The organism is Bradyrhizobium neotropicale (assembly GCF_001641695.1).
Lineage (GTDB): Bacteria > Pseudomonadota > Alphaproteobacteria > Rhizobiales > Xanthobacteraceae > Bradyrhizobium > Bradyrhizobium neotropicale.
Map to the genome: position 1 here is coordinate 63405 of NZ_LSEF01000026.1, position 57671 is coordinate 121075.

The window sequence follows — 57671 nt, forward strand, 5'->3', positions numbered from 1 at the left end:
CCATCCGCGCAGCGTGCGGTTCAACTGGCCTACGAGCTCCGTGGTCTCTTGCCAAGTTCCTGATCGGGCGGTGAGCGCGTGAATGCTTTCGATCACGCGTCTGATGCTCTTGCGCGATGGCCGGTATCCCAGGCGCGCCTGGCCGGTTCTCGCTGAGTACATCCGCCCGAACGTGTAACCCAGGAAGTCGAACTCTCCTTCCGGCACCTTACAGATTCGTGTCTTCTCCTCGTTGACCGTCAGCTTCAGCTTTCCCATGATCACGCGCAATTGTCGCAAGGCTTCTTCAGCTTTGCCCCGCCTGCACAGGATTACGAGGTCGTCGGCATAGGTCACGATGCGAGAGCCGAGGCTTCGCTCCAGCCCGAGCATCTTCCATCCCAGCACAAACCGGCGCATGTAGAGGTTAGCCAGCAGTGGTGAGATCGGTGAGCCTTGCGGGATGCCTCGCCGCTTGTCCCGTGCCTCGGTCGTCCGTGTCTTCCTTCCTCGATCGTCGGTTTCTTCCACGGGACATTCCAGCCACATCTTGATCAGATGCAGCACGCGCCGATCAACAATCCGGCGCGCCACCGACTTGAGAAGGTCGGCATGCGGAATGCTCCCGAAGTAGTCCGCGAGGTCGGCGTCTACGACTTCCGGGTGGCCACGGAACAACTGCGCTTCCACCTCGACCACCGCCTGTTGGGCATTTCGCCCGGGACGGTACGCGTACTGCTCGGGTGGAAGATCGGCCTCGAAGATCGGTTCTAGCACCAGCATTGCTGCTGTCATGCAGACTCGATCGCGCAAGGTCGAGATGCCCAACGGCCTGAGTTTGCCATTGGCCTTCGGTATGTACACTCTTCTGATAGGGTCCGGTCGATACGTCTCCTGCCTGAGCGCAAGCGCCAGTTCGCCAAGCCACCGCTGCACCCCGTACCCATCGATGTCCGCGAAGTCCTGGCCGTCCACACCCGGTGCGCCCTTGTTGGAGCGGCATTGAGCATAGGCATGGGCCAAGATGTCTTCCCGGCTGATCTTGTCGTACAGGGCGTAGAAGCGGTAGCCGGCTTCTGCCTTCGCTTTCGCGTGCAACGCCGTCTGCAGTTTCTGAACACTCTTCGGAGTTGATAGGTTGCCCAATCCCCAGGTCCCTCACTACGTCTTGCGTTCGTCTTGAACTAAGGTCCCTTCCCTCCCCCGGCGTTACCCGGCTTCACCGGTACTACGAACCCCTCCGCATCCCCACGGCGCCCGGCCTGTCCCTCGCGGGCGTCCGGTTGATCATCCCTGACCACGTCGAGGGGCCTCCCGTGTTGCGTACGCTTTCCTTGTGTACATGCTGTCGCCACTACCCCGGCACAGCGATTGGAGGTATTGCTTCGCTCACGTCACTCCAATCGTGTCAGCCTTCCCTGATATGGCCGTCAGGTCGGCCTGTGCATCGTCCTTTTCGAGGCTTGCTCGGCGTTCACTCGCGTTACGGCCTGCACACTCGCGCTGTCACCAATTCGTGACACGCTAATCGAAGGCTTCAGTCACTTCGTTACCTCCATGACTGCTCCGATTGCTTCCGGCTGGAGCGTTTGCCGGGTGGGGCTTGCACCCACTGGAAAGCGCCGCCTTCTCACGGCGCACGCCAAGCGTGGACATTGGCGAATGATCTTTGAAGCGCTCGCCCGCTGCGGCAAGGATAGCGTGACTTTGTCCATCGACTCTACTTCGATCAAGGCGCATCGCTCGGCGAGCGGCGGAAAAGGGGGGAGCATGAACAGGCGATCGGCCGCTCGCGCGGCGGGCGGACCACGAAAATTCACGCGATGAGCGCCCCTGATTGCAAACCTTACGCATTTCATCTCACTCCAGGCCAGGAAGCAGATATTGCGGCGGCGCCGGCCCTTTTGAAACTCGCGCCGCCCATGTCTGCCCTCATTGGCGACAAAGGCTACGACGGCGACGGCTTTCGCGCCCAAATCCTCGATCGCGGCGCGAAGCCTGTCATTCCAAACAAATCCAACAGGGTGACCCTCCACAGCTTCAGCAAGCGCGCCTATAAAGGGCGCAATGTCATCGAGCGTTGCTTCTGCCGGCTCAAGGATTTCAGGCGGGTCGCAACTCGATATGACAAACTCGCCCGGAATTATTTGGCTGCCGTTCACCTCGCCGCGATCGTCGCCTACTGGATCAATTGAGTCTGAACCCTAGTCTTCAACGCCGCTGGACAGATCGCGTCAGTTGCCTGCTGCCCTTCAAATTGAGCCGCATCCGGCGACGGCGCCGCACGCTCGATCATTTATCGACGGCGATCGCGGTGCGTCGCCGCGGTGCCGCCGCGATTATCAATCCGACCAACGGATCTTCATTCCCTTGAGGTGCCTTGTGTCCTCAGCAAAACTTGAGCGATGCGTCGTTAGACGCACGGGCGATTGTCGATTTCAGTCGCGGATCACAGCCTATGCAACACTTCGATTGAGTGCCGCGGCGACGGCACCGACAAATTGAAGTTTGTTACGTATCGGAAGTCATGCTGCCCGTTTATTCCTTGGAAGTGATTGACGTGATCGCGGAGATCTTCGACTGGCGCTAGATTATTCTCTTCGCAAAGGGCGTGTAGCCTTGGGTAAGTTGTGACGGAGGCTTGGTTCCTTCGGCTTCCGCTTCGAGACGCCGCATCCTGCCAGATACGCCTTGAGAAAGAGCTCGAGCGCATGCGTTAGTAGAAAATACGTTGCGTGCTTTGGTTGAGGTACGGAAGTCTTTGCCAGCCGTTCGAATGCGTCAAGATATTGATCGGCGCGCTCCCAGTTCCCCCACGCGAAAAATCCGAGCGGTTGGAACTATTCAACGTGGGCTTCGAAAGCGCAAATTCGAATTTGGCACCGGCGGCTACTTCGCTGTCTGCGGGCGAATCGTCGCAGGAGTAGCAAGCGCCAAGAGGACGCCTGCCGGCACAACCATCCCCCTCAAAAGCCATCGTCGCTGTGCGCTCGTATTCATTTCGGTCGGTCCTCTGGCAGCGCTTTTGGATCTGGCATTTGCACCGGCCCTTTAAGAACGGCTGAAATTGCGCGCCAACATGCTGGCGATCATGAGCTTCATTAGCGGCGATGAACTCGTTGATGGGTCGATCCGTCGATTCGAGTCGTAGGCCGTCGGTGTAGATGGTCACCGCTCAGTCCCCCTTTTCCCAAGGACTGAGACCAATGCGTCGAGCGCTCATCTCGAAAGGAAAGTTCAGCGTCGATACCAAGAATTTCTGCGGGAACATCGAAGGATGTTCGCACCGCGGCCGCGGCGAGGCGGATTAGATCGCCATTGAGTGCACCATAGAGCTCGCTCAGTATGCCGTAGAGCCGACCCGACTCGTCTTCGATGAGCGCTCTGCAACCATTCCGGAGACGGGCGTTTGGCCAAAGCCGGCCAATAGTGATCACTTCGTCGTAAACGATCGTATCCTCTTGGGTGTTCTCATCCTGTTCGTAGTGGTAGTCCGCCGAGAAGATACTAACCGTCTAGCAAAAAATGTGATCGCAACCGCGACACTGTAAGATGGACCAAATGGTTTGGCCCCATACCGCTCCCGCGGCCTCGTTCCAGCCCTGCCGAGCATTCCCGCGGATATCGCAGTTGCGCTCACCCCCGCATTCCGAGCAGATGGCCTTTTTCACAGTTGCAACAGCTTTCTCTTCCATCTGTTCAGCAGCCCTTCCTCCAAAAGCCTCCGACAAAGCTATCTGATTCTGCGCGGGAGCCCATTGCCCGCCGCCGGTACGTCCGCGGCAACGGGCTCGGTACTGGCCCCATCACCGGAATGGAGCTCCCAGCTGGAGGCTGGTCGAGGCAGCTGCCGGCGAAGCCCCTGTCAGCCAGTTCCACGATGGTCTCGATAGGCCCCCCGACGCTCCATCGAATGAACGCGCGTTGATGCGACCTCTCTGCGCAGAGGACGCGGTACAAGCTTTCGATACCTACCATTTGCTTGGCGGCTTCAAAGCACTTTCGAGCCATTTCCGGGCGGTTGGATTTTCCATGGGGTCCCCCTCGCATTCCGTGCAGGCATACCGGTCCTTGCCCGTCCCAGCCTTCCCCGGGACCAGCTTCATCGGCTTGCCGCACGCCGGGCAAGGCTTTCGGATTAGGTGAAGTGGCGACATGTCGGATTTCCCTGCCCGGAAAGATAGTTCCACTTCGGGGACCGCAGCAGGGCGTATCGAAGAAATTGCTTTGAGCCGAGGGCAACAAGCGGGCTGGTGGCCACCTTGACGAGGGTGTCTCTGCGTACTGAAATGTAACTTCAGTGATGTGGGGTTGCGTCATGGAGCAGGAATACTACAGGAGATTGGCGGCACGCGTTCGGGCCATGGCGGATACAGCCGATCCCTTCACGAGGGCCGTGCACAGACCTGGCGAGGCGTAAGGCAGCTGCGATTCGGCTGTATGACTCGAAAAGGCGCGGCAATGCGGTGCGCCGACGAGAGACATCAAGGGCCAGGCTGGTCGCTCGACCATCTAACGGTCATGTCCAATTGCCTTCATGCCTTTCACGGCCGTTGCCGACCGTCCCGTTTTCCGCGCTTCCTAGTGCAGTTCGGGACGCGCGAGCGATCTAGTTTGCGGCCCCGGCCGGTCAGCGTCTTCGTTGTTGGCATGGCGAGATGCCCGCCGATACGGTGGAATCATCAAAGTTTTCGTGGGGCCCATTCAGAGTTGTCTCGAGATCACCCTCTCTTGGTGAGGTGACGCCATCAATGTGTATCGGCATTCCTTTGAGGCGTTAGCTCCGGGACGATGTGGACGACGTGATAGCCGTTGTCGTGCAGGTACCGCAGGAAGACGGGCATCATGGCGGCGGTATGTGCCTTGGGGTCGTGGAACAGGATGATGCCTTTGCCCGACTCATCCAGGCGCTTGGTGACGAGTTTGAGCTCCTGATCTGCGGTCATCTCCTCCCAGTCGCTGGCCCATACGTCCGCCCCAAACACGATGATCCCGCGTGATTGCAGAAGATCGAGCATCGCAGGCGTCGAGGCGAAATAGGGGAAGCGAAAGAACGGGGTCGACGGCGTCGTCCTCGACGCGCCATTGAGTGCCATTTCATCGGCCGCGATCCCCCGGTCAATATCCTCTTTCGCCTGCGCGACGCTGATCTTCGAAAGCATCGGATGTGACCACGTGTGATGCGCGATGGTGTGGCCTTGTGCGGCCGCGCGACGCACGAGCTCGGGAACGGCGGCTGACGACTTGCCGACGAGGAAGAACGTGGCGCGCACGCACTCCTGGGCGAGCGCGGCCAGCAGCTCTTGCGTGTAGGGCGGTTGGGGGCCGTCATCGAAGGTCAGCACGACCTCGTGGTCGGCGAGCGGCAGCGACTGCGGAAAGCTGTTGAGCCCAACCCGCGGATAGGTCTTGGCATCGATGGCGAGCACGCGTGCGGTACCGAGCGCATCTTTGCGCGCACAAGCTGGCGCACTTTCCGGTGGGGCAGCTGCGATCAACGCTGTCGCGGCGCTCGCAAGCATCAGGGTCGACACACACAAATATCTGCCGTTGAGGGCCATCGCGCCTCGCTGGTTGTGGCCCTGAACGAACGATCCCGCGAACCGCATCAAGTGCCGGCGCTCGGGTCGAAAGCGCCTCTGGTCGTCCTGCAGCCAGATCAACGGCCCTTCTCTCGATCGGGCTTGGTTGAAACGGCCGGCTCGTCAAAACATTGCGACGTTTGGGATACTAACCATCTGGGCTGCACAATTTCGTGCAACTAGCGCGGCGCTCGCGCTTAAATTCCGCGTCCTGACGCCTTGTTTGATCGTTTTCGACGCGGGGACAGCGAGCGACCTCGCTAGTGCCTCTCCCGGCATCACACTCATCGCCTGCTTTTCCGACGGGCGGCGTCAGCCTTGCAGGGCCTTGCGCACTGGAGGAAGAACGAGACTTAAGCCCAATTCGCTCGCGATCCGCTTCCGGAGACGCGACGTCGCCGGCGCCGCTCACTCGGTCCAGGAGCTACTCTGACGGGGAGTGTATCAGCTGGCGTCGGCTTTGCCAGTTCTGAAGCGGGCGCGATCATCTCCGGCTGCATCTCCGTAGGTATCGAGCGCGCCTCCATCACATCGAGCACTGCTCGCCCCTTCTCCGTGATGCGCCATCCTCCATTTACGCGTTCGATGAGACGCTGGGAGAAGATGTCCAGATCCGGCGCACGTGTCGCCATTCTCTTGGTGCGCTCGGCCCAATCGCGGCCGCTCGTTGCCAGGATAGCCATGTCCCGTTTCAGCTCCGCCATGGGAGCGAACCCGCCTGGATAGCTCACCAGGATCTTCAAGACTGTGACCTGGAAGTTCATCTGAGCGACATGACAGCCTGTCGCCTCAGGCCACTTAGTAGGCGCCCGGCAAGTCGCATCGATGCCGATCCGTTTGAGGCACTCGCGCTTCCCTTCGGCCTTGCCGTCTCCCAGGCTCCGCAGGTGACATCTACGCGGATGCCGGGCTTACCTCGAACAATTCGCGCAGACCTCATTGAGGATCGCACGCGTTGGTGTGGCAGCAGCCACGTCCAAAATTTGGAAATCTCCCCCATGATCAAGGACGATAACACGACTAAGTACATTGCTGAATTCATATCGCTCGATCAACCGGAGATTCCAAAAATCAGTTTCTAGTCGCCCGCCCGTCCCGCAGCGACCTCCAGCGGCTTTCTTGCTTCTCTCTCCTTCCCCCTCGGCATGCGTGCAGCTTAGTCATTTGCAAGTTGGCGGCGCCGCGCTTGTAATCAGTCGTCACAAATCCAACTCGTGCAATAGGGACATGCCGGCACCGCAAGTGCCGCAAACCCTAGGTCCGCGCCCAAATCCTGTGTTTGAGTGGCCGTTTTCGACGGATTTTATCAGGTCGATTGGTGCAAACTTGCGATTTATCTGCGCTCTAACGAGGAACGTGACCCTTGAAAGGGCGTATAGTTGTTTACGTCTCTCTGATTTTTACTGTTTGATATTGTTCTGAGGCGGGAGGCCGCCTGCCCGACGAGACATTTAGGTCGGACAGGCAACCGACCGGTCGTGCCTTCAAACAAAGATCGCGCTCTTCTGCCGCTGCTAGGCGCGCCGTACGTGGCGAGCTGATAGGAAGGTGGTTGTCGCAGCTCGAATGCCGCATCAATCTCTTCGTTGGGAAATGTCTATGAAGCAAGTCAACACGGATGGCGTGGCGGATCTCACAGGCGACGGCGCCGCATTCAAAATACCCCGTCGACCAAAGATCAAAAAAATGACTGCAACGATGAAGCGGCGGGCTCTAAAGCTTCGGAAATCCGAGCAGCCGCGCCCACCATCTTCCTGAGTGGCATGGCGCGTTTTCCCGGGATCGACTGATTTTCCTTCGTCAACTGCGCTGCGCTTGATCTGACCGGTGCATCATTGCGTGCTCTTCGCACCGCGCGTGAACCGGAAGCCGTCGAGCGGCTATCGTCAGACAAGACACTCGCGCATGAGAAGCGTCGACGCGCGCCGCGAATGCCTTTCTCGTCAGCCCCCGATCATGAGGTGGCGCCTACAATCGCGAAATGCTTATTTCCGGAAGTGGAGCTGGCGACGCTTTCGACGGTACCGCCGGCTCTTCGGCGTATCCGATGATTGCGTTACAGGCCGACCTCAAGATGGCAGTGGCGGCGGAGACGGTCGACTTTCGCTAGTCAGTGCAAACGCTGCCGGCGGCGGTAGCAGCTTTTTCTCTCATCGCGTCGGTTGGCCCCGCGGTCCCGCGTGGCCCGTCAGCTTGGATTGCCGCTGCCAGCGTTCCAGTCGGGATTCGGTTCGGCCGGCGAGGAGTCATGGGTCATTCTCCGCGCTAAGCGGCGAGCTAGCGCCGCTCCCGGTTCTGTTGAAGCGCCAAAACCTACTATGACGGCCGAACGCCTGGGCCTGGCGCGCGCCCTGTGCTGGTCGCGAACTCTCAGCCGGATGGTCATTCATCGCCAAGCGTCTGGCACTCGTTAGGTCTAGAACGCGCCACGAGTGCGAAATGGCGAGACTCCCAGCGTCATATACTGGAAAGGTTGAGCCGCCGTTCAGGACCTAGCGAAGAGCAGAATGAAGTTACTGGCCGGCAAATCCAATTGCCGTTTGAGCGCCAGCCCATGCTTCCTGGCCTCCCTTTCAAGGTCCCGCACGTCTTTGAGACCCCATTCGGGCATGCCGGCCGCCCGGATCTCCCCGTCGAATGCTTCGTTCGATGGTGTGGTGTATTTCCCGTCAAGTTTGAAGGGACCATAGATTGCGATGAAGCCGGATGGTTTCAGCAGCCTTGCGCCAAGCGCAGCAATGCCGTCGGCGATCGAGACCGAGGCAACATGGAAGATGTTGATGACGAAGATGACGTCGTAGAGCCGCTCATCGGCATCCGGCCAGGTCGCCGGGGCAGTGAGATCGATCAGAACGGGATCAGCAACGTTATTGTTGTCGCCTTCGACGCGCTTCCTTTTGATCGCCTCGAAAACACCTTGATCATAGTCGGAAGGCTGAAATCGAACGTTCGGAAAATACGGGGCGAAGTAATTGATATGCAATCCAGCGCCAGTAGCCACTTCAAGCGCATCACCCTTCGTGGGAAAGAGTTCTTCGAACGCTTTCAAGATCGCCTCCTTATTGCGGTTGCCCGCCCAGGCTACATAAGCGCTGAGCGGATGCGGATCGATATTGGGTCTGTCGTCGGACATTCGGGTATTCCTTGCTTCTATGGCGAAAGATATTGAGCAGCGATATGACTCCCTTTTTGCGATGATCAGCGGGCGCGTTCACGTGATGGCTGGAGGGACAAGTCCAGCAATCAGATGAGCAGCTTCGCAACGAAGCACGCATTCGAGAAGGCAAATGTAAGGAATCCAACACGCGCGCCTATAGCTGCGCTGAACTGTCGGGCTCGCGACGAACGTATGCGAGGCCGCGCCTCTGCATCGACTGTAAAGGCGCCCATTTGCCATTCCAACTGGCTGGCACGGTTGTTGCCAATTTCCTGATTGTCAAGCCAACAGGAGGACGGCAATGTTCCGATTACGTGCACTCACGCTGCTTGTGCTCGTGCTTCTCCAACCAGCGTTTGGCGAGGGGGCAAAACCGGAAACTCCGGGGCCGTGCGATCTAGGCTCCTCAACAATGGCGGACTTTGCCGGCACGTGGTCGAACGAGAATCAGAGCACGGGTATGATCACGCGCATATCTATCGATCAGCAATTCGACAAAGCGCTCGTTCATGCGTGGGTGAAATGTCGTCCGAACAACTGCGATTGGGGCATCGCCCGGACGCAAGCTTCCGAGGCTTCCAATGGACAGCTGCAAGTCGAATGGCAATATGGACTGTCGGTGAGGAAGGCTACATTGACGCTCGTTGAACGCGGACGACTAATAGTACGGACGACAGTTCACTTCAGCCCCAGCGCAGGCAGATCCGACTACGATACCGTCGACCACCTCGTCCGAACGCTTGAGGAAGCCTCGGAAATCCATGGCAAATGAAGTCGTTCTCGCCGCCAGCCAGGCTCGGTGACGACCGACATCTTCAACTCAAAGGGTGTGCGCTCGTTTGATATCTCACAGCACGGCTCTTTCTCTCCGTTTGCCGGCCGTTGACCTGCAATAGACGAGGGCGGATTTTCAGTCGGCAAGTTTGTTACCCAGAAAAGCTCGGCTGCTCGGTGCGAATGAGTCTCTCACCTTTTTTTCAACGGAGATCTCGTCACGGGAAACGAAATCAAGAAAAGACGCTTAGGGGTCGCCGAACAAGCACCCGCGTGGGCCAGACGTCTGCGACTGCTCTCGCAACAGCCTGCTATCAGCACAGCTTGCCGCTCCGCGTCGTCTCTGTCCGACGGCGATCGCGGCATTCTAGCAAGCACTGAGTCGATCATACTTGTTCATCCTCAATCAGGCGGGTCTTGGAACGACGTTTGAGCCCCGCCTGGCGAGATCATGGCGATCGCGCTGCCCGCACAGCTCACGCGAAGCGGTGCAGGGTCGCGTTCTACCGATCACATTTCGCTTGGCCGCCAAATCGCGCGTACCTGCGTGCTAGCTAACCGGGCAAGTTTCGGATGTCCGGACCACCACCATGTCAGTCCAGACGCGCTCAGTGCCTGACGAGCGAAGGTCGCGACGAGCGAGCTATAACGACCTGGAGAGTTTTATTCGCGGCAGAATAATCCTATCGCCCTAAAGACGGTGGGGGCGTCTCGTTTGTACGAGTTGGCAGCATCGGGTACTCGATGTTGGGTAGATGCCCCGTCAATGCATTCAGAAATGCGGCAATATCGCTTCTTTCCTTGTCGTCGAGCTTTGTCCCGAGTTGGACTTCCCCCATAATGCCGACGGCTTCCTCGAGGCTCCAAACTTGACCCGAATGGAAATACGGAGCGCGCAAGGCTACGTTTCGAAGGGGAGCTACCCGGAACACGTATTCATCGCCGACAGCGTTAGTCACGACGAACCGGCCCTTATCGGCCGTGGGAAGGAGTTTTGCATCCGGCTTTCCGACCACGCCAAACGGGAAGTAGTCCTGCCCACCAATGTTGATCCCCCTGTGGCAGGAGGAGCACCCTTTGTCCATGAACAGCTTCAATCCTGCCTTTTGCTGGTCGTTCAGAGCGCTGGCATTGCCGTTCAGGTACTGATCGAAGGGGGCAGCCGGCGTGGTGAGGGTTGATTCAAACGCCTCTATTGCCTTCGCAAAGTTATCGAAGCTGACTGACGGCGTATCGCGGGGGAAGGCTTGCTTGAACATACCGACATAGTCATCCATGGAGTTCAACGTTTTCGTCACGTGGTCCGGAGTTGCGTTCATTTCGGCGCTGGCCTGAACGGGGCCCTTAGCTTGAGCCTTGAGATCTGGCGCGCGTCCGTCCCAGAATTGGGCGACGTTGAAGACCGAGTTGTAAACGGTTGGGGCCCGGCGCGGTCCTTTTTGCCAGCCGTGACCAACCGAGGTTGGACCGGCATCGACGCCGCCGGTGCCAAGATTATGGCATGTATTACAGCTAATAATTCCACTCACCGAGATGCGAGGATCGAAGAACAGCTTCTTGCCGAGTTCGACTTTCTCGGGAGTGACCGGATTGTCCCTAATGGCGGGCAGGACCTTGGGAATGGGTCTGAAAATCTGCCTGGCGGACATCATCAGATCGTCTCGCGCGATAGCCTGCGATGAGACTAGCGCCAGAATGCTGGCAACAGACACCTTGCGCATCATGTGAGGCCCCCGATTCTCTCGATGCTCGCCACCGATTTCATTTGCGTTGCTAATCGGTTTGTTAAAACGCATCTCCGCTACGTGAATGCCTGCGGTCATGCAGAAACTGAGCCAGTTCTCGTAAGCTAAACCCTGCGGAATTTCTATGTTGGACGTCGGCTTTGCGACGCGTTCGCAGCGTTGCGATTGGCCGGTGTAGGCTTTTGGACAAACATCCTGCTCCGCCCCGCAGTGTCCGGGCAACCAAATGATTTCGCTTATTTGAAAACCCTCGCAGCACGTCGCCTCAGCCCCATCGGAGGCTGGGTAGCTCCGCTTACGGCATGTCGATTGCAAGAGCTGGCAAGTCACGGACTAAGTCTGTGGGGTCGGAGCACTCTTCCAATACCCAATCGGAATTTGCGAGATGCACATCCGCTATAGGTTTCGATACAGGTTCAGCGCGCTGTTCAGCGGAGCGGCCTCGCTGGTCGTTGTTGCAGGCGCTCATGCGCAAGGGCGTCTCACCGAGCCCGCTTCACGCGTCGTTCTATGTACCGAACACAGGAATATAGACTGTCCAATTGACCTGTGGAGGGCCAACGCAATGGAGAGCGGGAAGTTCTTCCCTGCGATGAAGGGCGGGCTCCTGGATCTGACGGCGCCGACTGATGTCCAGAGCGCGGTGCCGCCACAGGACGGTCACATCGCCGGCAGCAGCGTACGCGGGAATGTCCCCTTGCTCGATGAGCAGACGCCGACGCGCTGGACAAAGATTCGCCTGCACTCCGGCGCCAAGCAAACGTTCAAATGGGAATACGGCGCGGTTCACCTGACCCGGCGCTGGAACTATTTCATCACCCGGATAGGCTGGAATCCATCCGCTCCGCTCACACGCGCCCAGTTCGATGTAAGGCCGTTCTGCACGATCCAGAACGAAGGTCAGCCCTATTGGGACCCGAACGCGAACCTGATGCCCAGCGCGCCTACCGTTCACGTGTGTGAGCTGCCGAAGCGCACCGGCTACTACGTCATTCTCGCGGTGTGGGAAGTCGCCAACAGCCCGATGGCCTTTTATCAGATCGTCGACGCCATGTTCGAGGAACCAAAGCGAACGAGCGCCGGCCCGTCGCTTGAACAAGCGACGGGGCGCGCCTGGGACGTGGAAATCAGCAGAGGTTGAGCTTAGTGAAGGGACCGCCGAGTGGTGTTCTTTTCATACCTCCCTCCGGTCGGCCGTTCGCACCAAAATCCAACCTATCCAACCAGGTCGACGATCGGCTGCGGCGCGCCGATAAACGCATAAGGATTGAGGAACTGACGCCGCCAGAACAGGTTACGGTCCACTTCTGCAAGCGCCGCTTCGTCGCAGATGCTGGACCAACGTTCCTTGATGGTCTTGATCTGTGAGACCGCAATGGCGACGGCTTCCGCTTCGTTGAGAAGAAAGGAAGGCGCGGCTTTGAGACAGAGCGCAATCTGGCTGTGCCGGTCCTGCCCGAGAATAAGCATCGCTTGCGTCGCCTCGCCGCCTGCGCGGCCCTGCGGACAAATATCGTAGGCAGATGTGAGCGCGAGATCCTTACCATTCCAGAACGCGGCATGGTTGCGAGCGTGATCATCGGTATTACCGCAGAGCACGTTGAAAACGAGACGTGAAAAGAGCTCGCGCAGCGCTTCCCTCGGCTCCGCGAAACGATGACGGATAATGGTTGCGAGCTGTTCGTAGCTGGCATAGCGCGCCATCAGTTCATCGAATGCCAGCAGCGTCAGCGCCGAAACCATGGCCTTGCGGGCCCAGCCGCCCGTGACTTTCTCGCGATCGAACCGTTCGATCAACAGGACGTCCTTTCCCGCAACACGCTGGAGGCTTACGGGGGCGACGCGCAGTCCAGCCTCCGCCGCAAGGCGCATCGCGATGAACTCCGCTTTAACGACGCTATACAGGTCGGTTTGCGAGGAAAACTTCGCAATGAATTTCTTGTGATCAGACGTGATGGCTGCTTTCGGGCGAGCGCCGCCGATGGAGCTACCATGGAAGAGTGCGCGGTCGAGTTCAGGCGTCAGCGGCGTACCTTGCTCAACGAGCGTTGCCGCATTCAAGAGCTCGTTCAAGGATGCGCCCTCGCCCTCCCGCGGGACGTAGACCGAGGGCGACGCCTGGAAATCAAGAGCGCCAATACGATCCGAGCTGGACTCCAGGAGAAAGGTCAGCTCATCGAGACTTCCCGCGTCGATCTCCTTGCCGCGCACACCGAACTTTCGGTTGAGAATGACGCGCCGGCCCCACGCGTCGGGGGCCGCATCGCGAAGGCAATTGGGCATGCTGAGCCCCTCCAGGAGCGGAAGGACGCCGCTCCGCAGGGGTAATTCGGGCTCATAGAGGGAATGGGCATCGTTACGCTCGAGATAGCTCCGGCCGTAATTGAAGACGAGTTGTTCGCCATTCCTGGACAAAAGTCCCGCAACGATGGGCTTCGTCTGGCCCGGCAGCCATGTCCAAACATAAGCCTCGGCATGGGCAGGATCAGAAGTCATCCTTGACCTCTTGCATTCGGCGGGCGCGAACGGCCTTGGGCAGCAGCGTCATCACCTCACGATTGGTCTCGATCGCGCGAGACATGGCTCCGTGTTCCGCGTCGAATAGTTTGACACCAACAATCGCGGCAACCTCGAAGACCGCACCGATCGTGCAGCGCGGATCTCCCGCCTCAATACGGCGCAAGAGGCCGCGCGAGATCCCTGCCCGCTCGGCAACATTGAGTGTGCTCATCTTCCGCTCGATGCGAGACTTTCGCAGGAGCTGTCCAAGCAGCATCGTAGCGTCCGCTGCATAGGGGGATATCGGGTGACGGACCTTGGCCATGGTCGTACCTCGGGTTCATAAATAGATCGTAAAATGACTTTATGGCAACTATATAGGGCGGACAGAATTCTATTGCAAGATTTCATGATCCGTAAATAGAGCAAAAACGTCTTAGTGGCCTATTTATGCACCAAGTCGCTTTTACCAATCTCAAAACCGTCAAGCACTAAAAATCTACAGCGAAAACAATTACTTCCATGAAGACGACGCCACAAACGCAGTACCTTTTCCCATCTGCGCGGAGCTGCTGCCGGCCGTCAGCACGTTCTCAGCGGCCGAGAAGTTCCGCTTGATGATGGCCGTTGCAGCACGGTTGCGACGCAGACTTGTTCGAAACTCAGTTCCTCGGACCGCGGGGCACGACGACACCATTGCGCGGGCCCAGGATCTTTGGCGCGGTTTCCAGAATTGACAGTTACCCGTCCCCGACGGTGCAACCCTTTTCGCTTGGGCGGAGCCGGCGCTACAAAGCAGCAAGTACCCAATGACAGTGCATGATGACGCTCCTCCAACCTCCACATCGCTGGTGGACGTCGCCGGCGAGCTGAGCGCATGAAGACGGATTTATCTGGACTGAAGATGCACGCTCGGCAGCTCCTGGCCCACAAGCGAAGTCAGGCGGCATCCGCTTCACCACTGCTGTCGGGAGCACAGCTGGCATCAGGTACGCCGTGATTTATGGGATACGCGCCCTAGAAGAACATTGACGTCGATACCAACAGATTCAAGGCGTGGCCGGTTTGACGTGTGTATGTGATGCTCGTCGGATTGTTGATATAGGTCAGTCCAATACTTGTGTATATTCCGGGCGCCACATGCGCGGTATACGTCCCCGATATCGCAGTACTATCGCGATGCGCAAGATGCCCTCCAGCGAGCGCAGCGTTAACTGCAAAAGCACTCCACGCGGTGTTGGTGGCAACAATTGCCATTTGATCATGCGGGCGGCTGTCAAATAACCCCTTTGCATAAAGACGGACTTCGTAATACTGGCTGACCTTGTTCAGGTCGGGCGGAGCGTACATTGCAGAGAACCCGCCATAGATACCGCGAGATGGCGAGGTTTCCATATCGAGCTGCCAGAGCTGCCTGTCCGCAGCGACGTAGTAGACGCTGTTCGCGTTGTTTCTCGGCTGACCCGGATATTGCAAATTCGTGTAGCTGCTGTTGTTCAAGCCGAGGCCGGCCCGCAACCATGTCTCAGGCGCGCCGGGAGCCGCTTTGTTCTTGTAACCAGACTCGTCAAGCAGAAGGATACCGGCGTTAGTCGTACTCCAGTTTAGACCTGTAGGATTTTCGGCTATCTGCGCCGCTTGACCGTCGGGGTTCAGCGAGCGCTGGATTGAAAACTTGTTATAGATGCGATCATCAAAATTGTACTTCACATTGAGAGCCGGCGTGGGCGCCGGATTGTTGCTCATTCCTGCCTGGTATAGGATGTTCGATGAGGGTCCAAAAACATTGACTCCGGCATTGCCGCCAACCACTGTGCCGGCGAACTCATTTTGATTTCTGAGATAACCCAGCTTGAGTTCGACCCTCCTGTCGAAAAACGTCTGATAGTAGGCAATCGTATTGATGCCCACCCGATCTGGCCCACCCGGCTTCCATGTCCAGTATTGCTGCTCGGCTCCCACAATAATCTGACCATCGGGAATTCCAAACCGGCTCAGATCGTAGGTCACGATCAAGAAATTCGCGGTGTTAAACGTCGGGTTTTGTCCCATATAACGCTGATCAGCGATGGTGCTTCTAGCCGCATTGGGCAGTTGATTGTCTATGAAAGTGTTTTGGGTCCAGCCAACATAGCCTATTCCCACCTCTGCTAATGCAGATCTCACGCCGCCGCTATCCTGATCGATAGTGTCGGCAGGACCAGGAATGTTGAGCCACATTCCCCTTTCACGAAGAGCCTCGAACTTGGCGAATGGGTCGGCGGGTTTTCGAGTTTGGTAGTTGGTCACCTCGTTTGTGCTGGAGCATTGCGGAGACGAGCGATTAACAGCTTGCGCCGACGCACAGCCGCCGACGACGCTCGCTGCTCGTCTAAGCTCTCGGACGCGGACTTTCGCCCCGCCAGCCGGCTTCTTTCGAACCCTGCTCTCGGAAAGCTCATCGGGAGTATCGATCCTTTGAGACACGCTGGTGCCTTGTGCCGGCGCCGAATTGACGCCAAGGCTCGCGGCAAGAGAAAGTGCGATGGCAAGCGATCGATCCTGCTTGGCTGTTCCGATGCTCCAAAGCGTCGCCGCTGCCGAATGTATCCGCATCGATGCCGCGACCACGCAACCGTACATGGTGAACCCCGCTTCCCTTTTCTCAGCTTTACTGGACCAGGCCCTCCAGCAAATCGGTCCGGAGCGTCTGATTGTCAGGAGGTCACGCCGGCGACGCTCAAGGCACCAGCCCCGTCTATCCGACCCATACTCGTTCACGGTTTTCGCGCTCTATCGGCTACTGGAGCCGGGACATGCGCATGAGCGCATATGTCGATCGCTCGATAAGTACTTCCGCGCGAGAGACATGGACGGCGACCCGAACGTGTTCGCCGTTCATGAACGGGAGCGACCCATCTCAGTCGTCGGCCTAAAGATTTCGCTCATTCTGATCATCCGATTCAAGAGACCGCATGTTCGACAGGACAGGAGCGATTGACGCCCAGATTTGTACCGCTTGCGAACGAACGCAGCGCCCGAGCGGCTCGCTATTCATGGGCCCACGACTGTCATGTGCCGCCTCGTTCATCAATTGCCGAGGTTGGTAGTTGACGAGGTCCGCGGGGCTGAGTCTCGCTGCGTGCGGCTGAGGTCGTTGGCGCCCGCCAGGCGTTCGCAGCGGGCAGCACGCGACGGATTGAGCTTGCTTTGCCTGCCAAGTTCAGCTGGTGCGATGTGCGAGGGCTCTTACCCCGAAGTACGTGGCGGGATGAATGGACAGGACATGGGCTTTGCGACGGATACGCGGCCGCACAAAGCGGGCGGTCGAGATTGCCGCCGCCATCGCTTACCCAAGAAGGCGGGAGCGAAGTGGCTGCCGAGACGCGTCGTGTTCCATAGAATTGCGCTTCCGGAAAAGCACTCTCAATCTCCGAAGCTGGATCAAGCCGCTCCGAATTCGCGATTCGCGACAGGGTATCATTGGCCGATCTGCCGTCGTGACGCGGATTGGTACAGATCCGGACCTGCCGGAAGAAAGGACATCGACAGCGGTCCAGCGCACGGAGCGGACGGCTCGTTGGGCGCCGAGCCAGATCAGTTGGACAAGCGAAGGGAGTAAATGCAGCCGCAGCGCAAAGCTGCTAGGCGTCCGCCGCAGGCAGTTGCTTGGTGACTTTTGTCCGCGTGACACTGGGCCGACCGTCGATACTGACCGGGACCTCTCCCTCGATCGCTGCCCGGCGCACGACCCGGTGCTGGCCATTGTAATCATTGACTGCAAAGTGTTGCGTGGCGCGGTTGTCCCACATCGCTACGTCGCCCTCTTTCCAGCTCCAGCGCACCGTGTTCTCGGGAGCGGTGATGTGGGACTGAAATAGATCGAATAGTTTTTGGCCATCATATTTCGGGATCCCAACGAACCGCTTCACCACGTCACCAAGAACCAGTGTACGTTCGCCAGTCTCTGGGTGAACGCGTACAACCGGGTGCTCGGTCTCATAGATCGTTCGAGTGAAGACTTCATCGAAATGCTTCTTGTCTTCCTGGCTGGCGCGGGCCATTACGGCATAGTCGAAGGCGTTGGTGTGAACGGCCCAGAGCTCGTCGGCAAGCCTGCGCAGCGGCGGCGGCATATCGAGATAAGCGGCTGCCGTGTTCGACCAGATCGTATCGCCCCCGAATGAGGGCATCACGACGCCCCGCAGCACCGCGATCTTGGGATAGGCGTCAAGGAAGGTTCCATCGCTGTGCCACAGATCGGCCCGGCTCGCGGCGCGGGTGGAGTCAAGTTCGATGATCGACGTTGTTCCTTTGATGGCACCGAGCGTCGGATGCGGGACAAGCTTTCCGAAACGATGAGCGAATCGCTCATGTTCGACGTCGTCGAGATGCCCCTGGTCGCGAAAGAAAATGACCTTGTGTGAGATCAGTAAGGTGTTGATCGCAGCGATCGTCTGGTCCGGCAAAGCCCCCGAAAGCTTGATGTTCCTGATTTCGGCGCCGATGCGCCCTGCGCGCTTGACGATATCGGCAGGTGGAATAACAGCATCGATCGCGACCGCTCTATTCACGCTGGCATTCTCCGAGCTTGCCGTTTGTTGGCGAGAATCACCGGTTGCCTGAGACGCGACCTGACGCGGCATCCGTCAAGATAAGCGGTGCTTGATCCATCGATTGACACGCTCTTCAGCCCAGGTCCGCCAAATGGTCTGGGACCGTGACACCGGCCTGCCCTCTCGATCAATTGCCAAGATTGGTAGTTGACCGGACTCACACTCGCATATGGCGACGGTGGTTCGTTCTGGTCAAAACCGAGACATGTACCTCGAGATTGGTTTTGAAGGCATGTCGCCGACCAATCGAGCTAACTAGGCGCCATGGTCGACGCCGAAGCCGCAGGAGGTACCAAGGGGTCTTCACCTTCGTTGAAGGCGCGACGCTCAATGACAGCGTTTGTCACCAGCCGGGACCGATTTTTGATCCGTTTGCCAAGCTGTCGGATCCGTGCGCCGTTGCAACCTGGCTCCTGCACGCGAGCAGTTCAGCTTTCTTGGCCTCTTTATGGAGATCGCAGCGATCAAGGCAATCCCTACGGTCCGAATGTCGCCAACTGATCGGCCGACCGGCTCGAGCCGCCCACCACGAAAATCTGCTCAATTTCAGCAGGCGAGCCTATCCGAGGGCTTGAATCACACGTCGCGTCAACTTGTACGATCTCGAACAATACTACGGCGGTTTCTGGCTAGGTCATCGCCACCCATGAGTTGGGGAATCTCAATGTCTCTGCCCGTTCAGCCTCCCACGACACAAGCCCACCAAGGTGAGGTGGCCTCGCTCCAACACTTGACGCGGACACAGCCTATCCAGCAGACCACCCATCTGAGGCCCAGCACATTTGGATTGGCCGCTGTGTCGGATACCCGACAAGACCTTCTCCCTCACCTATCGAACACGATCACCGCCTGACTGCGAACGAGAGTCGTCAGTTCGAGTGATCTCGCCATGTGATGACAGTTTGAGGTCGTGCAAAAGGACGCACCAGTTCGAATTGACTACATCGCGACAAGTTTCGATCGACCATCGTTGGGCTCGTCCCATCCGTCCCGGGGCCATAGGCGGCACGGAGCTAGGATATGCGAGGACGACACGGCAATTGCGGGTCAATCACTCGCGAGCCTCGAAATTCAGCCCCTGATTTTTCGGAGAGTAAACGAATGCAGACGTTTCCATTCGGCACGGTTCTGATAGCTAACAGGGGTGAGATCGCCGTACGCATCATCAAGACGTTGCGCAACCTGGGGCTTCGCTCTGCAATTGTCTACCATGAAGCCGATGCCCGGACGCCGGCTGTCTACATGGCTGATACCGCGATCGCTATTGGCGGCCATCCGCCAATGTCCGCCTACCTCGATTCCGAGCAAATCATTGCCGCCGCTCGCAGCGCAAACGCTGGCGCACTGCATCCAGGCTACGGATTTCTATCAGAGAGCGCGGAGTTTGCCCGGGCCGTTGAATTGGCTGGCATAACATTCGTTGGGCCCACATCCGAAAACATCGAACTCATGGGCGACAAGATCCAGGCTCGCAATTTCGTTCAGGGGAGCGGATTTCAGGTCGTGCCCTCGGCCATCGAGGACGACGATGCATCGACATTCGCGTCAAGGGCGCGGGCCCTTGGGCTGCCTTTGCTCATCAAGCCTTCAGCGGGCGGCGGAGGCAAAGGTATGCGGATTGTACAGGATGTCCGCGCTCTGGATGACGCGATTGCTCAAGCGCGTCGCGAGGCGCGGCGGTATTTCAGGGATGGCAGGCTCTACGCCGAGCGATATGTCGAAAGGCCACACCACATTGAAGTTCAGGTGCTGGGTGACGGCTTCGGAAATGTCGTCCACCTGTTCGAGCGCGAGTGCTCGGTCCAGCGCCGGTTCCAAAAGATCATCGAGGAGACTCCCGCGCCGGCCCTGCCACAAGAGATGAGGAAGCGGCTCTGCGACACCGCCGTCAGTATTGCCCGTAGCATCAAGTATCGAGGCGCCGGTACTGTGGAATTCATCCTTTCGGGAAGCGAGTTCTACTTCCTTGAAATGAATACGCGGCTGCAAGTCGAGCATCCTGTGACCGAGGTGGTCACCGGAATAGATCTTGTTGCGGCACAACTCCATGTCGCCGCGGGACACGAACTTTCATTTTCGCAGTCGGATATCGTCTTGAGAGGTCACGCGATTGAGGCCAGACTGTATGCCGAAGCTCCCGAAGTTGGATTCGCACCGACGACGGGCAAGATACTAATGCTTGAGTACCCAGAAAGCGCAGATGTGCGAATTGACAGCGGTATCGTTCAAGGTCAAGAGATCACGGCGGCATTCGACCCTCTCCTGGCCAAGATCATCGCACACTCTTCAACGCGTTCCGAGGCTACCCTCAAATTGGAACGGGCAATTCGAGAGCTGGTCCTTCTCGGCTGCGAGACAAACGCGAGCTTTCTTGCACATCTGCTGACGGATAGCACGTTTCAGAGCGGAGATATGCATACTGGATATCTCGATGACAACCCAGGCCTCGCCCTTGGATCTACGAGCGACATGTCTCCCTTCCTGGCGGCTGCCGCGCTCCTGACCAGACCGGTTCGCGATTCGGCGGACGCCGTGCCCGCCCTCCACGCAGCTCTTGGCAAGTGGAGAAACTGACGTGAAGCACCTTTTCGAGCTCAATGGCTACAACTGGGAAGTATGGCTTTCACCTTGCCAACAGGGCTATCGGCTTCACTTGCCGGGAGGCACGATTAAGCAGGTCGCGTTCTCGCATCAAAGCGACGGCAGCGGCTTGCTTGTGATTGAGGGCGACGCCATTCCCGTCAAATTCGCGATCGATGGTGACACGATCCATCTGCACATCCGTGGCAGGACGCACAGTTTGCGATACCTCGATCCATTGCGGGCACTCGCTTGCGATGACGCAGCTGCCGAGCATCTCGTGGCCCGCGCACCGATGCCCGGGCTTGTGGTTGCGACTAAGGTTTCGCAAGATGACGTCGTTGCTGCAGGTACGGCGCTCATGCTGATCGAGAGTATGAAGCTGGAGATTGTCATTTACGCTCCGAGGCATGGCAGGGTCGACCAGATTCATTTTAGAGAAGGCGAGAGTTTCGAGCGAGACGCCACGCTGATCACGCTATCCGAGACAGGTCGCTGACATGCAACGGATTGTTTCACGGCTCGACATCAACTCGCAGGCGTTTCGCCTGAACGCACTTCATAACGGACGGCTTGCCGCAGAATTGAAGGAACGCCAGCATTCAACCCGTTTCGACCGCCCCGAGCGAGATCTTGAGCGGCTGCGGCGACAAAACAAGCTGTTCGTTCGCGAACGGCTCGAGGCTTTGCTCGATCCAGAGACTCCGTTCCTCGAGCTGTCGACCTTGGCCGGCAACAAAGCCTATAACGGCGAGGTCCCTGGCGCGGCACAGGTCGTCGGCATCGGCCTGGTAGCAGGTCGGGAGGTCATCATTCATGCAGATGACGCCAGCGTGAAGGGCGGCGCATGGTACCCGCTGTCCGTGAAGAAGCTCGTGCGTGCTTTGGATATCGCGATAGAGAATCGTCTGCCCGTGGTCCATCTGTGCGACTGCGCAGGCGGCTTTCTGCCCTTGCAGGCGGAGTTCTTTGCCGACCGCTATTGCGCGGGTCGGATTTTACGCAACCAATCGATCCTCTCCAGGATGGGGGTTCCTCAGGTCGCGGTGGTGATGGGTCACTGCTCCGCGGGGGCGGCCTACGTTCCGGCCCTTAGCGACTACAACATCATCGTGCAGGGCACCGGAGCGGTCTTCCTTGGGGGTCCCCCGGTTGTAAAGGCCGCCACTGGAGAGGACGTGTCAGCCGAGGAGCTTGGCGGCGCTCACATGCATACGAGCATCTCGGGAACGGGTGACTATTTCGCGACCTCCGAGATGCATGCGATTGCCATCGCACGGGACATTGTCGCCCGCACGACGCGCCCCACGAAAGCGCCGGTTGATCAAACCGCCCCGGAACCACCAGCCTATGATGCAACCGAAATTTATGGAATCATCCCAAGCGATTCTCGCGTTCAGTTCGATATGCGGGAGATCCTTGCTCGTCTGGTCGACGGCAGCCGATTCCACGAATACCAGCCAAGCTATGGCCAATCGCTCGTATGCGGTTTCGCGCGCCTTCATGGATATCAAATCGGCGTACTTGCCAACAATGGCGTGCTTCTAAACGAAAGCGCGCTTAAGGGCGCGCACTTCATTCAATTGTGCGACAAGAACCGAACGCCCCTGCTCTTCCTGCAGAACATCACCGGGTTCATGGTTGGTCGCGAATACGAACGGCGCGGCATCACCAAAGATGGAGCCAAGCTGATCATGGCGCTGTCAGGCGCGTCGGTGCCTAAGTTCACGGTGATCTGCAACAGCTCCCATGGAGCAGGAACATACGCCATGGCCGGACGTGCCTTCGATCCGCGCTTTGTATTTGCGTGGCCACAATCTCAGATATCCGCCATTGGGGCGGAGCAAGCGGCTGGCGTCCTCACTCATGTCAAGGCACGGCAACTGGCTCGTGAAGGTGGACGTCTGTCCGACGAACAACTAGCGGCCATTCGAGAGCCGATATTGGAAGAATATCGCGAGCGGTCGAGCGCTTACTACGCGACTTCCGAGATTTGGGATGACGGCATTCTAGATCCCGTAGACACCAGAAACGCGCTGTCAATCGCCTTGAGCGCATCGCTCAATGCTTCAATCGAAGCGCCACACTATGGCGTTTTCAGGATGTAGCGGCGGATGAGGCTGTCGGCTCGGACCACAGACCCCTCCGCATCGATAACAACGTTACGACAACCGGCTCTTACGCGTTCCATGCGCCGGTACAATCGCCACGTAAGGAGTTGAGGCCCGGCTCGATGTGCCGGTCAACGAAAGCGGGATGACTCATGGATCTTTGCACACTCATTGAGCGCAATGCCGCCTTCGCTCCCAACAAGCCGGCAATCCGCTTCGAGGGCGACAGCTTGAGCTACGCCGACTTTGATCGACGTATCAAACAGACGGCACAAGCCCTTATGACTGCGCTCGGAGTCCATAAAGGCGATCGTGTCGCCGTCCTCAGCCTCAACCGCCCTGATTATCTCGTTCTTCTGTATTCTTGCGCACGGATCGGGGCGATATTGGTTCCGGTGAATTGGCGTCTGGCGCTCGCCGAGCAGAGCTTCATCCTATCCGACGTTAGTGCCAAGGTGCTTGTGCTCGAGCGGGCCTTTGGCGGCCTTCTGCCAATGATCGCGGAAACACTGCCCAAGATCGCGACAGTTGGCTTGGACTTTGCGCCTCCCGGCGGGCGGATGTGGGAATCCCTATTGGACGAGGGGTCGCGCGACAGCTGCGACTCTCCCTCGGACCTGACGGACCCGCTCCTGATCGTCTACACATCAGGTACGACAGGACGGCCAAAGGGTGCGGTGTTGAGCCAGCAGGCCTTACTGTGGAACGGTGTGATGAGCCAGCATATGCACGCCCTCACGTCGGACGACCACGTGCTGACGGTATTGCCGCTTTTCCACGTCGGCGGGCTCAACATCCAGACGACCCCGGCATTACATGTCGGCGCGACAGTTTCGATCCATCCACGCTTTACCCCAGATGCGGCGCTCGACGCGTTCAACCACGGTCGGCCGACATTGACGGTGCTCGTGCCTGCGATCATTCAGGCCATGACCGATAGCGTCAGGTGGCCAACGGCCGATCTATCGTCGCTCCGGGCCGTGTCTGTGGGTTCCACGATCGTGCCGCAGCATCTGATTGCTCGCTTGATCAGACGCGGCATCCCCGTACTGCAGGTCTATGGCTCCACCGAAACGAGCCCCATTGCAATCTACACGAGGCTGGGCGGCGAGCTGTCCCGAGAGGGCTCGACCGGCCTACCGGGACTATGCTGTGAGGCGATTGTCATGGATGATAGCGGCAACGAGTTACCCGCAGGCACACCGGGAGAGATCGGCGTGCGCAGGCCCAACGTTTTGCAGGAGTATTGGGGCAACCAGCAAGCAACGCGTGAGGCACTGCGCGCCGGCTGGTATCGCACTGGTGACATCGCAAGTCGAGATACTGACGGCTATTTTTGGATAAAGGACCGGAAGAAGCGCCTGATCATTTCTGGTGGCGAGAACATCTATCCGGCGGAAGTCGAGCGCGTACTTCTAGACCACCCCGATGTCGCAGAGTGTGCGGTCATTGGTCGACCCCATCCGCAATGGGATGAAGTGCCGATCGCCTACGTGGTCATGTAGGCGGGAACTCGGACTGACGCAAAGACTTTGGTGGCGCACGTGCAATCCCATCTGGCTCGGTTCAAGGTGCCACGCGAGATCATTTTCACGAAAGAACTGCCGCGAACAGCATTGGGCAAGATCCAGCATAGCGTACTTAGTGAACTCGATTCTCGATCCAGCGAGGACGGCGACGCTGATTGAGGATCCAATCTGACGTTTCGTAGCCCATGCTGTGTGCCGATATTGCCTCTCCCCGAGCGCGGCACGCCAAATGGTGCCGGCGGATCAAAACGAACGGCGCGCGGCGACGACGACTACGATTTGCCGAGGTTGACCGACCGAAGGGATTCGCAAGGCGACGATGCCGGTCTACCCGCAAATGCCAGCGCGTCCACTAGACCCAGAGACGCCTTGCACTCGTTTCCTGGAAGGACCGCAAGGTGATCCCACCAGCGATCTAGGCGATCTACCGGACGAGAACGTCGGTGCGGCGCAAGCCGCTCAGACTCGGCGTTTGGCTGCCGAGCGGGGGAGCGCGGCACAAGCTCAATTAAAAGTTGTCTTAAGTGGACACTAACTCTATATTTGTGCAGATTCGGCCCAGTACCGCGTCACACGAAGCTAAATTTCGAAGAGGCCCCCACGGAACCACATTTCTCGCCGAGTCTTTGACATTAAGTGATTGCTGCTGACGTCGCCGGGTCCAGCTGGGCCATTAGCCGGAACTACAAACGGCGGAGGCGACGGCGAGAGCCCTACCGGTACGCAAGTCACGCTCCGCCGCGCGAGTGCGCCGCCTCGTGCGAGTCGGCCCGATCTGTGCTATTGTGTCTAATATGGCATCGAAGAAATCACCCCCGAAATCCCCCCCCAAGAAAGGCAAAGCATCAGGCTTTGTGATCGGCAGTGCACGCTTCAGGAAGATCAGTTCCGTGGAGGGCATCATCTATTCGCCGAGGATGAAAGGCAGCAGCGCAATCGTCGAGAGCAAGGCGCGCACCCCAGAAGAGCGCCGGAAAGCGATCATCAAGGCTTACCGCAAGGCGTAATCCGGCATGTACGATGCTGTGGCCGACGACTACTGCTATCTTGGCACGACCGTCCTGAAGAACAAACTCGATCTCACAGACGCAGATGAGCTCGAAGCCTTCGAAGCGGAAGTAAGCGACGCTAGAGCCGACGAGGAACTCCCGGCCGGCAATCTCGATTTCGCGCACTTCAAGTCCATCCATGAACACCTGTTCCAGGACGTCTACGATTGGGCCGGGAAGATTCGGACCGTTCGCATGTCAAAGGGCGGAAGTATGTTCTGCTTTCCGGAAAACGTCGAGAACCAAGCAAGTAAGCTGTTCGTAGAGCTGAAGAAAGACAAGTTTCTGATCGGACTGGAGCCAGAGACATTTGCCAAGAAGGCAGCCCACTTCCTCTCCGAACTCAACGTTATTCATGCCTTCCGCGAAGGCAATGGCCGCACTCAGCTGTCGTTCTTCCTCCTTCTGGCGGATCACGCTGGGTATGCGATCAATCTTGAGGACCTTGATCCCGATGCTTTCCTCAATGCGATGATTGCCAGCTTTGACGGCGACGAAGAGCCTCTCGCTGCGATCATCAGCGGTCTGGTCCGGCACTAGACTGACCGTTGAGCGCGACCTCCTAAATTTTCCGCTCTATTTCCTTGAAATAGCGAGCTCAGCCGAACTTGAATAGCACTCCGTAACCGCCGCGGGGGTAGCTCCACTCGATGTCGCCATTCTCCTCGCAGATGATCCGGCAAGTGCCACATTCCATGCAGCCGTCGATGGTCACCTCGACCTGCCCCTGGTCATTGAGCTCGTAGCAGCGCGCCGGGCAGGCCTTCAGCAGGGACAAGAGCTGCGGCGAGGGCGTGCCGTGCGGCCGCACTTTGATGTGCGCACGGCCCGTATCCACACGGTAACGATTATAGAACAGCTTGTCCTGGACGCGTACGGGTGGCTCGTTCGACATAGTCCAATCTCCGTCAGTTACCGTTGCTCAATTCAACGCCACGCCCGCACAAAACGGAAAGCGTCGCTGAACAGCCCCCTGCGCGAGCGCGCCGTTACGAACGACTTGAGTGCCAGCTTTTCCTTTTCGACCTTCGGCGTGCCGTCGATGCGCAAAAAGCCCTGCATCGCCTTCGAGAAGAGCTGCGGATAGGTCAAAAAGAAGTTTTGTGACTGCGTATGCATCAGCGCAGGCATATCCTTGTACTTTTTCAGATCCTTCATCACGAAGGACTCATTGAGCATCCTCCTGTACAGGGCGAGATTTTCGGCTGTCATCGGCCTTTTCTGAGACCTGAGCTTTAGGATCGCTTCCGCTGCGATACGACCGGAAGTCATTGCGAGGTTTGATCCCTCGCGATGAATAGCGTTGTTGAACTGCGCGGCGTCGCCGACCACGACCCAGCCCTTGCCGTAGAGTTGCGGGATTGCCTTATAGCCCCCCTCTGGAATGAGATGTGCAGAATATTCTTTCACCTCCGAACCTTCTATCAGCGGCGCGACTGAGGTGTGCCGCTTGAACCGCTCGAGCAGCCCGTAAGGTGTCTCGGCAGCCGACTCAAAATCGGCGATGAGACATCCGATCCCGAGCGAGATACATTCCTTGTTCGTATAAACAAACGCCATACCGGTCATGCCGCGCGTTATGGTGCCTGCGGCTTCAATCACGGCGCCTTCATCACCTTTGAGATTGAAGCGTGCCTCGATAGTCTCGCGCGGCAGGAAATGCATTTCTTTCACCGCGAGCGCGACGTGCGCGGGATTCGGCCGCTCACGCAGGCCGGCGCGCGCACCGAGCAGGCCGTTGACGCCCTCCGCCAGGACGACGACGTCGGCATGGATCTCGCCGTCGCGGCGATCGGTCCGAACGCCGACCACGCCGCCGGAGGTATCCCGAACAAGCTCGGTCACAGTGGTTTCGCACAATACCGTGGCGCCGGCTTCGCGAACTTTCTGAGAAAACCATTTATCGAACTGGGCTCGAATGATCGTATAGCGGTTTGGTCTCTCTTCATTGAAGTCATCTGAGCGGTAGTGCAGGCCGGTGTGCGAGTGATCGTCCATCATCCAGAAGCGCTGCTCGACCAGGTTCCGCTCGAGCGGGGCGTCTTCGCGGAAGTCGGGAATCAATTTCTCCAGCATGTCAGCGTAAAGGATCGCACCTTGTACGTTCTTGGAGCCAGAATACTCGCCGCGCTCGAGCTGCAACACCTTCATGCCATTCTTGGCCATCGTGAGCGCCGCCGCGTTTCCAGCCATGCCCGCCCCAACAACGATGGCGTCGAACTTTTCATCGATCATGACGATGCTCCTGCAGCTTTCGATCGGCCACGCGATTCGCTCATCAGCCGCGCGCGAAACGCCGCGGTGAGCGGCGGCAACAGGCGGATGGCGTCGTCAACGATGCCCATATGGGCGAAGTCAAAAATCGGCGCATTCTTGTCGGTGTTGATGGCGACGATGAGATCGGCGCCTTCGACGCCGACCCGATGCTGGATAGCCCCCGAAATGCCCGCTGCAATATAAAGCTTGGGCCGAATGGTCTTGCCCGTCTGCCCGATCTGGCGGTCGGCGGTGGCCCACCCCTTTTGCACCAGCGGCCGCGAACAGCCATACTCGGCCTTCAGAACGGTCGCGAGCTGCCGAACCAGCTGAAAATTTTCCGGCGATCCAATGCCCAGGCCGCCGGCAACGACTATGTCAGCATAAGGAAGGTTGGATTTCGCGGAGTCCCGATCGGGCAGAAAGGAGAGAACTTTTGTGACGATATCGTCTTCGCGGAGGTCCAGTGCATGGGTGATGACCCGACCGACGGGACGCGCGGTGCGTTCGGGCATCGGCATCACGCGGGGACGGACCGTCGCCATCTGCGGCCGGTAGTTCAGCGTGTAGATGGTGCAAAGGAGCGAACCGCCGAACGTCGGTCGTGTCGCGGCAAGGGAGCCATCGGCGTCAACGTCGAGTCCCGTGCAATCGGCGGTGAGCCCGGTGAGCAGAGTGGTCGCGACCGAGCCCGCAAGATCGCGGCCGAGGGTGGTTGCGCCTAAGAGCAGTATCTCCGGCTTATGTGTGTTGACGAGTTCGGTCAGCGCCTTGGTGTAGGACTCATTGCGATAGTCAGCCAAGATGTTGTTCGCGACCAGGTACACGAGGTCGGCGCTGTAGCCGAACGACATGGCCACGGCCTGCTGTGTTGCGACGCCTTCCGGCCCGATGACAACAGCGGCAAGATCGACCTTGAGCTTGTCCGCGAGCCTGCGGCCGGCGCCCATCAATTCCCAGGAGACGGGGTGCACGACCCCGCGCTCCTGCTCAATAAAGACCCAGACGTGCTTGTAGGCCCTGAAACGCTCGGGCAACTCTTTCTTCGTCGCGGCACGGCCTGCTGCGGCGGCCGGAGCGGGAGTTCTGGATTTACTGCTCATGGTACTTCTTCCTCTCTAAGGCCCGCGCAAGTGCCGTGAGCTCCAGCTTCGTCCACCTTCTGAAGAGCGCCTCGAGGAATGCTTCGGGCGGCCGCTCGCCACGTTCGGCCTGCGCGCAAGCGGCGCCGACCGCACGGGCGGACTCGAGTTGGGCCCGCTCGGCCCCTCGCGGAACCGGCCAAGGTTTACCGGTTGCGGTTAAGTGCTGGCCGACGTTTACAGGCCTATCACCGGCGGCCAGGTAGCAATTGGTCACTCGCATGGCGCAACTAGCCCCGAAGATGCGCGCCTTGGGCAAATACACATCGGCCGCAAGTGGACCCATGGTCCACGAGGTCGCCTTGCCGCGGGCCTGCCCGGAGCGCCACAAGGATGGACCGCCCGCAGGGGACGACAGTCGTATGCGCTCCTGGCGCAGTATAGGATCGGTCACGGGCAGCATTCCTGCCCGAGGGGAGTGAGGCAGCTGTTGCTGCAAACAGCGGTGCGCATGCGCTTCTCCAAGCTTAGCTGCGCATAGCAGACAGCAAGTGTCGTACCAAGTTTACATGTCTGGCAAATCCTGCGCGGCTATAGGATCTTGCGTAAGCCGCTCATCGCTCGCCTGCAATTGGGTAGCGGCGCCGACAAGCGGCAGACGTCGGAAACACGACAAGGCCACGGCGATCGCTGAAACCAACGTCGTCGAGAACGCGACATGCCCATCTCCCGCCGCAACTTCGATTGACTGATCGATGCCTTCACGCGCACGCATTAAAGATCCGGTGAGCTAAGTTGGCCTGGAATTGAGGATGGCGTTCCAAGCGCAGGCAAGTCAGCCCGTTCACTTCAAGGCGTCGAGCTGAACGAGAGCTTGAGCTTCTTTCGGCCGTCGACTCACGGCGTCCTTCAGAACCTTGAACACGCGCTGGTCAATTGGAGAGGAGGTGACGAAATCAGCATAAGCCCGCTCCAGCACTTCCTTGCACCGTTTCGCTACAGCTTCATCCGGCGCGCCAGTAAAATCCTCGGCTTCGAGATATTGTCCCATGCGTCTTAGAATGTGGAGCCGTGCAACATTGACCACTTTCGGGTCGTAGTCGACCTCCAATATCGCAAAGATTTCCTCGGCCGCCGCGGCCTTGTCCAATCGCGCGAGGATGCCATCAACCATTTGCTGTCTCCGTCATCACCTTTGTACCGAAGCGCCGTCCTGGAAGCAGCTGGGCGGCGGGCGGTCGCGGACGTCGTGCCAGATCTTTATCACGGTCTCTCGCGTGACCGCCCCCTTGCACTCGACAGCATGCTTGCGGACCCGGGCAAGGACCGCCCTCGCTTGATCGTCGGTCGCCGATAGTTGCAGTTCGGAGAGCAGCGCCGTGATGGCGGCGAGACCTGAATGTTTGCCGATCACGAAACGATTGGAACGACCAAGCAGCCGTGGGTCGAGTGCCTGATAGGTGCGCTGGTCCTTCAGGAGACCATCGACATGTATGCCCGATTCATGGGTAAAAACATGCTCACCGACGATCGCTTTATTGAGTGGAATCGCGCGAACGGCGGCCGCCGCGACCACGGCCGCGACGTTCTCAAGCTCCGACAGTACGACGCCCGTGTCGCGGCCATAAAGCTGCTTGAGCGCGACAGCGACCTCTTCCAGCGGCGCGTTGCCGGCGCGCTCGCCAAGGCCGATCACGGTGACGGACGCATGTGTCGCGCCCGCTTTTATGGCGGCGAGCGTGTTGGCCGTCGCAAGACCGAGATCGTCATGGCCGTGGAATTCGAGCTCGAGATCGGTGGTGGCGCGTAGCGCCGAGACCATGGCAAAGGCCGTATCTGGGTCGAGTACGCTGAGCGTGTCCGCGACACGAAAGCGGCGTGCGCCTGCGCCGCTTGCCGCAGCCAGCAATTCGATCAGGAAATTGACGTCGGCCCGCGAGGAGTCTTCCGCGCCGACTGAGACATCAAGCCCCTTCTCACGCGCATAGCCGACGACCCGCCTCACCTGCTCCAACGCAGCCGGGCGGCCGCCCCCCAGCTTGGCCGCAATTTGGATGTCGGAGGATGGAATTGACAAATTGACCATTGACACACCGGCGCTGAGCGCTGACTCGACGTCAAAAGTCCGCATCCGGCACCAAGCGATGATCGTCGCCGGCAGACCGGCTTCGACGATAGCCCGGACCGCGCCGATCTCTTCTTGGCCCATGGCCGGCGTACCGGCCTCGATCTCGTTAATTCCGGCCCGCGCCAGCGCCCGGGCGATGGATTCTTTTTCTGCAGCCGTAAAGGCGACACCAGGCGCCTGCTCGCCATCGCGCAACGTCGTGTCGTTCAGGACGATCGGTCGCGGCGGCGCTTTATCGGACTGCATCGCAGCATCGAAGCTCATCTCAGGTCAATACTCCACTTTCTCTGACGGCGAGCAACCGGCATGCCAGATCACGATAGAGTTTAGACGCTCGAACATACGGAGCCGTTCGGAGGGACTTTGTCGCGAAACGAACAACGTCGGCAGCGCACCAGCTCAGATCTGCGTCGCTTGCGGGCGACATTGATGATCATGTCGAACCTGGATCCTCGTGGTCGGGCCGGTCCTCCGTGGTTCCTGCTCATTTCATGCTACCTCGATACGAAGACTCCTGATCGGACGGCGGCTCTAGCCGACGGGTCCGACCCACCACAGTTTTCGCGCGGCCCCCCTTCAGAACCGATTTCTTCTTGAAATTGCGAAACTTCGGGATCTAGGGATGGGCTCCGCTAGCCTCCTCGATGCACGTCGAGCCGCCCTGGGCTGGCGAGACCAGAACGGAACGGACCCGACGCCATGAACCAACAAGCGCCGAGTCCGCTCCGTGCATCACGCGACGACTTAAGTGATGCAGTCAGGACTATGGCAAGCACCGTGCCATACTGGGCGCTGTAAGGTCGCTAGGTTCTGCATTGCGGTGCCTTTCGCTTGTTGTGATTCGCACGCCAAGATACGTCAGGTGAATTGTCACCAATGTTACAAGCCCCGCATTGATGAGATCGCATCGACTGATCTGAACGGCTCGGACCAAGCGCGCGCCGTCCCCCTCTTGACCGAGCAACTGGAGATGCCCGCCTGCGAATGCGCAACTAGTACCTCTGCACAGTGATTATGACTCTTTGGAAGTGTCGGGATAGGCGCGGCCCATTTTGGTGCGCGCCTTGTCTGTAGTGAACATCCATTTGATGCGGGAGCGTGCGGCATTCCTCTGCCGTTCCCAGGCGGCGAGTTCGCGGCGCAGTCGCTTGGGGTTGTCGATCCTGCGGTCGAGGCACTGTCCCCGCAAGACGCCGATCTCGATCTCGACCATGTTGAGCCAGCTTGCGTGCTTGGGGGTGTAGTGGAACTCAAGTCGTCGCAAAATCCGTCTGGCTTCGGCAGGCGGGAACGCCTGATAGAGGGCGCCGGCAGAATGGGTTGATAGATTGTCCTGGACGACCCGGACGGTCTCGGCGTCGGGATAATGGATATCGACGAGTTCGCGCATGCATTGGGCGTAGTCTTCTGCCGCACGCCGCTCGGTGACTTTGACCTTGCGCCAGGGACGATGCACATCGAGCAGGACGAAGAGGTTGACGGTGCCATTGCGACGATACTCGTAATCGTAACGTTCGAGCCGGCCGGGCTCGGCGGGGATTGGCTGACGCGCCTCGCCGATGAGCTGCACCGGGCTTTCATCGAAGCACACCACCGGGTGATCGGGGTCGGGCGCCTCGGCGTAGAGATCGAGCACGTCTTCCATGCGAGCGACGTATTCGCCGTCGACCAGCGGAATGCACCACATGTCCTTGCGCCAGGGCTTGAGGTCATTTTCGGCCAGACGCCGGCGAACCGTCTCGTGGGACAGGCTCTTGTGCTCGGTGAGCTTGACCATCGCGCCTGCCAGCAGCTTGAGCGTCCAGCGGGCACGGCCCGCCGGCGGACCGGCACAGGCGGTCGCCACCAGCAGAGCCTCTTCCTTGCCCGTGAGTTTGCGCTCAGCGCCGGGACGGGGCTCTTCGCTCAGCGCTCGCTCCAGATTGCCTTCCACGAAGCGTCGCTTGGTCCGGTACACGGTCGAGCCGCTCACGCCAACGCTCCTGGCGATCTCCTCGTCGCTGGCCCCGGCATCGGCAGCCAACAAGATCTGTGCTCGCTTGAGCCTGCGGGACGCATGCTTGCCGCCGCCGAGCAGCGTCTTGAGTTGGTGCGCTCGACTTGGCTCAGTTCGACCCGATATCGTAAATTCATGCCTGCCTCCTTCGAGGCTCGCACGAACAACTGAATCGGATGGCCGGCGTGAGTCCTTCGGCAAAAACCTTCACGCCCAAACAGGGGCAGTACCTTGCCTTCATCCACCTCTATACGCGGCTACACCGCAGACCGCCGGCGGAAACCGACATGCAAGAATATTTTCGCGTCAGCCCGCCCTCGGTTCACCAAATGGTGCTGACGCTGGAACGAGCTGGCCTCATCAGAAGGCAGCCAGCGACGCCTCGCAGCATCGAGGTGCTCGTTGATCCCAAAAGCCTGCCGGAACTAATCTGACTGCCGCACAACGCAACCCGTCAAAATCACTGTGCAGAGCTACTAGCTGGCGGCACTCTCGCCCATGCCTACGCTCGCAGCTGTTGGTCGAAAGGACGCTGACCAATTCTGGCGTCTTCACCTTGTAAGGTATGAGAAGGTCCTAGTTGTCGCTGCTGGTGTGTATCCTCGCCAAAGGATTCCGCTCAAGTCGGCAGTCGCAACATCGGCGTGAGCGGCGGCGAGGAGCCGTGTTGTATCTCGCCAATGATTTTGAAGCCGTGGCGTCTGTAAAGCGTTATGTTTTGCGGATTTGAACTCTCGAGATAGGCGGCGACGCCTTCTTCATCACATCTTCGAAGCGCGTGCTGCATGAGCTGCGAGCCAAGACCTTGTCCGGCCCAGTTCGGGTCGGCGGCGATGAGGGGCAGATACCAATGCGGCTCTGGCGGATGATGTTCAGCCATTCCGTTGCGAAGACAGGCCATATCCTCCGCAATCTCCGGACGCAGAGACCGCTCCATGAGCGCGTCTAGCGCCGGCTCATCTTGCTGCACGCCGGGGGGCAGCCATAGGGCTGCGGCCCGGAGGCCTGCTGCGATGTAGGCCGTACCATTCTCGAATGCTCGACCGCCGCATGCGACGACGAACTCCGGCATACTACTGAGATATTGGTTCGAGTCCGGCCAGCTCCAGCGTGCCAATGGATCGGCTGCAAAGCCGAGCACGATCGTCCAGACGGTGTTTACTCGCATCTCCACGTGCGCAGATTTGATCTCGCACTCCGCTATCATAGTGTCGTTCCCATTTTTTCGGTCCAACGATCCGATCTAAAACCCAGAGCACAGCACGGGAGCCGCCGCATCAGGGACATCCGGCGGCTGCAGAAACGAGGCTCGCAGCGCGAGCAACCACTTGATCGGATGGACCATCTCAGAAGGCTGCCCTGGACCGCGTCCCCACGAGATGGGTTCATGATCGAGTAACGCCGTCGTGATGTCGCGTTCACGTGGAGGCCAATGATCAGTGGGCCGCCTCGATCGCCAACTGTCGCCCTATGTCAATGACTGGCGGCTTTGACATGCTCCTCGACGTCGCGCATAAATTCCCGGCGGCGCTCGGCCATGCGGCTTTCGCCACTCTCTTCGCCGAAACAAAGATCGAAATCATTGCATTGCGTGCACACCGGTGTCGTGCACATCACCAGGCCATCGTCCTCGCACAAGGTGCGATAGATGAAGCGCTTCCATCGCATATTTTTCGTATTTCGTGCAGCCAATGGTGCGAAATGGCGTGTCAAAAGACGCGACAATTCAGCCCGCTGGCGCAACCCGAGATCCTCCCACAGATGGTTCGCCTCCATTGCGCGGCGCGCAATCATGGCAGCGAGCCAGCGGCTGACCTCGCCTTCAGTCGATCGCTGCGCGAGCAAGAGGTCGCGCACCATGATGATCTCGTCCTCGTAAGTTAAGCCCGGCTTAGTCGTCCGAGCGACCGGCCAAACGGGCCCAGATGGGAAGTATTTGGCGCGAAGCTGATCGAGCTCCTGCTCAACCAGCCCGACCTTCTCGGAAAGAGGCCCACCATCCATCGCGGCGATGGAAAGGACGGAGGCGAGCACATGACGATCAAAATCGCGATCGTCGGTTAGGTCGGCATCCGTGGGATCGCAGCCGACCAGAAGACGGTAGAATTCTATTCCGACGTCCCGACCTTCCGTAGAAGAGCTAGCCAGCGAGGGTGACGCTTCGTCCAACGAACTCGATCGCGCTGCGGTCACCTGCGACTCCGCTCGATTTTCCTGCATCTCATGCGACTGTGATTGCCCATCTTTGGGGTGTCCGCGACCACCTATTGAGCGGCGAGCTCGGCGGCGGTTTTGCCCACCTGGTCCTCATCGATCGGCTTCATGATGCCGTGCTCCATCAGCATGTCTTCAAGTTCGTCCATGCTGATAGGGGTCGGAATGATACCCTTGCCGCCATTGTTGTGGATTCTCGTCGCGAGGTTGCGATAGTGATCTGCCTGCTTGGAGTCGGGGGCGTATTCCAGCACCGTCATTCGGCGCAGCTCCGCGTGCTGCACGATGTTGTCGCGCGGCACAAAGTAGATCAGCTGGGTTCCGAGCTTCTTGGCAAGCGCTTCCGCCAGCTCCAGCTCCTTGTCTGTTTGCCGCTCGTTGCAGATCAGCCCGCCGAGGCGAACGCCGCCGGAACTGGCGTACTTCAGAATGCCCTTGGAGATGTTGTTGGCGGCATACATCGCCATCATCTCGCCGGACATCACGATGTAGATCTCCTGGGCCTTGTTCTCGCGGATCGGCATTGCAAACCCGCCGCAGACGACATCGCCGAGCACGTCGTAGGACACGTAGTTGATGTCCTCATAAGCCCCGTTCTCTTCCAGAAAGTTGATCGAGGTGATGACGCCGCGGCCGGCGCAGCCGACCCCCGGCTCCGGCCCGCCGGACTCCACGCAGAGGATGTCCTTGTAGCCGACCTTCATGACGTCCTCGATCTCAAGGTCCTCGACGCTGCCGGCGTTCGCCGCCAGGCTCAAGATCGTGTCCTGTGCCTTTGCATGCAGGATCAGTCGGGTCGAGTCCGCCTTGGGGTCGCACCCGACGATCAGGATCTTATGACCCATCTCGGCAAGCCCCGCCAGCGTGTTCTGTGACGTCGTCGATTTGCCGATACCACCCTTGCCGTAAAACGCAATTTGTCTCAGTGAAGACATTCTTGTTCTCCATCCAGCCCACTGCCGATGATTTCGCCCGTACTTCAGCGATGTTGAAGCTCTTTAAGCGGCGCGTGGACGGCTTTCGGGAAGACCGATCTCGCCGCCACTGACGAGGGCACGTCCTTGAGTCCTGCTCGCAGTAGCGAGTAGCAAGCGGCGTGCCATTCTCCGAGTGGGCGCTACGCGCGTCATCATGACAGTACGACGGAGATGAAAGCTCGTCGAAACGCACAGATGAATTGCTTGTGTCAGATGTACGACAGGGGAACGTGAGGCGGTCTTGTTGCCACTGCAAGCAGCGCAGATCGCAAATCGCCTGGTCAATCGGAGCGAGTTCAGACTCAATTCATATCGGGCGGCACAACTAGCCCTGTCGACAAATATCGATCCGACATGCGGCGTCGCCGAGCCCAACAGCTCGATTTCGAGCAGCCAAGACCGTCGTACGGATTTGTTATGGCCAGAATGCGCGCTCGGGATCGGCGCTCAAGAAGTCGGCGGCGGCCTTTAGGCACTTGTGCGTGGAGTAGAGTTCCCAAAGGCTGTTATCGTGATTCTTACGAAACAGCTGCCAGCTTGCGCTCCTGCAATCGTGGCGCAGGAGCGCGATATCGATGAGACCACCTTCCATGTCGATATGGCGTGAGCAGCATGGACTTTCGATCAAGTAACCACCCGGAACGCCAGTCACTCTCGGTGACACATAACGGTAGTACTCACGCGTGTCCAACGTTCGTTCGATACGTCTACGATCAAGATGATTAGGATGTGCCGGCCGTACGGGCTCATGAACCGCCTCAGTCATCAGCTCCACCTTCCTGGATCGGTGCAATTTCTTCTTCGAGACAACCGATGACAAGTTGCTTGCCGAACTTGACGAGATAGATTGGCAAATTCGCTTCGGCGTGCTGCGCAATCCGGACGACCTCGCCGACGTCGCCGACGCTGACCAGAACGCCTTCCGGCGGTGCTTCCGGCAATGAGCCGTCATTGACCAGCCCAACCTTTGCCTTGACTTGCTGGCCAGACTGATACTTCGGTCGCCTGCGTTCGATCATCGACAAATAGCTCCGGGCAAAGGCCGTTCCTCGGCGTCCTCATTCGCCAAGACCAGATCGAGCTCCTTCCGCCTCATCCCGACCCGGTGCCCGGTCCTGACAAATTCGACGCCGTAGACGTAGAATTTCTGCAGGAACGTGCCGATCGAGATCACGTAGCCGATCTCTCCCTTCTTCGCCAGGATGTCGCCGACCTGCTTGCCAGCGTAGGTGCCGTCGTTACGGATCGTATACTTGGCCCGGACTTTCTCGCCGCAATTGAAGAAGGGCGCCGACGTCAACTCGACGACGTCATCATCAGCCATATTGCTCATGTTCAACTCTCTCGGCCTCGGTTTGCGCTCGCAGCCCACGTGGAACAGGGTTCAGGCGGCGACGTCTCGCTCACTGTCCCGTCGCGCACTGAAACGCGTGTCGGTCGTCGGCGGCACGGGTTGAGCGAGCATTTCCTTGCACTTGTGGAATAGGCCAAGCAGCCATTTCAGCGAGCTCTCTCTCCACATCTGGTCCTCGACCGGCTGCATGGCCGGCAGATTCAGCTTTGATGCTGCCGCGTTCAACGGCGCGGGCGTCCTATCGACCGCAGTATTGGCTGGTCTCACTTGTTCCGTGCATGGGAAAGGCCCGCCCCTCATAGCCTATTGCCCTCAAGAGGCGTAGCGCGGTCGCGCCATGTCAAGCACGCAAGTGTTGTCGACCGGGCAGACCGCCACGCACTGCGGCTCGTCGAAATAGCCGATGCATTCGGTGCATTTTTTTGGATCGACCACGAAAATCCCGCCTTTCTCCGAGATTGCGACATTGGGACACTCCTGTTCGCAAGCAGAACAGCCCGTGCACTGCGAGGCGACGATCTTGAACGGCATTGTTTTGCTCCCCGCCTCACGCCGCTGAAATAATGGAGGCGTGCGCGGTCGCGGCCTCGCCACGCTCCACATGCTTAATCTCGCCGGTTTTAACCCTGTCGAGATAGCGCTTGAACCAGGCGATCGCCGACTTTTCGATAAACGCATGGGCGTATTCATCGACTGGCTCAATGCCAGCCTTGATCAACTCGGCTTTGGGGCAACCGCCGATCCTCGCGACGAAGACCGCGTGGCAATCGTTGATTGCGCGGATAATGGTTGGGAGCCGATCTTCCTCGGCATAGCCGCCGCCGCAATAGAGCTGGACGGGGCGATGGTCCACGATCTTTGCGCCTGTGGCGGATAGTTCGTAGATCTGGAACTCCTTGGCGTGGCCAAAATGTTCGTTGATCAGTGCCGAGCCTTTGGTCGCGACCGCTACCAGCACCTTTACGGCGTCGGCGCAATCCGCGAGCTCCGCAAGCTGCCGACGTGTGGCCGCAACTTTGGCATGGCGCACATTTTCGACCCTGGCCTGATAGGCCTTTCTGGCCTCCACATCGTATTTGTGCCCAAGCGCCGCGATCCGTTCGGTGGTGAACTCGGCTCTGCGGTCATCACCCAGGAGGCCGACTGCGTCGGCACGACATTGGCGGCAGTGCCGCATCATTTTCATCTCCCCTTCGCAACTATCCTGCAGCGTCTTCAGTTCCCATGCCGTCGGACCACGCTGCCCGTTCAGGCCAAACACCGTGCCATGCTCTGGCGAAGAGATCAGCGGCATTATGTTGTGCAGGAACGCTCCGCGCGCTTTCACTTCCTTGTTGACCTCGACCAGATGCCTGTCGTTGATCCCCGGGATCATGACCGAGTTGATTTTGCAGAGGATGTCGCGCGCTGCGAGGACGCCAAGCCCCTGGAGCTGCCGCTCGATCAGGATCTTTGCGGCATCAATGCCGACATGACGCTTGTGCTTGTAGAATATCCAGGGGTAGATCCTAGCGCCGACATGCGGATCGATCGCGTTGATGGTGATTGTGACGTGATTGACGTTGCATTTCGCGATCGCATCCACGTGATCCAACAAAGCGAGTCCGTTGGTCGACAGACAGAGCTTGATGTCGGGTGCGACCTTGTTGACGAGCTCGAATGTCTTGAAGGTTTTTGCCGGATTGGCAAGTGGATCACCCGGGCCCGCGATCCCAAGCACCGTCAGCTGTGGAATTGTGGAAGCCACAGCCAGCACCTTGTCCGCCGCCTGCTCAGGCGACAGCTTCTCGCTGACGACTCCCGGGCGCGACTCATTGGCACAATCATATTTTCGGTTGCAATAGTTACACTGGATATTGCAGACCGGCGCCACCGCGACATGCATTCGGGCATAGTGATGGTGTGCTTCCTCGCTGTAGCACGGATGATTCTTGACCTTCTCCCAGATCTCGGACGTCAGATCAGCCGAGACTGCGTGCGGTGTACAGCCCGCCATTCCGCCAGCGCCGGTCCCGCTGCAACTCATGCGCTCCGTGAAGGCCTGTCTGGCTTTACCCATGGTGGCGCTGCCATCCGATGCCTTGCGTTCCGCTGACACGTCCATATACCCGGTCTCCATAGAGGGTCGAACCGGCTCCGTGATTCATTTCCTGGAGCCGTTCTGTAGAACCATTAGCAACTCACGTGCCATGGTGGCATCGCGCGACCTAGCTGCTTGGTTCAATGGTTTAAGGGGAAGCGTGTAGGGACACGGAATTTGGAGACCGTGCTGAGGGATGTCGTAAGGCTGACACGCCGTACTGTTTCCGACAGTGTCGATCGACCCTGCTGCAAAAATCGCTACTCGCCTCCCTTATACCATTCGGAGAAGCTGGGACCCCGGGCGCAGCGATAATGTGGTTTGACATAGGCTGAACGAACTGAAGTCGGTCCGCGGCAAGCTAATCGCCACTCCACAGCTTTCCCTATCCGGTACAATCGTTTGACACGGTGGCTAGGGTGGTGGAGACAGGGGGCGGAAGCAGATCGAATTGTTGCGACTTCTTTTCGGCGTGATATTTCCGGACTTCCACGTGGCTAATAGGCTGATAACGCTCCCGGCTGCATGGACCCACGGAGCGCGAGATGGCAGTACATCGTCTCTCGATCGAGCGCGAGCGGGATCAGCTTCTTCAGAGGGCCGACAGGGCTATCTCGGAAAGCAAACGGCTCGTGGATTCACTACACCAATCGATAAGCCAGGCGCAGGAGCTGGAGCAGCGCCTGAACTACGACCATTGCCTCCGCATTGGGAACCACCGCCGAAACAGGTGAGATGGCACGGTCTCTTTGGATTTGAACGTCCCTGTTGGCGCAAGGGAGCAAAGAAGGCTAAGCCGCGCACAGGAGCTCGATAGCACGCGAAAGCGGGATGGCGAGCGGCGCGATGCCCTGCGCGACCAGGAAGCGCAACTCATTTTTCGAGAGCGCAGCCGGATCCACCACAGCGTAGTGGGTCTCTGCCGAACGCTTCAGCACTTGTCGGGCATAGGTACGCAGGAGCTGGTCGTTGAACCGGCAACCGACGAACAGAAAGCTACGATCCGTACGGCGCGCCTTCACCTCATCCGGAATTGGCGTCTGGATGTCGATCTCAGTCAATGCCTCAACGTAGTCCGCATCCGAGATCAGGAAATTCCTTGCCGGCACGACGCTGCCATGCGGTTTGTAGAGAATGGTGGTCCAGCGCCCGGCGATCTGACCATCGACCTCCTGGCCCGCCGCATCGTAGAAGCGATACCAGCGTTCCTCGCCGATTCCGGCGCGAGTGATACCCTGGATCTCGCCCCAGTCCTCGCGCAGGCCGAAGGCCGCTCGCATCGCTCCATCGTACCAGCTATCGACCACTAATGGTAGCGCCAGCGTGGCCAGATATTGGTGCAATGCTGTCGGCGCGGCTGCCGCCGCGAATGCTTCTGCCATCAGCGCGCTCACGGTGGCACGATGCCTTGTGTTTTCGATGTACTGAGCCGAGGCCCAGGCGTTTCCCCTGGCCCGGCGCGGCAGCGCGACCTTGCTGGCGAAGAACGCAGCGAGCGTCTCTGGAGCCATCGGCGCTGTCGAGATGGAGAGCTCGGCCAAGCCAGGCCCGAGATATGGAACGACGCGGCCCTTCCGCAGGTGCTGTGCGACTTCTCGGAGGGTGGCCTCGGCGTCCGCCGAGCTGGCGAAGTCGATGCAAGGGGCCAGCGCGTTCATCAGTCCTCTTTGTCCCCGCCCCGCTTCTTGGCGTTAATCGTAATCGGCAGGCTGGTGTCGCCGGCCATCTGAGGCAGGTCAAGAACCCATCCATTGGCTAGTCTGATCCAGCCACCCCACAAGGCCTCATTCTCCGATTCCACGATTGGCTCTTCGAGATCCTTCTTTGGCACGTAGATTGAAAAGCCTGTTTCCGGCGATCGGCGAAGCATGACTTTCATGGGCTCGGCTCCATGGGAAGAGAGGTGCCGCTCGCACACTCCTGCTTCGCGGTTGACGTTGCCCGAAAGCTCGCAAGGACATCGGCCATTACCTGAACGACGTGTTCAATCTCGCTGCTTGTCGTTTCGCGCGACAGCGAGAAGCGTATCGCTCCGTTCAGTGAGTCTGGCGGCACCTTCATCGCGCGCAGCACATACGACGGTTCCATCGAACCGGACGTGCAGGCCGAGCCAACGGATGCGGCAATGCCGGCGCGGCTTAGATGATGGATGATCGCCTCGCCTTCGAGATGCTCGAACGCGATGCCAGTTGTGTTCGGTAAGCGGCTGTTGACGTCGCCGAGCACCATGCAATGACCGAGATTCAGAAGGCCCTGCTCAAGGCGGTCGCGCAATGCGCCAATCCGCGCCTGTTCCTGTTCGAGCGTTGCCGCGGCAAGCTCCGCCGCCTTTCCCAAGCCGATGATCCCCGGGACGTTTTCGGTACCGGCACGGCGCCGCCGCTCCTGTGGGCCGCCCGTGATGAGCGGACTGAACCTGGTGCCCTTGCGCACGTAAAGTGCGCCAATCCCTTTCGGCCCATGGAGCTTATGGGCGGAGAGCGAGAGCATATCGATCTCCGTCCTCTTGAGATCGATTGGGATCCGTCCCACGCACTGTACGGCGTCGGTATGGAACAGGGCGCCGACCGAGCGCGCCATTTTAGCCAGATATTCTACCGGAAAGATTGTTCCCGTCTCGTTGTTTGCCCACATGATAGAAGCAACCGCGGTCCGGGGCGACAGAGCCCGGCGGTATGCCTCGACGTCGATCCGGCCGCAGCTATCGACGGGAACAAGATGGCATGTCGTGCCGCGACGGGTGAGTTCGTTGGTGAGCGATAGCACGGCCGGATGCTCCACCGCCGTTGCGACCACCTCGTCACGCCCTTCCTGGACCGCAAGCGCGGACAGAATGGCTGTGTTGTCGGACTCTGTACCGCCCGAGGTAAACACAATCTCGCTGTCAAATTCCGCACCGATCAGGGCCCGCACACATTTTCTCGCCTCCCTGACGCTTCCCGCGACATCGCTTCCGAACACATGCCCTGATGAGGCATTGCCAAACCGCTCCGAGAAGAACGGTAGCATCGCCGCGATGACCAGCGGGTCAGTGCGCGTGGTCGCGTTATTGTCGAGATAAATTGGCCGCACGAAGCGCCTCACTCAATGCCGCACTTTCGCAGCTCCTGCAGAGGGGATCAGGCGGACGAACCCGCCTAGCCGCTCGATCAAGCGCGCCTGGATACCCTCCAACGTCGCGCTCGCGAGCTTGCAGAGCACACAGGCACCAGTGAGCTTTACGATGATCTTGTCACCGTCAATCTCGATCAGCTCGCAGTCTCCGCCATCGCGCTTGAGGTTTGGCCGCAGTTCGTCGAGCACAGCGCGGACGATCAGCTCACGATCTGCAGAGGATTCGGCTGACGCAAATTTCTTGTCGTGGACCCCGACCTGCATGTTGCGATGACCTTTCCGCCAGGCGCTCTGGCCCGGAAAATCAGCTGAAGGATTTGCCGCAGGAACAGTGCGAGTTCGCGTTCGGATTGTCGAACGTGAAACCAGACCCCTCGAGCGTCACTGCGAAATCGATTGTGGTGCCGGCAAGATGCTCCCGGCTGGCATTGTCCACGAACACCTTGATGCCATCGCGCTCGACGATGCTATCGTCGGGTTCAGCCGCCTCTGCGAGGCCCATCGTGTACTTGAATCCGGAACAGCCGCCGGCTTCGACCATGATTCGCAGGCCGCGCGAAGGGACGCCCTTTGCGGCGATCGCACTCTTCACCGCGTTCACCGCATTCTCAGTCAAATTGATCATTCTACCTCCAACTGCTTTGGACGATTTGCTGTCGTACTCATTGGCAAGTCGTCGCGACAGGTCGTTCTTGGCAAGTCCCATGCCATCGATTGCGCAATAAAAAGCGCTCGCATTTGCCGACGTCATTGTTTGGTTGTCGACGCGTGTCGGGTGTGCGACACGACGTATTTGCGGGCACACGGACCAGTGGCGCCCGAGGTGCGGCGAGACACGCCCTGCAACCGCGCCGACCTGCCGCTAGCTTGCGCGCCCAGTAGGTTTGACGGCAGGCAACTTGCATAAAGTGGTACGCGCAAATCCCGCGGACCGAAATTTCCGCTCGGCACTCGAAGAGGAGGACTCATGACATCGATCGACAACACTGCTCTGGGCCGTCTTGAGAAGGAAGGCAGGCTTGTGAATGCGGTGCTGAAGGGCTGGACCAAAAAAGAGGGCCGTTTTGGCTTTCGCGGCGACATCGCATTAAGGTTCCAGCCCCAACTCGCCGACGAGAAGAGGCCGCCAGATTATTCGATTGAACAAGTGCTGACGATCGCGGAACGGGGAGATCCGACGATTCCGATATTGGCCGGCTATCTGCACTCCTTTACCTATCTTGCCGATGTCGCACAGGTGCTTGATGGTACGCTGAGCCCGGATGGAAGATATTTCATATTCTGCAACAACATCGACTTGCTCGCGAAATACCGCACCAAAATTGGTGACATCACGTTCTGCGTGCTGCCATGCGAGGAGTCGACGGTATGGAAGGAGATGATGGACCTGGCCGGTGTCGACAAGAACGACATCAAGACCTTCGATACGGCGGGCAAGCTCGACTACCTCATCGACGCGGCCAAAGACATTGAGGTGTCCTGCACTGAGCTTTCTTATAAAGAGGGCCTGTCAAAGATGGGGCCGGTCAAAAACCGGAACGAGAATCGTCCGGTTTAGCGTTTTGGCTCAGACCCTCTTTGCCTCGTCATCTTCAACAAGCTCAACTCCCGTTACGCAGATGTCGCCATCGAGCACTGAGAGCGCAATCGGCGTCAAGCGCTGCCTCTTGCAGGGGCCGTCCACCGCAAGTCCTGTACCGAGCTCGAACGTCGAGCCGTGCTTGCCGCACATCAGGCGCGAACCCATTGGGATCCAGGAACTGGTTGCGCTCCCACTCCAGCTTCACGTGATCATGCGGGCAAACCCTGCGATAGCCGATCACGTCCTTACCCGAGCGCACGATCACGATCGGCCTGGCCCGGGCGCACCGTCGTCACCGATAATCATGAGCTGAAAGCCGATCGCTCGCCGGTTCGGAACATCGCCGGAGTTGCAGATCGCGCACGCGATGTTCCGCTCCATGTCGTCCTCACTAAGGGACCAGGTCTCTCGGCCAGGCAATTGCAAGAGTCGCGCAAGATCTCGCGGCCGCCCGGGTCAAACCACCTCTCAGGGGCCAGGTGCGATGCAAGGTGCTACGCCACGCATGCGGGTTCGCCAGGGGGCTTTTTCACCCGCTTGCACGACGCCTCGCTGGCGCGGAAGCACGGATATGGCACGAGATTTGATCCTCGCCCTGAAGCATACGCTTGCATGGAGATTGACATGAACACGTCGCCGCAACTCGTCCATCGCTCCGCAAACGAACTCAAATCTCTGCTCGATCATACCGCACCGACTGTGTATTCGATGGCGCGCCCGATCACGGTGTGCGAGGTCAATTGCACCCACGTGGCTGTCAGCTTCAAATTCGAAGAGCCGGTTCTCGACGCGACCTCCGGCGATCTGGAGGCTTCGCAATTCGCAGCCAATCCCATGCCCACCGCCCGCGCCGTCGCACCGTGCGCCGCACGTGCCGCCAGGGCGGATGGGATCATGGTTGGGGATCCCTCTGCTGGTCGCGGCAAGGACAAGGTCAAGGTCAACTCGGTTGAAGCGTCTTGCACGCAACAAACGTCGAGGAAGATGGCCTCGAATGTCTCCCCCGAGGGGAACTGGCGGGGATGGCCTGACCACCTCTAAGCCAGAAGCTGAGCCATCGATGCCAACTTTTGTGAAGCTCACGCAGGACGGTCGCAAGCTCGAAGTGACAGGGCTCGCTATTACACTTGGCGGCGAACTCGAAAGCGACAGCCTGATCGAGGTGAAGGATCATCCTTATCGCCGCGCGATCTGGGCAGTCGTGCCCGATGCCAGCCACATGGCCGGGCGCGTCCCGTTGACGCGCGAGGAAGCTGGGATTGTAATCGAGGCCCTCAAGAGCGCGCAGACCGCTCTGCTCGCAAGTGCGGTCGCCATTCATGAGCGATTTCGGGTCGCTGCAATGATGAAAGCACGTGACCAGGGGATCGAATAGGACCTACTCACATTTTTGGCTTATGGGGATATCGCCGCCGTTAGGCCCCAGCTTCGAAAGCGAGCGACCTCGCAAGTGAGCGGCTCAGGCGACGACAGCGTGAACTTGACAATTGGTGGGACAGACGCGGGCGCACGCGCCGCAGCCGATACAAGCGCCGACATCGGTCATGACCATAATCTTCTTCTCGATCTCGTCATCATCGTCATCGAGGTCAATCATCTCGCCGTCCTCATTGAGACCTTTCAACGTCATGACGTCGCGGCCGCAGACCTTGTAGCAGCGGCCGCAGCCGATGCACCTCTCCGGGTCGATCGAGATCAGGTATTCCGGGCTCCACTCGCGGCCGTCGCGGGTTACTGATGCCATAATCGTTGATCGCCTATGCTCTTTCCAGTTTGTTGAGCTCTTGACGCTTGCGTTCGAGAACGGCGAAGGCGTCGTAGGCCTTCTGAGCGACTTCCAGGATCGAGGTCCAGTTGGCGGGCAGATCTTCGGAGAGATCGTGGAGATCCATCTTAGCCTGGGTCGCTTTGGTCGATAGTTTTTTGACCTCGGCTTTCAGTGATTCAAGATCGCGCATGATCGCCTCAGTAGTTCGCAACTTCCGGAAACCTGCGGATCATCTCGACCGCGCTGTTGACGTGCCCGTCGCCCTCGGCGGCGAGCTTTGCAAGATTGTCAAAGCCAAAGCGATGTACATCACGTAGCCGCTTGCTCACGACGACAAGCCGCCCTGCGATCAGGACCAGCCGACCGAAGCCTTCGTGGTGCATCTTCAGCATCGGGGACACCCCTACTCCGGTTTCTCTTTCGATCGAAAGCGCAACGGCATCGAAGAAGAGCTCAAGCCGCCAGATCGTATCCGGATCTGGATCGCCGACGATTGGGAGGATGCGCCGCTTCTCCTTGTCGAGCAGGTAGGGCTCGAGGAGGTCGATATCCCTCTTGCCTTCCCACGCGCCGTGGGTGTCCTGCGCCCGCCAAATCTTGACGAGCTCCCGGACGAAGGGCGCGTCCACCACCTGATCGCGAGGAGTGGGCTCAGCCGGTTTGTTCATGACAGGTCCCATCAGTCCTCGAACTCCAGATTGCGTTCCCCACCCTTGGCGAGCACCTTGCGCAGCCAAGGCGGCGGAGAGCCCTTCAGGACGCCTTCGAGCTTGACACAGAGATCGTCGATCGCCTCCGGCTCGGCTACCTTCATTGGATGGATTTTCTGAGCAACCACCCGCGCGGCCCCCGAGCCGCCGATCGCGGCGACATAAAGAATGGCGCAGTCCTTGATCGCCTCGATCTTCGGCGTGAGCTTATCCTCAATGCCGTCTTCCTTGAGATCTCCGTCAAACTGGATTGCCTCGACAAAGCGATGGCCGTCCGGTTGGACGTCATAGATGGCGATGTTTCTGGCCCAGCCGAAATGGGCATCGACGCGCTTCAAATCCTGAGTGGCGAATGCGACCTTCATCGACTTGGGTCCCTCCTCTGGCATCAGTGCAGCTGCGGCGGAACGACCTGGAAGCCGGGATCGCAGGTCCGCCAAGTGTCCGGCGTCGGCTGGCGATTGTCCTCGCGATCGGCGATAATGAGGTTCGCCAGATCGAAGATCAGCTCCCGCGTGCCGCGATAGCCGACGGTCTTCAGATGCCCGGCGCCGACCCGGTCGAATATCGGAAAGCCGGCGCGGTAGAACGGGATCTTCAGCCGCGAGGCTGCCTGGCGCCCGTGCGCGTGGGTAATCAGGAGATCGCAGTTGCGCACCCTGGCGCGTTCTTCCAGGTCCTCGAGATCGCCGATCAGCACCTCCTCGGACTTGACGCGCTCGAGCACCGGCGAGGCGGCTGTGGTCACTGCTGCCGCGATCTGGGCGCCCATCTCGTGCAGCATGCTGGAAACATCAAACAGCAGGTCGGGCTCGGCGCCGATCGCGAGCTTGCGGCCTCCGATGTGAAAATGAGCATCCAGCATCGCGTCTGCGAGCTGTCCGCGCTGACGACGGTATTTGAGCGGGACGGGCCGCCCGCTGATCTCGCTCAGGAAGGCGATGAATTCGTCATTGGGGATGAGGCCGCAGAGCCGCTCGAACAGGCGGACTGGCGTCCCGGTTCTGGCATGCATGGCGGCCGCTGCCCGGCGCATCTGTGCACCGATTGCGACCGTCCAGGCCGCGCGCCCCATGCTCGCGATTTCCTCGACGCCGATTCCTCCGATCGTGGTGGGCGTGAACTTGTCCGGTATGTGGCCATCCAGCGAGCCGCCGATATCAGGAAGGAAGGATGGATCCAGTCCGAAGTCCTCAAAAGTCGTGCGCAACTCGTCGATGTCGCCGGGCGTCAGATGACAGCCCGGCAGCACATTCACGCGCGAGAGGTCGCGCGGCGCCGCCGCGTCAACGGGGTCGACGAGGACCTCTACCATTCGCGCCACCGTCTTGCCCCAGCCATCCTGAAACGCATCCTTGAAATCTGGAGTCGCGACGTAGACCAGCGGACATTTTTCGAGCTGCAGGTGCTTCTGCCGGACCTGTCGGATGAACGCCTCGACGTCGTCGCCCTTTGTCTCGGTGACGCCTGTTGAATTGATGCCGATGATCTCGGGCTTGGTCCGGCTATAGATGTTCAGGACTGCCTGCTCGACGTTGTCGTAACCGCCGAGCACCGTAGCGACTTCGCTCATCGCAGTCGTCTGCAGCGGTACAGCTTCCTTGAAGTGCCGCACCAATAGCGTCAGCGCAAAGGACGTACATCCTTGCGGGCCGTGCAACAGGGGCATAGCGCCGCGCACGCCGAGATAGGCAAAAGCGCCGCCGACCGGTTGACTCATTTTGAGCGGATTGACCGAGCAGGCTTTCTTCGACATTGTGACGGTCGCCATGCCGCGCTGCCCTACTCCGCCGCCTGCAGGCGAGGCGCAGCATGCACAGCCGGTCTGTCACGCATCCTCCCCTCGCAAGCGCTGTGGCTTACGGATTCCCATGGCGCCGGTCTGCGGAGTTGGTCCCAGATCGGATTGTACAACGCCTTGTCGATCTCCTCCATGAGCTTCACCATGCCGGCATACCCCAAATAGGCGTAAGACCGTTCTTGGTTGATGTCGAGCCACGGCATGGCGGCCTTCAGCGCAACGAACTGCGACTTTCCGCCGGACAGCATGATGTCGGCCTTCGCGTCCTTCAGCATCTCGTACATTTGGCGCGCGCTCATCTCTTCGATCATGTGAGCGTCCTGGCCCATCAGCTCTTTGATGCGTTCTTTGTCTTCCCTCGTCGACTTCTTCACGGACGTTCCGACAATCTCGAGGCCCGCTTCCTGCAGCGCGGCCACGACCGACCAGGACTTTACGCCGCCCGTGACCAGCAGCGCCTTTTTCCCGGCAAACCGCGGCTTGAAACCGTCGATCGCGGCCCAGGCCTTTGCCTCCTCTCGGGAGATGACGGCCTCGGTCCGGGTCATCAGCTCGGTTGGCGCGCCGCGTGCAATCAGCATGCGCGCAATATTGCGTAGCGAGTCGCTGGAATCCTGAATGCCGTAGAACGAGCCTTCGAAGAAGGGGATACCGTAGCGCTCCTTCATCTTGCGCGCGACGTTGATCAACGCTTTGGAGCAAACGACCATCGCGGCTTTTGCGCGGTGCGAGCAGGCTATGTCGCGATATCTGGCATCGCCAGAGATGCAGGACAGAATGCGGATGCCGAGCTGGTCGAGCAACGGCTTGACCTGCCAGAGCTCGCCGGACAGATTGAACTCACCGACGAGATTGATGTCGTACGGTGTCGTGATGTCGGGTTCCTGCGTGCCGATAACGTGCTCGAACAGCGCCTCGCCGGCAAGCTTGCTGCCGAGGTTCTTTGAGCCAACGAAACCCGGCGAATTGACGGGAATGACGGGCTTTCCGAACCGCCTCGCAGCTGCCTTGCAGACTGCATTGATATCGTCGCCGATCATGGCGGGCACACACGTCTGGTAGACGAAGATGGCCGGCGGATCGTACTTCTCGACGACCTCCCGGATCGCTTTATAGAGCCGCTTTTCGCCACCGAACACGATGTTCATCTCATCCATGTCCGTCGTAAAGCTCCTGCGCCAGAGGTCGGGGCCGGAGGAGACGGAGCTGCGGTTGTCCCAGGAATTGCCTTCGCAGGCGATCGGGCCGTGGACAAGGTGGGCGACATCGGTCACCGGCTGCAGCGCTATCTTTGCGCCATCGAAGGCGCAGCCGCCGGCGGCGCCGCCCGGCTGCAGCTGCTTGGTGCAGCCCTTCCTGCGCTCGGCTTCCGATTTATTGACGTTCCTCGCGCAGCCCGGCTCGCTGAGGGCATCCTGGATCTTGGTCGATAGCGAACTCATCAATGTCCCCTTGCATGGGCCGATGGCTTCCCGGTCCAGGCGCAGACGATAGTCTGCGCCCGCGCCGGAAGCTGCGACAACGGGCGATAAGGCCAAGATGCGTGGCCGCATCAGCGAACGATATCGAAGCTGTAGTCCGTCTTGCCCGCGATGTTCGTGTGCTTGTCGATTTCGTCGAAGATCTTGTCGAGGATCTTCACCAGCACGTTGATACCGCCCTGATATCCCCAGACGGGGTATCGGTGATGGTGATGTCGATCGAATATCGGAAAGCCGATCCGGATCAGCGGCGTGCCTGTGTCGCGCTCCAGATATTTCCCATAGGTATTTCCGATCAGGAAGTCGACCGGCTCGGTGAACAAGAGCGAGCGCATGTGCCAGAGGTCCTTGCCAGGATAGACATGGCAATTCTGCCCGAAGGGCGAGCTGGCAAACAGCGTCCGCATTTTCTCTTCCCAGGCCTTGCCGCCATTCGTCGAGAGCACATGGGTCGGCTCGGCACCGAGCTCGAGCAAGAAGGCTGCAAGTCCGTAGCACAGGTCGGGATCGCCGTAGATTGCAAACTTCTTGCCGTGGATGTGGCTGCTGGAATCCGCGATGGCGTCGACCAGCCGCCCACGCTCCTGCTCCAAGGCCTTCGGTATTGGCTTGCCCGTGATACGCGACAAGGCCATCAGGAAATCGTCGGTGGCGCCGACGCCGAGGGGATAGTTGAATGCGAGAATCTTGTGGCCATGATCCTCAACAAACGGCAGCGTTTTCTCCGTGCAATACTGCTGCATAGAGATGGTTGCCTTGGCGTGAACCGCATTCGCCGCGTCGTGCAAGCTGGTGCCACCGCCATACATGCGGAACTCGCCATCGGTCGGCGTGTCGAACACGTCGCTGTTATCGCCGAGAATCGTGTACTCGATCTCCATCAGTTCCAGAATTCGCTTGATCTCGCGAAGGTTGCCGACGGTGTAGCCATCGAAGCCGCCGATGACGTTGATCTTACCATTTTGCTTGCGCTCTAGCTTGGGCGCGCTGCCGGCCTTGCCGTCCCAGAAGTGCTCCAATATGCCTTTGAGTGCATGATCGTAACCGTTGACGTGACTGCCGACAAAAGCTGGCGTATGGGCGAACGGAACGTCGAACTCCGCCGGCACTGAGCCCTTTTCCTTTGCGGTCTTGATGAAGGCGTTGAGATCGTCGCCGATCACCTCGGCCATGCAGGTGGTGGAGACCGCGATCATTTTGGGTTTGTACATGTTGTAAGAGTTGGCAAGCCCGTCGATCATGTTGTTCAGGCCGCCGAACACGGCTGCATCTTCCGTCATCGAGGAGGAGACGCAGGAGCTGGGTTCCTTGAAATGCCGGGACAAATGGCTGCGATAATAGGCCACGCAGCCCTGCGAACCATGCACGAAGGGCAGCGTTCCCTCAAAGCCGGCGGAAACAAACACGGCTCCGAGAGGCTGGCAGGCCTTCGCCGGGTTCACAGTCAAGGCTTCGCGAGCAAAGTTTTTCTCTCGGTATTCAGGTGTCTTGGACCACTCCCGGATGCGCTCGACTTCTGCGGGATCATGCGGGCATTCAAATAGCGCCCTCTTATTGGCCAGCATCTGCTGGTATTCCTGGCCTTTGAACAGCTCAAGATGATCGAGCACGTGTTCGGCGTTCTGCGTCATTGTGGCACTCTTTATCGGCTTCCTGTTTCATCGCCTGTCGCACCAGCTCGCACCGCTTGGGGCGAGCCGTGTCGTTTGCTCATTCCGCCGCCATCAGGGTCGGCTGAGGGGAGTTCGTCCAAGGCGCCTTGGTCATTTTCCAGACCGGCGAATTGATCGCCATGTCCATGTCGCGGGCGAAAATCGCAAATCCGTCATAGCCGTGATACGGGCCCGAATAGTCCCATGAATGCATCTGCCGGAACGGCACGCCCATCTTCTGGAAGACGTATTTCTCCTTGATTCCGGAACCGACAAGATCCGGCTGGATCTTTTCGACAAAGCGCTCGAATTCGTAGCCGGTCACGTCGTCATAGATCAGCGTTCCGTCCTTAACGTAGCGCTGGGCGGTGCGCTGGTAGTCGTCATTGTGACCGAACTCGTAGCCTGTGCCGACGACCTCCATGCCGAGATCTTCATAGGCACCGATCACGTGGCGCGGCCGCAGCCCCCCGACGAAGAGCATCACCGTCTTGCCTTCCAGGCGCGGGCGGTACTTGGCGATCACCGCATCCATCAGCGGCTGATACTTGGCGATGACGCGCTCGGCGCCTTCCTTGATCTTGTCGTCGAAGTACGTTGCGATCTTGCGCAGCGACTCGGCGATCTTCGACGGACCAAAGAAGTTGTATTCGCACCAGGGAATGCCGAACTTCTCCTCCATGTGGCGAGATATGTAGTTCATCGACCGATAACAGTGCAGAATGTTCAGCTTCGCCTTCGGCGTCGCCTCGAGCTCGGCAAGACTTCCGTCACCAGACCACTGCGCAATCACTCGCAGCCCCATTTCTTCCAGGAGAATGCGCGAGGACCAGGCGTCGCCCCCAATGTTGTAGTCGCCGATGATCGCGACATCGTAGGGCGTTGACTCGAAGGACGGGGCCTTATCCGGCGCGATCTTGTCGAATATCCAGTCGCGCACGGCGTCGTTGGCGATGTGGTGACCCAGCGACTGCGACACGCCACGGAATCCCTCGCAGCGCACCGGCACGATGGTCTTACCGTTATATTCCTTGGATTTGGATCTCGACACGGCTTCAATGTCGTCGCCGATCAGACCGATCGGGCATTCCGACTGGATGGTGAGGCCGTGGTTGAGCGGAAACAGCTCGTGGATCTCGTCGATAATCTTGACGAGCTTCTTGTCACCGCCGAAGACGATGTCCTTTTCCTGGAAATCGGAGGTGAACTGCATGGTCACGAAAGTATCGATGCCGGTGGTGCCGACATAGTAGTTGCGCCGAGACCCCCAGGAATACTGGCCACAGCCGACCGGACCATGGCTGAGGTGGACCATGTCCTTGATCGGCCCCCACACCACACCCTTGGAGCCGGCATAGGCGCAGCCACGGATGGTCATCACGCCGGGGATCGATTTGAGATTCGACTTGACGCCACAATCGGATTTTCCGGCCTCATGGACGTTGAGGTGCTTGGCGCGCCGCTTGGCGGTCTTCTCCGGATAGACTTTCAAAACTTCCTGGATGAGCTGTTTATTCCGCGCCTTGATCTCTGCGGCGCTCTGGCTGGTGGCTTGGGTCATACGAAGTTCCTTCGTGTCATCCTCTGCGCTATACAAACCGATACTCGCTCAAGACCCCGAATTTGGCGTCCGTCTCAGGCCGACTGGACTGCCAGCTCGGCGGCGGTTTTGCCCACCTGGTCCTCGTCGACCGCCTTCATGATGCCGTGCTCCATCAGCATGTCCTCAAGTTCGTCCATGCTGATCGGGGTCGGAATGATGCCCTTGCCGCCATTGTTGTGGATTCTCGCCGCGAGATTGCGATAGTGATCCGCCTGCTTGGAGTCGGGGGCATATTCCAGCACCGTCATGCGGCGCAGCTCCGCGTGCTGCACAATATTGTCGCGCGGCACAAAGTAGATCAGCTGGGTTCCGAGCTTCTTGGCAAGTGCTTCCGCCAGCTCCAACTCCTTGTCCGTTTGCCGCTCGTTGCAAATCAGCCCGCCGAGGCGCACGCCGCCGGAACTGGCATACTTCAGAATGCCCTTCGAGATGTTGTTGGCGGCATACATCGCCATCATCTCCCCGGACATCACGATGTAGATCTCTTGTGCCTTGTTCTCCCGGATCGGCATTGCAAACCCGCCGCAGACGACGTCGCCGAGCACGTCGTAGGACACGTAGTCGATGTCCTCATAGGCCCCATTCTCTTCCAGGAAGTTGATCGAGGTGATGACGCCCCGGCCTGCGCACCCCACCCCTGGCTCCGGCCCGCCGGACTCGACGCAGCGGATATCCTTGTAGCCGACCTTCATGACGTCTTCGATCTCGAGGTCCTCAACGCTGCCGGCGTTCGCTGCCAGGCTCAAGATCGTGTCCTGCGCCTTGGCGTGCAGGATCAGTCGGGTCGAGTCCGCCTTGGGATCGCAGCCGACGATCAGGATCTTGTGATCCATCTCCGCAAGCGCTGCGAGCGTGTTCTGAGATGTCGTCGATTTGCCGATACCACCCTTGCCGTAAAACGCAATTTGTCTCAGTGAAGACATTCTATTCTCCCTCCGGCCGATCGACGATCGCCGTCCTGCTCTCTCATGTCCCATCGCCACTTGCCCGGCTCGCATCCTCTCCTGATACGTGGGCTCGACTTGCCAAGTGTTGTGCAACGAGTGTGCCAGCCCAGGCCCGACAGAAAAAACCGCGCAAGTAGAGATAGATACGGGCGCAGATGGAGATTGTCGCAAATGCGACGCGCGGCCAGCATCCGAGTTTGACTTCGAAGTCTCGTGTCAGAAATGAAACAGTGAGTGAGAAGTGATATCGGCCATGCTCCGGCGAGGCTGGATCGATCACGATGTAACGCTCACTCCACGGGCGTCCATCAACTCGTTTCGGTTTCTTGCAAAGCAACTTGCCCCGAGTGGAGAAGCTGGCGATCAGTCCTACTGACAAGCGACTCTAGGGCACATCCGATGCCGGCGCTCCGCCTTAGCGCAATCGTCTCTTTTTCTGCGGATGCATCCCGTGGCGTATCGCGAAAGAGACCTATTGGCTTTTTTCAGCACAAGTCGTGGATTTTCGCGACCGGCCTTTCGTAGATCACACGTGCTGTCCGCCATTGATTGGCACTTCCGCACCCGTGATGTAGCTCGCCGCGTTCGAGCAAAGGAAGAGGATAACCTTTGCAACCTCGTCCGGCGTGCCGACACGGTGCAGGGGTATGACCGGCGCCAGTTGAGCCTCGGTTTCTGGCGACAGAATATCGGTCTTGATTTCGCCGGGCGCGATCGCGTTGACGCGAATGCCGAACGGCGCGTAGTCGTGCGCCATCTCGCGCGTTAAGCAGGCAAGCGCGGCCTTGGAGGTCGCATAGGCGGTCCCGGCGAACGGATGCACGCGAGAACCGACAATTGAGGTGACATTGACGATAGAGCCTGACGCCACCTTCAATTCGTCAAACAAACCCTGTGCCAGCAAGATCGGCGCGAGTAGATTGACGTGGAATACCTGCATCCAAGTGTCGACCGGCGTGCTCAGCGAATTCATCCGGCTGCCGTTTGCCGTCTTTGGTGAAATGCCGGCGTTGTTGATCAAGGCATGAAGCGGCTCACCGTCCAGGCGCGCCTTGATCTCGGCGATCAGGCGCGGCAATGCGCGGTGGTCGCTCAGCTCAACCTGGATATGGTTGTCGGTCCCGGAATGCCATGGGCATCGACCGCCATCGAAGGGCTGGCGTGAGCAGGAAATGATCCGCCAACCCGCCTCCGAAAACAGTTTCCCCGTGGCGTGACCGATACCGCGCGAGGCGCCGGTCAAGACAACCGTTTTTACCTCACCATATCGTTGCGCAGGCGACCTGTCGCCGTGAGCCGGACAAAGCGCGAGGGCCGATTGAGAGATCGGACCAGCAATACTGTCGCGATACGGTCGATCGAGAGGCAAGCTAGCTCCTAAACATTATTGATGTGGCGCGACATCCACAGCGGCGCTCTGAGCAAGAACTGGGCCATGAGCAGCGGATCAGAACCTCCGGTCCGACATCGGCCTCGCGGCACCATGGTGGGCTTAAACGAGAGCCACGCTTGCTTTAGCCAAACGCTATCGTCTTCTAGCTGAAAGGAAGCTAGCTTCTAGATCATGAAGGCACGCCGACGGCGCTATTGCGTACGAGACGCGGCTCGCGGAACGAGGCGCGAGCGGACGGATCGCGTCCAATCCGTGGTCGCAATTCGACAAGGTCCGTGAAGACGTCGGCTTGACGACGCAACTCATCCGCGATCATCGGCGGCTGACTAGCAAGCGTGGAGATTACGGTGACAAGGACGCCCCGTCGCTGCACGGCCTCGAGAAGTGACCGGAAGTTGCCGTCGCCGGAGAACAGAACCATCTCGTCGATGTGTTGAGCGAGATCCATCGCATCGACGGTGAGCTCAATGTCCATGTTGGCTTTAACCTTGCGGCGTCCGCCGACATCGACAAATTCCTTACCTGGCTTGGTGACGACGGTGTAACCGTTGTAGTCGAGCCAGTCGACGAGCGGACGGACCGGCGGGTGCCCCTGATCCTCAATGATCGCCGTATAATAGAACGCACGCAGCAATGAGCCGCGGTCTTTGAATTCGTTGAGCAAGTGCCTGTAGTCGATATCGAATCCGACCGACTTGGCTGCGGCATAGAGATTTGGCCCATCGATAAAGAGTGCGATCTTGCGTTTGGAATAGGACATGCTCTGTTCACCTGCCGCGAAAGTTCCGCGAGTAATTCGATTGTAAGACAAAGCGGCTCCGACCGACCCAACCGTTAGCCGCGAACCAGATCAGCTGCTTGCGAAGGAGCAAGACAACATCATATCTGCTTCTAAGTTCCTCGACTTGAGATAATGCCCCTCTCGGACGGCGTGCCGGGAAGCTCCCAACGCCTTTGAGAGAGCCATTCCGCTGCGTAACCGGATACGTTCTGAGGGAGATCGCCCGCGCCAGCCGAGGTACCCGACGCACCTTGCCAGGTCTTAAAAAGCGCGCCGGGTCCCCCTCTGCACCACCAGTACATCCGTGATGATGCCGAGTTGAATGAAACGAGTAGCGTGGCAAAACTTAGGCCAACAAACCCACTCTGCAAGCGGCAGCGAATATCTTTCTCGGAATCTCGCAAACCTATTGAACCTGACGTTGCGTCACATTGTACTTTGCCAAACTGCCCTTTCGTGGTGACGAAAAGTCGTCGTCCATGACGGCGACGCAAGCCGTTTGAGGACACGCTGACGCTGAACCAAACCGAGATCTCCACACTCGCTTCTTCGGCGGCAGCCTTCTTCATCGTCCATCGTACTCAGCCCAACAGTCCGCGGTTTCATAAACTCGAACGGACGACATTCGAGGTAACCCGTCGTTCAGTCTCTCCCAGATCCACTCCGCAATCCTTTCTGCCGTCGGGTTCTCCAAACCCTGAACTTCGTTCAGATAGCGGTGATCAAGTGTCGTCATGATTCCAACAATGGATTCGTCGATGGCGGAAAAGTCGGCGACGATTCCATTGACCGGATCCACGGGCCCCTCAAGATAAACTTCGACTCTATAGGAATGTCCGTGCACGCGGCTACACCCATGCGTCGACGGCACATTCGGGAGCCGGTGAGCGGCTCTAAACTTGAACGCTTGTGATATCTTCATGGCAGGCCCCATGTTGGATCGCATCAATAGGATTGAGCTGAACCAATCAGCTGTTTGGCGCGGATCTGAACAAGACGCCAATTACGACGGACTGCGTGAACGGTTGAGCACGTCGTATATCGGGTCGTCCGGAACCTTGCTCCGATCGGCGTTCGCGAACCGAACTTGAGTTCTTCGCTTTCGCGCGGCGTTGACTGCTCTTCGATCCAGTCGAAGACCACAATTCGCTT

50 protein-coding genes and 6 pseudogenes (1 of these 56 only partly in view) are annotated in these 57671 nt (G+C 59.0%); 13 read left to right on the forward strand and 43 right to left on the reverse strand.

Features of this window, described 5'->3' with window-relative positions; genetic code table 11:
• Nucleotides 1–1125 (reverse strand): group II intron reverse transcriptase/maturase (ltrA, locus tag AXW67_RS05405; RefSeq protein WP_063677025.1); only part of this gene is annotated, 1125 nt, incomplete at its 3' end.
• Between the two features lie 495 nt (nt 1126–1620).
• Here ltrA and AXW67_RS40200 point away from each other — a divergent pair.
• Nucleotides 1621–2174, forward strand: a pseudogene (locus AXW67_RS40200) (IS5 family transposase); the annotation flags it as partial.
• Nucleotides 2175–2695: 521 nt separating this feature from the next.
• On the opposite strand, the gene AXW67_RS41615 reads toward AXW67_RS40200, so the two are convergent.
• From AXW67_RS41615 to AXW67_RS05425, 3 genes are all read right to left on the reverse strand, one after another.
• On the reverse strand, nt 2696–3151 hold the full coding sequence (locus AXW67_RS41615) for a hypothetical protein (RefSeq protein ID WP_145927432.1): 456 nt from the start codon (nt 3149–3151) through the stop codon (nt 2696–2698).
• Between the two features lie 1576 nt (nt 3152–4727).
• A complete protein-coding gene (locus tag AXW67_RS05415) occupies nt 4728–5501 on the reverse strand; it encodes a polysaccharide deacetylase family protein (RefSeq protein ID WP_063677086.1) in 774 nt (257 codons plus the stop codon).
• Nucleotides 5502–8046: 2545 nt separating this feature from the next.
• Entirely contained in the window at nt 8047–8694 is a 648-nt protein-coding gene (locus tag AXW67_RS05425; protein ID WP_063677027.1) for a DUF938 domain-containing protein, read from the reverse strand.
• A gap of 325 nt (nt 8695–9019) precedes the next feature.
• Here AXW67_RS05425 and AXW67_RS05430 point away from each other — a divergent pair, with 325 nt between their 5' ends.
• The gene (locus AXW67_RS05430; RefSeq protein ID WP_145927433.1) at nt 9020–9490 is read left to right on the forward strand and encodes a hypothetical protein; all 471 of its coding nucleotides are present in this window, start codon (nt 9020–9022) and stop codon (nt 9488–9490) included.
• A gap of 685 nt (nt 9491–10175) precedes the next feature.
• Here AXW67_RS05430 and AXW67_RS05435 read toward each other — a convergent pair.
• Nucleotides 10176–11213 (reverse strand): cytochrome-c peroxidase, encoded by a 1038-nt coding sequence (locus AXW67_RS05435; protein WP_063677087.1) that lies wholly within the window; start codon nt 11211–11213, stop codon nt 10176–10178.
• Between the two features lie 409 nt (nt 11214–11622).
• Between AXW67_RS05435 and AXW67_RS05440 the strand changes: the two genes are divergently transcribed.
• Nucleotides 11623–12378, forward strand: a complete 756-nt coding sequence (locus AXW67_RS05440; protein WP_082907792.1) for a lytic polysaccharide monooxygenase — start codon at nt 11623–11625, stop codon at nt 12376–12378.
• A 74-nt stretch (nt 12379–12452) separates the two neighbouring features.
• Here AXW67_RS05440 and AXW67_RS05445 read toward each other — a convergent pair whose 3' ends face one another.
• The 4 genes from AXW67_RS05445 to AXW67_RS05465 form a co-directional block, all read right to left on the reverse strand.
• Nucleotides 12453–13733, reverse strand: a complete 1281-nt coding sequence (locus AXW67_RS05445; RefSeq protein WP_063677030.1) for a type II toxin-antitoxin system HipA family toxin — start codon at nt 13731–13733, stop codon at nt 12453–12455.
• The gene (locus tag AXW67_RS05450) at nt 13723–14061 is read right to left on the reverse strand and encodes a helix-turn-helix transcriptional regulator (RefSeq protein ID WP_063677031.1); all 339 of its coding nucleotides are present in this window, start codon (nt 14059–14061) and stop codon (nt 13723–13725) included. The genes AXW67_RS05445 and AXW67_RS05450 overlap by 11 nt, the downstream gene beginning before the upstream one ends.
• Nucleotides 14062–14753: 692 nt before the next feature.
• Nucleotides 14754–16358 carry a carbohydrate porin gene (locus tag AXW67_RS40210; RefSeq protein WP_136623869.1) on the reverse strand — a complete coding sequence of 535 codons (1605 nt, stop codon included), beginning with the start codon at nt 16356–16358 and terminating at the stop codon, nt 14754–14756.
• Between the two features lie 1001 nt (nt 16359–17359).
• The gene (locus tag AXW67_RS05465) at nt 17360–18289 is read right to left on the reverse strand and encodes a TauD/TfdA dioxygenase family protein (RefSeq protein WP_063677033.1); all 930 of its coding nucleotides are present in this window, start codon (nt 18287–18289) and stop codon (nt 17360–17362) included.
• 1143 nt (nt 18290–19432) lie between these two features.
• On the opposite strand from AXW67_RS05465, the gene AXW67_RS05470 reads away from it, so the two are divergent.
• From AXW67_RS05470 to AXW67_RS05495, 6 genes and pseudogenes are all read left to right on the forward strand, one after another.
• A complete protein-coding gene (locus tag AXW67_RS05470; RefSeq protein ID WP_063677034.1) occupies nt 19433–20905 on the forward strand; it encodes an acetyl-CoA carboxylase biotin carboxylase subunit in 1473 nt (490 codons plus the stop codon).
• 1 nt (nt 20906) lies between these two features.
• Nucleotides 20907–21410, forward strand: coding sequence for an acyl-CoA carboxylase biotin carboxyl carrier protein subunit (locus AXW67_RS05475; protein WP_063677035.1), 504 nt, complete (start codon nt 20907–20909; stop codon nt 21408–21410).
• A gap of 1 nt (nt 21411) precedes the next feature.
• Entirely contained in the window at nt 21412–23019 is a 1608-nt protein-coding gene (locus tag AXW67_RS05480; RefSeq protein ID WP_063677036.1) for an acyl-CoA carboxylase subunit beta, read from the forward strand.
• Between the two features lie 155 nt (nt 23020–23174).
• Nucleotides 23175–24710: pseudogene (locus AXW67_RS05485) on the forward strand (acyl-CoA synthetase).
• A gap of 635 nt (nt 24711–25345) precedes the next feature.
• The gene (locus AXW67_RS41620; protein WP_136623885.1) at nt 25346–25558 is read left to right on the forward strand and encodes a hypothetical protein; all 213 of its coding nucleotides are present in this window, start codon (nt 25346–25348) and stop codon (nt 25556–25558) included.
• A gap of 6 nt (nt 25559–25564) precedes the next feature.
• The gene (locus tag AXW67_RS05495; RefSeq protein WP_063677038.1) at nt 25565–26140 is read left to right on the forward strand and encodes a Fic/DOC family protein; all 576 of its coding nucleotides are present in this window, start codon (nt 25565–25567) and stop codon (nt 26138–26140) included.
• Nucleotides 26141–26198: 58 nt separating this feature from the next.
• Here AXW67_RS05495 and AXW67_RS05500 read toward each other — a convergent pair whose 3' ends face one another.
• The 7 genes and pseudogenes from AXW67_RS05500 to AXW67_RS05535 form a co-directional block, all read right to left on the reverse strand.
• Nucleotides 26199–26495, reverse strand: coding sequence for a ferredoxin family protein (locus AXW67_RS05500; RefSeq protein ID WP_063677039.1), 297 nt, complete (start codon nt 26493–26495; stop codon nt 26199–26201).
• 32 nt (nt 26496–26527) lie between these two features.
• The gene (locus tag AXW67_RS05505; protein ID WP_063677040.1) at nt 26528–27835 is read right to left on the reverse strand and encodes an FAD-dependent oxidoreductase; all 1308 of its coding nucleotides are present in this window, start codon (nt 27833–27835) and stop codon (nt 26528–26530) included.
• Nucleotides 27832–28959: an electron transfer flavoprotein subunit alpha/FixB family protein gene (locus tag AXW67_RS05510; protein ID WP_063677041.1), complete on the reverse strand. Its 1128-nt coding sequence runs from the start codon at nt 28957–28959 to the stop codon at nt 27832–27834. Before AXW67_RS05510 ends, AXW67_RS05505 begins: the two co-directional genes overlap by 4 nt.
• Nucleotides 28960–29503: 544 nt before the next feature.
• Nucleotides 29504–29713, reverse strand: coding sequence for a hypothetical protein (locus tag AXW67_RS05520; protein ID WP_063677043.1), 210 nt, complete (start codon nt 29711–29713; stop codon nt 29504–29506).
• A 69-nt stretch (nt 29714–29782) separates the two neighbouring features.
• A complete protein-coding gene (gene nifW / locus AXW67_RS05525) occupies nt 29783–30112 on the reverse strand; it encodes a nitrogenase stabilizing/protective protein NifW (RefSeq protein WP_063677044.1) in 330 nt (109 codons plus the stop codon).
• Between the two features lie 15 nt (nt 30113–30127).
• The gene (gene nifV, locus AXW67_RS05530; protein ID WP_063677045.1) at nt 30128–31330 is read right to left on the reverse strand and encodes a homocitrate synthase; all 1203 of its coding nucleotides are present in this window, start codon (nt 31328–31330) and stop codon (nt 30128–30130) included.
• Nucleotides 31331–32078: 748 nt separating this feature from the next.
• Nucleotides 32079–33199: pseudogene (locus tag AXW67_RS05535) on the reverse strand (IS630 family transposase).
• 39 nt (nt 33200–33238) lie between these two features.
• Here AXW67_RS05535 and AXW67_RS05540 point away from each other — a divergent pair.
• Complete coding sequence (locus tag AXW67_RS05540) at nt 33239–33496, forward strand: LexA family protein (protein WP_136623884.1); 258 nt, start codon at nt 33239–33241, stop codon at nt 33494–33496.
• A 185-nt stretch (nt 33497–33681) separates the two neighbouring features.
• Here the strand turns inward: AXW67_RS05540 and AXW67_RS05545 are convergent, their stop codons facing one another.
• The 13 genes from AXW67_RS05545 to AXW67_RS05610 form a co-directional block, all read right to left on the reverse strand.
• Nucleotides 33682–34230, reverse strand: coding sequence for a GNAT family N-acetyltransferase (locus AXW67_RS05545; protein ID WP_245315422.1), 549 nt, complete (start codon nt 34228–34230; stop codon nt 33682–33684).
• 305 nt (nt 34231–34535) lie between these two features.
• Entirely contained in the window at nt 34536–35255 is a 720-nt protein-coding gene (locus tag AXW67_RS05550; protein WP_245315424.1) for a nitrogen fixation protein NifQ, read from the reverse strand.
• A 71-nt stretch (nt 35256–35326) separates the two neighbouring features.
• A complete protein-coding gene (nifH, locus tag AXW67_RS05555) occupies nt 35327–36211 on the reverse strand; it encodes a nitrogenase iron protein (RefSeq protein WP_063677049.1) in 885 nt (294 codons plus the stop codon).
• Between the two features lie 457 nt (nt 36212–36668).
• Complete coding sequence (locus AXW67_RS43765) at nt 36669–37019, reverse strand: DUF3024 domain-containing protein (protein WP_063677050.1); 351 nt, start codon at nt 37017–37019, stop codon at nt 36669–36671.
• Nucleotides 37012–37272 (reverse strand): nitrogen fixation protein NifZ, encoded by a 261-nt coding sequence (locus AXW67_RS05565; RefSeq protein WP_063677051.1) that lies wholly within the window; start codon nt 37270–37272, stop codon nt 37012–37014. Before AXW67_RS05565 ends, AXW67_RS43765 begins: the two co-directional genes overlap by 8 nt.
• Nucleotides 37269–37586 carry a nitrogen fixation protein NifZ gene (locus AXW67_RS05570; RefSeq protein WP_063677052.1) on the reverse strand — a complete coding sequence of 106 codons (318 nt, stop codon included), beginning with the start codon at nt 37584–37586 and terminating at the stop codon, nt 37269–37271. The genes AXW67_RS05565 and AXW67_RS05570 overlap by 4 nt, the downstream gene beginning before the upstream one ends.
• 333 nt (nt 37587–37919) lie before the next feature.
• Nucleotides 37920–38138: a 4Fe-4S binding protein gene (locus tag AXW67_RS05575; RefSeq protein ID WP_063677053.1), complete on the reverse strand. Its 219-nt coding sequence runs from the start codon at nt 38136–38138 to the stop codon at nt 37920–37922.
• A 16-nt stretch (nt 38139–38154) separates the two neighbouring features.
• Entirely contained in the window at nt 38155–39711 is a 1557-nt protein-coding gene (gene nifB / locus AXW67_RS05580) for a nitrogenase cofactor biosynthesis protein NifB (protein ID WP_063677089.1), read from the reverse strand.
• Nucleotides 39712–40478: 767 nt separating this feature from the next.
• Nucleotides 40479–41345 carry an SIR2 family NAD-dependent protein deacylase gene (locus tag AXW67_RS05590; protein ID WP_063677055.1) on the reverse strand — a complete coding sequence of 289 codons (867 nt, stop codon included), beginning with the start codon at nt 41343–41345 and terminating at the stop codon, nt 40479–40481.
• The gene (nifT, locus tag AXW67_RS05595) at nt 41345–41566 is read right to left on the reverse strand and encodes a putative nitrogen fixation protein NifT (RefSeq protein ID WP_027555682.1); all 222 of its coding nucleotides are present in this window, start codon (nt 41564–41566) and stop codon (nt 41345–41347) included. The genes AXW67_RS05590 and nifT overlap by 1 nt, the downstream gene beginning before the upstream one ends.
• Nucleotides 41563–42759, reverse strand: a complete 1197-nt coding sequence (nifS, locus tag AXW67_RS05600; protein ID WP_063677090.1) for a cysteine desulfurase NifS — start codon at nt 42757–42759, stop codon at nt 41563–41565. Before nifS ends, nifT begins: the two co-directional genes overlap by 4 nt.
• A 12-nt stretch (nt 42760–42771) precedes the next feature.
• Nucleotides 42772–43065, reverse strand: coding sequence for a NifU family protein (locus tag AXW67_RS05605; protein WP_063677056.1), 294 nt, complete (start codon nt 43063–43065; stop codon nt 42772–42774).
• Nucleotides 43066–43105: 40 nt separating this feature from the next.
• Complete coding sequence (locus tag AXW67_RS05610; protein ID WP_063677057.1) at nt 43106–43426, reverse strand: HesB/IscA family protein; 321 nt, start codon at nt 43424–43426, stop codon at nt 43106–43108.
• A gap of 342 nt (nt 43427–43768) precedes the next feature.
• Between AXW67_RS05610 and AXW67_RS05615 the strand changes: the two genes are divergently transcribed.
• Complete coding sequence (locus AXW67_RS05615; RefSeq protein ID WP_063677058.1) at nt 43769–44359, forward strand: hypothetical protein; 591 nt, start codon at nt 43769–43771, stop codon at nt 44357–44359.
• A 9-nt stretch (nt 44360–44368) separates the two neighbouring features.
• Here the strand turns inward: AXW67_RS05615 and AXW67_RS43770 are convergent.
• Nucleotides 44369–44764: pseudogene (locus AXW67_RS43770) on the reverse strand (Rieske (2Fe-2S) protein).
• Between the two features lie 243 nt (nt 44765–45007).
• On the opposite strand from AXW67_RS43770, the gene AXW67_RS05625 reads away from it, so the two are divergent.
• Together AXW67_RS05625 and AXW67_RS05630 are read left to right on the forward strand one after the other, a co-directional pair.
• Nucleotides 45008–45424, forward strand: coding sequence for a hypothetical protein (locus AXW67_RS05625; protein WP_136623883.1), 417 nt, complete (start codon nt 45008–45010; stop codon nt 45422–45424).
• A 19-nt stretch (nt 45425–45443) separates the two neighbouring features.
• Nucleotides 45444–45758, forward strand: a complete 315-nt coding sequence (locus AXW67_RS05630) for a hypothetical protein (protein WP_063677060.1) — start codon at nt 45444–45446, stop codon at nt 45756–45758.
• Nucleotides 45759–45842: 84 nt separating this feature from the next.
• On the opposite strand, the gene fdxB is transcribed toward AXW67_RS05630, so the two are convergent.
• The 13 genes and pseudogenes from fdxB to AXW67_RS05690 all read right to left on the reverse strand — a co-directional run.
• Nucleotides 45843–46127: a ferredoxin III, nif-specific gene (gene fdxB / locus AXW67_RS05635; RefSeq protein WP_063677061.1), complete on the reverse strand. Its 285-nt coding sequence runs from the start codon at nt 46125–46127 to the stop codon at nt 45843–45845.
• A 13-nt stretch (nt 46128–46140) separates the two neighbouring features.
• Nucleotides 46141–46341: a CCE_0567 family metalloprotein gene (locus tag AXW67_RS05640; protein WP_063677062.1), complete on the reverse strand. Its 201-nt coding sequence runs from the start codon at nt 46339–46341 to the stop codon at nt 46141–46143.
• A gap of 7 nt (nt 46342–46348) precedes the next feature.
• Nucleotides 46349–46819 carry a NifX-associated nitrogen fixation protein gene (locus AXW67_RS05645; protein ID WP_063677063.1) on the reverse strand — a complete coding sequence of 157 codons (471 nt, stop codon included), beginning with the start codon at nt 46817–46819 and terminating at the stop codon, nt 46349–46351.
• A gap of 11 nt (nt 46820–46830) precedes the next feature.
• Entirely contained in the window at nt 46831–47226 is a 396-nt protein-coding gene (gene nifX, locus AXW67_RS05650; protein ID WP_063677091.1) for a nitrogen fixation protein NifX, read from the reverse strand.
• Between the two features lie 23 nt (nt 47227–47249).
• Nucleotides 47250–48632 (reverse strand): nitrogenase iron-molybdenum cofactor biosynthesis protein NifN, encoded by a 1383-nt coding sequence (nifN, locus tag AXW67_RS05655; protein WP_063677064.1) that lies wholly within the window; start codon nt 48630–48632, stop codon nt 47250–47252.
• Nucleotides 48633–48723: 91 nt separating this feature from the next.
• Nucleotides 48724–50104: pseudogene (gene nifE / locus AXW67_RS05660) on the reverse strand (nitrogenase iron-molybdenum cofactor biosynthesis protein NifE); the annotation flags it as partial.
• Between the two features lie 110 nt (nt 50105–50214).
• A complete protein-coding gene (gene nifK / locus AXW67_RS05665; RefSeq protein WP_063677065.1) occupies nt 50215–51774 on the reverse strand; it encodes a nitrogenase molybdenum-iron protein subunit beta in 1560 nt (519 codons plus the stop codon).
• A gap of 79 nt (nt 51775–51853) precedes the next feature.
• Entirely contained in the window at nt 51854–53356 is a 1503-nt protein-coding gene (nifD, locus tag AXW67_RS05670; RefSeq protein WP_063677066.1) for a nitrogenase molybdenum-iron protein alpha chain, read from the reverse strand.
• Nucleotides 53357–53430: 74 nt separating this feature from the next.
• Entirely contained in the window at nt 53431–54321 is an 891-nt protein-coding gene (gene nifH / locus AXW67_RS05675; protein WP_063677067.1) for a nitrogenase iron protein, read from the reverse strand.
• Nucleotides 54322–54871: 550 nt separating this feature from the next.
• Complete coding sequence (locus tag AXW67_RS05680) at nt 54872–55684, reverse strand: SDR family NAD(P)-dependent oxidoreductase (protein WP_245315432.1); 813 nt, start codon at nt 55682–55684, stop codon at nt 54872–54874.
• A 223-nt stretch (nt 55685–55907) separates the two neighbouring features.
• Nucleotides 55908–56498: a LabA-like NYN domain-containing protein gene (locus AXW67_RS05685; protein ID WP_063677069.1), complete on the reverse strand. Its 591-nt coding sequence runs from the start codon at nt 56496–56498 to the stop codon at nt 55908–55910.
• Between the two features lie 586 nt (nt 56499–57084).
• Entirely contained in the window at nt 57085–57441 is a 357-nt protein-coding gene (gene queD, locus AXW67_RS40215; protein ID WP_063702635.1) for a 6-carboxytetrahydropterin synthase QueD, read from the reverse strand.
• 81 nt (nt 57442–57522) lie between these two features.
• Nucleotides 57523–57671: pseudogene (locus AXW67_RS05690) on the reverse strand (nuclear transport factor 2 family protein); it runs 386 nt beyond the window's last position.

Coding starts and splice junctions, on each gene's coding strand:
- AXW67_RS05430 (WP_145927433.1), top strand. CDS start 9,020: ATGTTCCGATTACGTGCACTCACGCTGCTTGTGCTCGTGCTTCTCCAA.
- nifT (WP_027555682.1), bottom strand. CDS start 41,566: ATGAAAGTCATGCTTCGCCGATCGCCGGAAACAGGCTTTTCAATCTAC.
- AXW67_RS05440 (WP_082907792.1), top strand. CDS start 11,623: ATGCACATCCGCTATAGGTTTCGATACAGGTTCAGCGCGCTGTTCAGC.
- AXW67_RS05685 (WP_063677069.1), bottom strand. CDS start 56,498: ATGTCCTATTCCAAACGCAAGATCGCACTCTTTATCGATGGGCCAAAT.
- nifW (WP_063677044.1), bottom strand. CDS start 30,112: ATGGTTGATGGCATCCTCGCGCGATTGGACAAGGCCGCGGCGGCCGAG.
- AXW67_RS05470 (WP_063677034.1), top strand. CDS start 19,433: ATGCAGACGTTTCCATTCGGCACGGTTCTGATAGCTAACAGGGGTGAG.
- queD (WP_063702635.1), bottom strand. CDS start 57,441: ATGAAGATATCACAAGCGTTCAAGTTTAGAGCCGCTCACCGGCTCCCG.
- nifN (WP_063677064.1), bottom strand. CDS start 48,632: ATGGCGACCGTCACAATGTCGAAGAAAGCCTGCTCGGTCAATCCGCTC.
- nifH (WP_063677049.1), bottom strand. CDS start 36,211: ATGTCTTCACTGAGACAAATTGCGTTTTACGGCAAGGGTGGTATCGGC.
- AXW67_RS05590 (WP_063677055.1), bottom strand. CDS start 41,345: ATGAACGCGCTGGCCCCTTGCATCGACTTCGCCAGCTCGGCGGACGCC.
- AXW67_RS05645 (WP_063677063.1), bottom strand. CDS start 46,819: ATGAACAAACCGGCTGAGCCCACTCCTCGCGATCAGGTGGTGGACGCG.
- AXW67_RS40210 (WP_136623869.1), bottom strand. CDS start 16,358: ATGTACGGTTGCGTGGTCGCGGCATCGATGCGGATACATTCGGCAGCG.
- AXW67_RS05425 (WP_063677027.1), bottom strand. CDS start 8,694: ATGTCCGACGACAGACCCAATATCGATCCGCATCCGCTCAGCGCTTAT.
- nifX (WP_063677091.1), bottom strand. CDS start 47,226: ATGAAGGTCGCATTCGCCACTCAGGATTTGAAGCGCGTCGATGCCCAT.
- AXW67_RS05500 (WP_063677039.1), bottom strand. CDS start 26,495: ATGTCGAACGAGCCACCCGTACGCGTCCAGGACAAGCTGTTCTATAAT.
- nifB (WP_063677089.1), bottom strand. CDS start 39,711: ATGGACGTGTCAGCGGAACGCAAGGCATCGGATGGCAGCGCCACCATG.
- AXW67_RS05520 (WP_063677043.1), bottom strand. CDS start 29,713: ATGCGTGCGCGTGAAGGCATCGATCAGTCAATCGAAGTTGCGGCGGGA.
- AXW67_RS05605 (WP_063677056.1), bottom strand. CDS start 43,065: ATGCAGGTCGGGGTCCACGACAAGAAATTTGCGTCAGCCGAATCCTCT.
- AXW67_RS05570 (WP_063677052.1), bottom strand. CDS start 37,586: ATGAGCAATATGGCTGATGATGACGTCGTCGAGTTGACGTCGGCGCCC.
- AXW67_RS05615 (WP_063677058.1), top strand. CDS start 43,769: ATGACATCGATCGACAACACTGCTCTGGGCCGTCTTGAGAAGGAAGGC.
- AXW67_RS05610 (WP_063677057.1), bottom strand. CDS start 43,426: ATGATCAATTTGACTGAGAATGCGGTGAACGCGGTGAAGAGTGCGATC.
- AXW67_RS05415 (WP_063677086.1), bottom strand. CDS start 5,501: ATGCTTGCGAGCGCCGCGACAGCGTTGATCGCAGCTGCCCCACCGGAA.
- nifD (WP_063677066.1), bottom strand. CDS start 53,356: ATGACCCAAGCCACCAGCCAGAGCGCCGCAGAGATCAAGGCGCGGAAT.
- AXW67_RS41620 (WP_136623885.1), top strand. CDS start 25,346: ATGGCATCGAAGAAATCACCCCCGAAATCCCCCCCCAAGAAAGGCAAA.
- nifH (WP_063677067.1), bottom strand. CDS start 54,321: ATGTCTTCACTGAGACAAATTGCGTTTTACGGCAAGGGTGGTATCGGC.
- AXW67_RS43765 (WP_063677050.1), bottom strand. CDS start 37,019: ATGACTGAGGCGGTTCATGAGCCCGTACGGCCGGCACATCCTAATCAT.
- AXW67_RS05505 (WP_063677040.1), bottom strand. CDS start 27,835: ATGATCGATGAAAAGTTCGACGCCATCGTTGTTGGGGCGGGCATGGCT.
- nifK (WP_063677065.1), bottom strand. CDS start 51,774: ATGACGCAGAACGCCGAACACGTGCTCGATCATCTTGAGCTGTTCAAA.
- AXW67_RS05640 (WP_063677062.1), bottom strand. CDS start 46,341: ATGCGCGATCTTGAATCACTGAAAGCCGAGGTCAAAAAACTATCGACC.
- AXW67_RS05575 (WP_063677053.1), bottom strand. CDS start 38,138: ATGCCGTTCAAGATCGTCGCCTCGCAGTGCACGGGCTGTTCTGCTTGC.
- AXW67_RS05540 (WP_136623884.1), top strand. CDS start 33,239: ATGGCCGGCGTGAGTCCTTCGGCAAAAACCTTCACGCCCAAACAGGGG.
- AXW67_RS05445 (WP_063677030.1), bottom strand. CDS start 13,733: ATGACTTCTGATCCTGCCCATGCCGAGGCTTATGTTTGGACATGGCTG.
- nifV (WP_063677045.1), bottom strand. CDS start 31,330: ATGAGCTTCGATGCTGCGATGCAGTCCGATAAAGCGCCGCCGCGACCG.
- AXW67_RS05625 (WP_136623883.1), top strand. CDS start 45,008: ATGAACACGTCGCCGCAACTCGTCCATCGCTCCGCAAACGAACTCAAA.
- AXW67_RS05435 (WP_063677087.1), bottom strand. CDS start 11,213: ATGCGCAAGGTGTCTGTTGCCAGCATTCTGGCGCTAGTCTCATCGCAG.
- AXW67_RS05480 (WP_063677036.1), top strand. CDS start 21,412: ATGCAACGGATTGTTTCACGGCTCGACATCAACTCGCAGGCGTTTCGC.
- AXW67_RS05630 (WP_063677060.1), top strand. CDS start 45,444: ATGCCAACTTTTGTGAAGCTCACGCAGGACGGTCGCAAGCTCGAAGTG.
- AXW67_RS05565 (WP_063677051.1), bottom strand. CDS start 37,272: ATGATCGAACGCAGGCGACCGAAGTATCAGTCTGGCCAGCAAGTCAAG.
- fdxB (WP_063677061.1), bottom strand. CDS start 46,127: ATGGCATCAGTAACCCGCGACGGCCGCGAGTGGAGCCCGGAATACCTG.
- AXW67_RS05510 (WP_063677041.1), bottom strand. CDS start 28,959: ATGAGCAGTAAATCCAGAACTCCCGCTCCGGCCGCCGCAGCAGGCCGT.
- AXW67_RS05495 (WP_063677038.1), top strand. CDS start 25,565: ATGTACGATGCTGTGGCCGACGACTACTGCTATCTTGGCACGACCGTC.
- AXW67_RS05450 (WP_063677031.1), bottom strand. CDS start 14,061: ATGGCCAAGGTCCGTCACCCGATATCCCCCTATGCAGCGGACGCTACG.
- AXW67_RS05545 (WP_245315422.1), bottom strand. CDS start 34,230: ATGCGAGTAAACACCGTCTGGACGATCGTGCTCGGCTTTGCAGCCGAT.